Origin of the sequence: Shinella sumterensis, assembly GCF_004514425.2 — a bacterium.
GTDB lineage: Bacteria > Pseudomonadota > Alphaproteobacteria > Rhizobiales > Rhizobiaceae > Shinella > Shinella sumterensis.
This window is the reverse complement of record NZ_MYFN02000020.1, coordinates 1-46,961: the sequence shown is the minus strand read 5'-3', so window position 1 is coordinate 46,961 and position 46,961 is coordinate 1. Positions and strand designations below refer to the sequence as shown.

Annotated in this window: 46 protein-coding genes and 2 pseudogenes; 28 read left to right on the top strand and 20 right to left on the bottom strand. The window is 61.8% G+C overall.

All coding sequences use genetic code 11. From position 1 onward, the window contains the following. Positions 1-638: pseudogene (locus B5M41_RS24470) on the top strand (IS5 family transposase); the annotation flags it as partial. A 119-nt stretch (positions 639-757) separates the two neighbouring features. Here B5M41_RS24470 and B5M41_RS24465 read toward each other — a convergent pair. From B5M41_RS24465 to B5M41_RS24430, 8 genes are all read right to left on the bottom strand, one after another. Continuing rightward, entirely contained in the window at positions 758-2,053 is a 1,296-nt protein-coding gene (locus B5M41_RS24465) for an amidohydrolase family protein (protein ID WP_134651607.1), read from the bottom strand. A 15-nt stretch (positions 2,054-2,068) separates the two neighbouring features. Then, positions 2,069-3,013: an ABC transporter permease gene (locus tag B5M41_RS24460; protein ID WP_134651605.1), complete on the bottom strand. Its 945-nt coding sequence runs from the start codon at positions 3,011-3,013 to the stop codon at positions 2,069-2,071. Beyond that, positions 3,010-4,059, bottom strand: coding sequence for an ABC transporter permease (locus B5M41_RS24455; protein WP_134651603.1), 1,050 nt, complete (start codon positions 4,057-4,059; stop codon positions 3,010-3,012). The genes B5M41_RS24460 and B5M41_RS24455 overlap by 4 nt, the downstream gene beginning before the upstream one ends. Beyond that, on the bottom strand, positions 4,049-5,569 hold the full coding sequence (locus B5M41_RS24450) for an ABC transporter ATP-binding protein (RefSeq protein ID WP_134651601.1): 1,521 nt from the start codon (positions 5,567-5,569) through the stop codon (positions 4,049-4,051). Before B5M41_RS24450 ends, B5M41_RS24455 begins: the two co-directional genes overlap by 11 nt. After that, on the bottom strand, positions 5,566-6,969 hold the full coding sequence (locus B5M41_RS24445) for an amidase (protein ID WP_134651599.1): 1,404 nt from the start codon (positions 6,967-6,969) through the stop codon (positions 5,566-5,568). Before B5M41_RS24445 ends, B5M41_RS24450 begins: the two co-directional genes overlap by 4 nt. 8 nt (positions 6,970-6,977) lie before the next feature. Continuing rightward, positions 6,978-7,964: a BMP family protein gene (locus B5M41_RS24440; protein ID WP_134651597.1), complete on the bottom strand. Its 987-nt coding sequence runs from the start codon at positions 7,962-7,964 to the stop codon at positions 6,978-6,980. 198 nt (positions 7,965-8,162) lie between these two features. Continuing rightward, on the bottom strand, positions 8,163-9,218 hold the full coding sequence (locus B5M41_RS24435) for an isopenicillin N synthase family dioxygenase (protein WP_167719384.1): 1,056 nt from the start codon (positions 9,216-9,218) through the stop codon (positions 8,163-8,165). Beyond that, positions 9,215-10,174 carry a LysR family transcriptional regulator gene (locus B5M41_RS24430; protein ID WP_134651595.1) on the bottom strand — a complete coding sequence of 320 codons (960 nt, stop codon included), beginning with the start codon at positions 10,172-10,174 and terminating at the stop codon, positions 9,215-9,217. Before B5M41_RS24430 ends, B5M41_RS24435 begins: the two co-directional genes overlap by 4 nt. A gap of 223 nt (positions 10,175-10,397) precedes the next feature. Between B5M41_RS24430 and B5M41_RS24425 the strand changes: the two genes are divergently transcribed. The 5 genes from B5M41_RS24425 to B5M41_RS24405 all read left to right on the top strand — a co-directional run bounded on the left by B5M41_RS24425 (position 10,398) and on the right by B5M41_RS24405 (position 16,151). Continuing rightward, a complete protein-coding gene (locus tag B5M41_RS24425; protein WP_167719381.1) occupies positions 10,398-11,504 on the top strand; it encodes a BMP family ABC transporter substrate-binding protein in 1,107 nt (368 codons plus the stop codon). Beyond that, entirely contained in the window at positions 11,501-13,054 is a 1,554-nt protein-coding gene (locus B5M41_RS24420; protein ID WP_134651592.1) for an ABC transporter ATP-binding protein, read from the top strand. The genes B5M41_RS24425 and B5M41_RS24420 overlap by 4 nt, the downstream gene beginning before the upstream one ends. Beyond that, positions 13,047-14,102, top strand: a complete 1,056-nt coding sequence (locus B5M41_RS24415) for an ABC transporter permease (protein ID WP_134651590.1) — start codon at positions 13,047-13,049, stop codon at positions 14,100-14,102. The genes B5M41_RS24420 and B5M41_RS24415 overlap by 8 nt, the downstream gene beginning before the upstream one ends. A 13-nt stretch (positions 14,103-14,115) precedes the next feature. Next, positions 14,116-15,039, top strand: a complete 924-nt coding sequence (locus B5M41_RS24410; protein WP_134651588.1) for an ABC transporter permease — start codon at positions 14,116-14,118, stop codon at positions 15,037-15,039. A gap of 80 nt (positions 15,040-15,119) precedes the next feature. Further along, entirely contained in the window at positions 15,120-16,151 is a 1,032-nt protein-coding gene (locus B5M41_RS24405; RefSeq protein WP_134651586.1) for a zinc-dependent alcohol dehydrogenase, read from the top strand. Between the two features lie 50 nt (positions 16,152-16,201). Here the strand turns inward: B5M41_RS24405 and B5M41_RS24400 are convergent, their stop codons facing one another. Together B5M41_RS24400 and B5M41_RS24395 are read right to left on the bottom strand one after the other, a co-directional pair. Continuing rightward, positions 16,202-16,690, bottom strand: coding sequence for a hypothetical protein (locus B5M41_RS24400; protein WP_134651584.1), 489 nt, complete (start codon positions 16,688-16,690; stop codon positions 16,202-16,204). A gap of 274 nt (positions 16,691-16,964) precedes the next feature. Continuing rightward, positions 16,965-18,188, bottom strand: a complete 1,224-nt coding sequence (locus B5M41_RS24395; RefSeq protein WP_209020897.1) for an ROK family transcriptional regulator — start codon at positions 18,186-18,188, stop codon at positions 16,965-16,967. 283 nt (positions 18,189-18,471) lie between these two features. Here B5M41_RS24395 and B5M41_RS24390 point away from each other — a divergent pair, with 283 nt between their 5' ends. From B5M41_RS24390 to B5M41_RS24345, 10 genes are all read left to right on the top strand, one after another. Continuing rightward, positions 18,472-19,215: an ATP-binding cassette domain-containing protein gene (locus B5M41_RS24390; protein ID WP_134651582.1), complete on the top strand. Its 744-nt coding sequence runs from the start codon at positions 18,472-18,474 to the stop codon at positions 19,213-19,215. Positions 19,216-19,252: 37 nt separating this feature from the next. Further along, positions 19,253-20,233 carry an ABC transporter permease gene (locus B5M41_RS24385; RefSeq protein ID WP_134651619.1) on the top strand — a complete coding sequence of 327 codons (981 nt, stop codon included), beginning with the start codon at positions 19,253-19,255 and terminating at the stop codon, positions 20,231-20,233. A 90-nt stretch (positions 20,234-20,323) separates the two neighbouring features. Then, entirely contained in the window at positions 20,324-21,340 is a 1,017-nt protein-coding gene (locus tag B5M41_RS24380; protein ID WP_134651580.1) for a sugar-binding protein, read from the top strand. 64 nt (positions 21,341-21,404) lie between these two features. After that, on the top strand, positions 21,405-22,529 hold the full coding sequence (locus tag B5M41_RS24375; RefSeq protein WP_230640334.1) for a Gfo/Idh/MocA family protein: 1,125 nt from the start codon (positions 21,405-21,407) through the stop codon (positions 22,527-22,529). Between the two features lie 165 nt (positions 22,530-22,694). Continuing rightward, complete coding sequence (locus tag B5M41_RS24370) at positions 22,695-23,570, top strand: NAD(P)-dependent oxidoreductase (RefSeq protein WP_209020896.1); 876 nt, start codon at positions 22,695-22,697, stop codon at positions 23,568-23,570. Between the two features lie 50 nt (positions 23,571-23,620). Further along, positions 23,621-24,694 carry a Gfo/Idh/MocA family protein gene (locus B5M41_RS24365; RefSeq protein ID WP_134651576.1) on the top strand — a complete coding sequence of 358 codons (1,074 nt, stop codon included), beginning with the start codon at positions 23,621-23,623 and terminating at the stop codon, positions 24,692-24,694. Then, positions 24,694-25,533 (top strand): sugar phosphate isomerase/epimerase family protein, encoded by an 840-nt coding sequence (locus B5M41_RS24360; protein WP_134651574.1) that lies wholly within the window; start codon positions 24,694-24,696, stop codon positions 25,531-25,533. The genes B5M41_RS24365 and B5M41_RS24360 overlap by 1 nt, the downstream gene beginning before the upstream one ends. Beyond that, positions 25,530-26,333 carry an alpha/beta fold hydrolase gene (locus B5M41_RS24355; RefSeq protein ID WP_134651572.1) on the top strand — a complete coding sequence of 268 codons (804 nt, stop codon included), beginning with the start codon at positions 25,530-25,532 and terminating at the stop codon, positions 26,331-26,333. Before B5M41_RS24360 ends, B5M41_RS24355 begins: the two co-directional genes overlap by 4 nt. A 49-nt stretch (positions 26,334-26,382) precedes the next feature. Next, positions 26,383-27,051, top strand: a complete 669-nt coding sequence (locus B5M41_RS24350) for a ribulose-phosphate 3-epimerase (protein ID WP_230640333.1) — start codon at positions 26,383-26,385, stop codon at positions 27,049-27,051. Next, the gene (locus B5M41_RS24345; protein WP_134651568.1) at positions 27,048-28,031 is read left to right on the top strand and encodes an ROK family protein; all 984 of its coding nucleotides are present in this window, start codon (positions 27,048-27,050) and stop codon (positions 28,029-28,031) included. The genes B5M41_RS24350 and B5M41_RS24345 overlap by 4 nt, the downstream gene beginning before the upstream one ends. A 210-nt stretch (positions 28,032-28,241) precedes the next feature. On the opposite strand, the pseudogene B5M41_RS24340 reads toward B5M41_RS24345, so the two are convergent. Beyond that, positions 28,242-28,538, bottom strand: a pseudogene (locus B5M41_RS24340) (dihydrodipicolinate synthase family protein); the annotation flags it as partial. Between the two features lie 166 nt (positions 28,539-28,704). Here B5M41_RS24340 and B5M41_RS24335 point away from each other — a divergent pair. The 6 genes from B5M41_RS24335 (at position 28,705) to B5M41_RS24310 (ending at position 33,808) form a co-directional block, all read left to right on the top strand. After that, positions 28,705-29,625, top strand: coding sequence for a LysR substrate-binding domain-containing protein (locus B5M41_RS24335; protein WP_160872789.1), 921 nt, complete (start codon positions 28,705-28,707; stop codon positions 29,623-29,625). 196 nt (positions 29,626-29,821) lie between these two features. Continuing rightward, positions 29,822-30,586, top strand: coding sequence for an ABC transporter ATP-binding protein (locus B5M41_RS24330; protein WP_134651564.1), 765 nt, complete (start codon positions 29,822-29,824; stop codon positions 30,584-30,586). A 23-nt stretch (positions 30,587-30,609) separates the two neighbouring features. Next, complete coding sequence (locus B5M41_RS24325) at positions 30,610-31,407, top strand: transporter substrate-binding domain-containing protein (protein WP_202402416.1); 798 nt, start codon at positions 30,610-30,612, stop codon at positions 31,405-31,407. 4 nt (positions 31,408-31,411) lie between these two features. Then, a complete protein-coding gene (locus B5M41_RS24320) occupies positions 31,412-32,101 on the top strand; it encodes an ABC transporter permease (protein ID WP_134651562.1) in 690 nt (229 codons plus the stop codon). Further along, the gene (locus tag B5M41_RS24315) at positions 32,098-32,790 is read left to right on the top strand and encodes an ABC transporter permease (protein WP_134651560.1); all 693 of its coding nucleotides are present in this window, start codon (positions 32,098-32,100) and stop codon (positions 32,788-32,790) included. Before B5M41_RS24320 ends, B5M41_RS24315 begins: the two co-directional genes overlap by 4 nt. Positions 32,791-32,845: 55 nt before the next feature. After that, positions 32,846-33,808, top strand: a complete 963-nt coding sequence (locus B5M41_RS24310) for an arginase family protein (RefSeq protein WP_134651558.1) — start codon at positions 32,846-32,848, stop codon at positions 33,806-33,808. Positions 33,809-33,865: 57 nt separating this feature from the next. Here B5M41_RS24310 and ctlX read toward each other — a convergent pair whose 3' ends face one another. Next, positions 33,866-34,786, bottom strand: coding sequence for a citrulline utilization hydrolase CtlX (gene ctlX, locus B5M41_RS24305; protein WP_134651556.1), 921 nt, complete (start codon positions 34,784-34,786; stop codon positions 33,866-33,868). A gap of 8 nt (positions 34,787-34,794) precedes the next feature. Beyond that, positions 34,795-35,844, bottom strand: coding sequence for an ornithine cyclodeaminase (locus B5M41_RS24300; RefSeq protein WP_134651555.1), 1,050 nt, complete (start codon positions 35,842-35,844; stop codon positions 34,795-34,797). Positions 35,845-35,978: 134 nt separating this feature from the next. On the opposite strand from B5M41_RS24300, the gene B5M41_RS24295 reads away from it, so the two are divergent. Beyond that, complete coding sequence (locus B5M41_RS24295; RefSeq protein WP_134651613.1) at positions 35,979-36,416, top strand: Lrp/AsnC family transcriptional regulator; 438 nt, start codon at positions 35,979-35,981, stop codon at positions 36,414-36,416. A gap of 170 nt (positions 36,417-36,586) precedes the next feature. Then, positions 36,587-37,213, top strand: coding sequence for a hypothetical protein (locus B5M41_RS24290; RefSeq protein WP_134651611.1), 627 nt, complete (start codon positions 36,587-36,589; stop codon positions 37,211-37,213). A 54-nt stretch (positions 37,214-37,267) separates the two neighbouring features. On the opposite strand, the gene betI is transcribed toward B5M41_RS24290, so the two are convergent. After that, positions 37,268-37,894 (bottom strand): transcriptional regulator BetI, encoded by a 627-nt coding sequence (gene betI, locus B5M41_RS24285; protein WP_134651553.1) that lies wholly within the window; start codon positions 37,892-37,894, stop codon positions 37,268-37,270. A gap of 103 nt (positions 37,895-37,997) precedes the next feature. Here betI and choX point away from each other — a divergent pair, with 103 nt between their 5' ends. Both choX and B5M41_RS24275 read left to right on the top strand, forming a co-directional pair. Then, complete coding sequence (gene choX / locus B5M41_RS24280) at positions 37,998-38,948, top strand: choline ABC transporter substrate-binding protein (RefSeq protein WP_329959105.1); 951 nt, start codon at positions 37,998-38,000, stop codon at positions 38,946-38,948. Positions 38,949-38,953: 5 nt separating this feature from the next. Further along, positions 38,954-39,985: an alcohol dehydrogenase catalytic domain-containing protein gene (locus B5M41_RS24275; RefSeq protein ID WP_134651551.1), complete on the top strand. Its 1,032-nt coding sequence runs from the start codon at positions 38,954-38,956 to the stop codon at positions 39,983-39,985. Positions 39,986-40,149: 164 nt separating this feature from the next. Here the strand turns inward: B5M41_RS24275 and B5M41_RS24270 are convergent, their stop codons facing one another. The 6 genes from B5M41_RS24270 to B5M41_RS24245 form a co-directional block, all read right to left on the bottom strand. Continuing rightward, positions 40,150-40,719, bottom strand: coding sequence for a type 1 glutamine amidotransferase domain-containing protein (locus tag B5M41_RS24270; RefSeq protein ID WP_134651549.1), 570 nt, complete (start codon positions 40,717-40,719; stop codon positions 40,150-40,152). 383 nt (positions 40,720-41,102) lie between these two features. After that, complete coding sequence (locus tag B5M41_RS24265; protein WP_134651545.1) at positions 41,103-41,816, bottom strand: fumarylacetoacetate hydrolase family protein; 714 nt, start codon at positions 41,814-41,816, stop codon at positions 41,103-41,105. Further along, a complete protein-coding gene (locus B5M41_RS24260) occupies positions 41,816-42,568 on the bottom strand; it encodes an ABC transporter permease (protein ID WP_134651543.1) in 753 nt (250 codons plus the stop codon). Before B5M41_RS24260 ends, B5M41_RS24265 begins: the two co-directional genes overlap by 1 nt. Positions 42,569-42,574: 6 nt before the next feature. Beyond that, positions 42,575-43,381 carry an ABC transporter ATP-binding protein gene (locus B5M41_RS24255; RefSeq protein ID WP_134651541.1) on the bottom strand — a complete coding sequence of 269 codons (807 nt, stop codon included), beginning with the start codon at positions 43,379-43,381 and terminating at the stop codon, positions 42,575-42,577. A 1-nt stretch (position 43,382) separates the two neighbouring features. Next, entirely contained in the window at positions 43,383-44,225 is an 843-nt protein-coding gene (locus B5M41_RS24250; RefSeq protein ID WP_134651539.1) for an ABC transporter permease, read from the bottom strand. Then, positions 44,225-45,214 (bottom strand): ABC transporter substrate-binding protein, encoded by a 990-nt coding sequence (locus B5M41_RS24245; RefSeq protein WP_134651537.1) that lies wholly within the window; start codon positions 45,212-45,214, stop codon positions 44,225-44,227. Before B5M41_RS24245 ends, B5M41_RS24250 begins: the two co-directional genes overlap by 1 nt. A gap of 247 nt (positions 45,215-45,461) precedes the next feature. Between B5M41_RS24245 and B5M41_RS24240 the strand changes: the two genes are divergently transcribed. Both B5M41_RS24240 and B5M41_RS24235 read left to right on the top strand, forming a co-directional pair. Then, entirely contained in the window at positions 45,462-46,136 is a 675-nt protein-coding gene (locus B5M41_RS24240) for a FadR/GntR family transcriptional regulator (RefSeq protein ID WP_134651534.1), read from the top strand. 48 nt (positions 46,137-46,184) lie between these two features. Further along, a partial coding sequence (locus B5M41_RS24235; RefSeq protein WP_230640331.1) for an NADP-dependent isocitrate dehydrogenase occupies positions 46,185-46,961 on the top strand: 777 nt, incomplete at its 3' end.

Sequence of the window (46,961 nt, the reverse complement as noted above, 5' to 3'; positions counted from 1 at the left end):
CGTTATTCGCAACGGTCTCCGGTGGAAGGACGCGCCGACTGGCTACGGTCCGCATAAGACGCTCTACAACCGCTTCATTCGCTGGAGCCGGCTCGGCGTCTTCGACCGGATCTTCGCCGTTCTCGCCGGCAAAGGGCCGAAACCCGAGCGTATCATGATCGACGCGACGCATCTCAAGGCTCACCGCACCGCGGCGAGCCTGCTCAAAAAGGGGATGTTCCCCGCCGTATCGGGCGAACAAAAGGCGGGCTGAACTCGAAGCTCCACACCGTTTGCGACGGTGACGGACGGCCGATCATCCTGCTCCTATCGGAAGGCCAGATGAGCGACCACAAAGGCGCCCGTCTCGTCCTCGACGCCTTGCCGCCAGCCTCTCATCTGATCGCCGACCGCGGCTACGACAGCGCCTGGTTGCGCCAGGAACTGGAAGCACGAGACATCGAGCCGTGCATCCCCTCGAGCCGAAGCCGCAAAGTCCCATACGCCTGCGACACCGCCCTTTACCGTCAGCGCCACAAGGTCGAGAACCTGTTCGCAAAACTCAAGGACTGGCGCCGCATCGCAACTCGCCACGACCGATGCGCCCACACCTTCTTCTCGGCCATCTGCATCGCTGCAGCGTCATTTTCTGGCTCTAACAAGTCCTGAGACTAGTCGACTGGGTGTCGGCCGCTCATCCAGATGTCTCGCCTGTCATAAGACGATTATGGTTTGACGAAGCTACCCAGCGTCAGCCTATGATCCCGCGGACCTTCTGTCACGATGGCTCCTTGGGCACGTAGTCGCGGCCGGGATCGATGCTCGCCGGCCGGCCGTCGAGGAAGAGTTCGCCGATCCGCGGCGCGCTGCGTGAGATCACCTTGCCGCCCTTGACCACGGCCAGGCGGATCGGCTTCAGCCGCAGCGCCTCGATGACGTCGGCGGCCTGGAGCACGATCAGGTCCGCCTTGCAGCCCACCTCGATACCGTAGCCTTCAAGACCCATGGTCCTTGCCGAATTGACAGTCAATGCATCGAAGATCTTCTTCTTGTCCTCGATCCCGCCCATCTGCGCCACATGGATTGCCATGTGGCCGACCTCGAGCATGTCGGCAGAGCCCATCGAATACCAGGGATCCATGGTGCAGTCCTGGCCGAAGGACACGTTGAGCCCGGCGGCCATCAGTTCGCGCACCCGCGTCATGCCGCGTCGTTTTGGATAGGTGTCGTGCCGGCCCTGCAGCATGATGTTGATTAGCGGGTTAGGGATGACGTTGATCTCGGCTTCCGCCATCAGCGGGATGAGCTTGGAGACGTAATAATTGTCCATGGAGTGCATGGAGGTGAGGTGGGAGCCTGCCACGCGTCCCTGCAGGCCATGGCGCACCGTTTCCGCCGCCAGCGTCTCGATGTGGCGGGACATCGGATCGTCGGTCTCGTCGCAGTGGATATCCACCGGCAAACCGCGCTCCGCCGCGATCCGGCACAGCGCCTCGAGCGAGCGTCGTCCATCGTCCATCGTGCGCTCGAAATGCGGAATGCCGCCGACGATGTCGAGCCCCATGTCGAGTGCGCGCTTCAGCGATGCCTCGCCTTCGGGCGCACGGTAGTAGCCGTCCTGCGGAAAGGCGACGAGCTGCAGCGTGATGTAGGGCGCCACCCGTTCACGGACCTCGATCAGCGCCTCGGCGGTGACGAGGCGCGGGTCGGACGTGTCGACATGGCTGCGGATGAAGAGCAGGCCCTGGCTGACGGCGAGATCGCAGTAGCGCAGCGCGCGCTCGACCAGCGCTTCCTTGGTCAGAAGCGGCCGCAATTCGCCCCACAGCGCGATGCCCTCGAGCAGCGTGCCGGAAACGTTCATGCGCGGCATGCCGAGCGACAGCGTCGCGTCCATGTGGAAATGCGGATCGCAGAAGGGCGGGCTTGCCAGCCGTCCTGTCGCATCGATCTCCTCGTCCGCGACGGCATCGATCCGCTTTTCGATGGTCGCGATGATGCCGTCCTTGAGGCCGATGTCGAACCCTTGGCGGCCGTCGGGCAGGTTGGCATTGCGGATGATGAGATCGAACATGGTGTTATCCTCCGTTCAGCGCTCGCCGCGCCGATAGGGTTGCATGAGGGCCTGCGGCACGCGGGCGCGTCTGGCCATGACAGCCAGCGCCGCGATCGACAGGACGTATGGGATCATCAGGAAGAGCTGGTAGGGAACCACACCGCCCAGAACTGTCTGGAGCCGCAGTTGGAAGCCATCGAAGAAGGCGAAGAGCAGGGCGCCGAGCAGGGCACGCTGTGGCCGCCAGGAGGCGAAGACGACGAGCGCGATGCAGATCCACCCGCGCCCCTGGACCATGGTCGGAAAGAAGCTGTTGAAGGCCGACAGCGTCAGGAAGGCGCCGGCCATGCCCATCAGCGCGCTGCCGGCAATCACCGCCCCGTAGCGAACCACCATGGGATTGATACCCTGCGCCTCGGCAGCATGCGGATTTTCACCGGTCATGCGGATCGCAAGGCCCAGCGGCGTGCGGAACACGAGATAGGCGAGCGCCAAAGCAATCAGGATCGCGGCATAGGTCGGCGGTGTCTGGCTGAAGACGGCCTGGCCAAGGAAGGGGAGGTCGCTCAAGCCGGGAATATGAATGGGCTGGAAGGGTGTGATCGTCGGGGGCGTGCCGGCGACCGGCACGAGAAGGCGGAAGACATAATAGCTGAAGCTCGAGGCAAAGAGTGTGACACCGAGACCGGAGACATGCTGCGACAGGCCAAGCGTGACGGTCAATCCCGCATGCAGCAGGCCGAAAAGTCCTCCGGCGAGCGCAGCGACGAGGAAACCCGTCCACAAATCCGCGCCGTTGTAGACCGCCAGCCAGCCGATCATCGCGCCGAAGGTCATGATGCCCTCTATGCCGAGATTGAGGACACCGGCCCGCTCGCATAAGAGCGCGCCGAGCGTGCCCAGGATCAGCGGTGTTGCGATGCGCAGGACGGCCGCCCACAAGCCGGCGGAGGCGATGATGTCGAAGACGGCGCTCATCGGCGGATCCTGTACTGGGTGAAGAAGACGGCGATCAGCATCGTCAGGAGCGAGAGGGCGACGATGACATCGGCGATATAGCTCGGAATGCCCATGGCGCGGCTCATGCCATCCGCACCAACGAACATGGTGGCGGTGAAGAGGCCGGCAACGACGACCCCGAGCGGGTTGAGGTTGGCCAGCATCGCCACGACAATACCGGAATAGCCGTAACCCGGCGACAGGTCGGTCGTCACATAGCCCTTGACGCCCATGACCTCGACGGCGCCCGCAAGTCCAGCCAGTCCTCCGGACACGCAGGCGACGACCACAAGCGTGCGGCCGAGCGGAACGCCGGCGAACACCGCGCCCTGCGGGTTAAGGCCGGCGGCGCGCGACTGTATGCCGAACACCGTGCGCGACTGGACGAAGGCCAGCACGAGGGCCAGCACCACGGCGATGACGAGGCCGAGATTGAGGCGGGAGCGGGCGAGGAGCTTCGGCAGCATCGCGGCGTCGGCTACCGATTGTGATTGCGGCCAGCCGAACGCCGTCGGGTCCTTCAGGACGGTGTCGATGAGCATGGACACGAAGAGGACGGCGACGAAGTTGAGAAGCAGCGTCGTGACCACCTCATCGACCGAAAAGCGCAGCCTGAGCCACAGCGGCACCAGAAGCAGGATCATGCCCGCGACCGCGCCCATGATCAGCAGCGCCGGGATCTGCAAGGCGGACGGCCAGCTGCCGATGAGATGCGAGCTCGCCCAAGCGACGGTGATCGCGCCGAGATAGAGTTGTCCTTCGCCGCCGATGTTCCATAACCGCGCGCGAAAGGCGACGGCGGCCGCAAGGCCGGTGAGGATCAGGGGCGTGGCGCGGGTCAGCGTTTCCGTCGCCGAGAGACGCGAGCCGTAGGCACCCTTCAGAATGTTCCAGTAGGCTTCGAAAACCGGTGCACCGGCAATCGCGATGAGGATGCCTGCAATCGCCAGCGCGGCAACGACCGCAATCAGCGGTGTCGCGATGACCAGCGCGACCGGCCTGTGTTCGCGTCTTTCAAACCGCATGTGCCGTCTCGCCTTCCCATTCGCCGGCCATCATCAGGCCCAGTCTGCGCGTAGAAGCCTCCTGCGCCGGTATCGGCGGGGAGAGCCTGCCGCCGACGATCGCCTGGATACGGTCGGCGAGTGCCATCACCTCGTCGAGGTCTTCCGAAATCAGCAGCACCGCCGTGCCCTGCCGCCGCGCGTCGAGGATGCGTTCGTGGACGGCGGCCACCGCGCCTTCGTCCAGCCCGCGGGCGGGCTGGGCGGCGATAAGGATGCGCGGCCTGTCGATCAGATTTCGCCCCAGGATCAGTTTCTGCATGTTGCCGCCGGACAAAAGCCGGATGCGGCTTGCCGGTGATCCGCCGCGCACGTCGAACGTGTCAATGATCGTCTGCGCGAAAGCCATGCCAGCCTGGCGATCCACCAGCCCGTGGCGCGAGAAGCTCGACAGACGTTCCAGAATGGCATTTTCCCAAATGGCCATCTCGCCGATGGCGCCGTCCTTGTTGCGGTCTTCCGGGATCCGGCCGATTCCCGCGGTGACCGCGTCCTTGACGCTCAACGCGTCGACAGGCTGGCCGAACAGAAGCAGGTCGCCGCTCGCCATGGCGGCGGTGCCCGACAGCAGCTGTGCCAGTGCCGCCTGGCCGTTGCCAGACACGCCGATGATGCCAAGCACTTCGCCAGCACGAAGCCGAAAGTCGACGGCCTTCAGGCGATCGACCCCGCCGATCCTGACAGTGACCGCGGCGGCCTCCAGTACCACGTCGCCGGGGTCCGATGGCTCGCGCACCGGTCGTGACACCGCACGGCCGACCATCAGTTCGGCCAGTTCCGGCTTGCTGGTCTCGGATGCGCGGCGCTCTGCAACGTGGCGTCCGCCGCGCAGGACGACGATCCGGTCCGCGGTCGACATCACCTCGTCCAGCTTGTGGGAGATGAAGATCAGCGACAGGCCCTGCGCCGCCATGTCCTTCAATGTAGCAAACAGGCGCTCGGCTTCGATCTGCGTCAGGACCGCCGTCGGCTCGTCGAGAACGAGGATGCGGGCCTCGTTGTAAAGCGCCTTCAGGATTTCGACGCGCTGCTGCTCGCCAACCGACAGGTCGCCAAGCCGCGCGTCCGGATCGACCTTCAGCCCGAACCGTTCCGAGATCGCCAGCAGCTTCGCCCGCGCCTCACGGCGGCGGGAGCGCGGCGACCACAGGCTTTCGGTGCCCGTCGTGACGTTTTCCAGCACGGTCAGGTTGGGTGCCAGCGCAAAATGCTGGTGCACCATGCCGATGCCCGCGCGGATGGCTGCGCGCGGCCGACCTGCCGGCAGTTCCTGTCCGTCCACCATGACGCGGCCGCTGTCGGGAACGTAGTGGCCGAAGAGGATGCTCATCAGCGTCGTCTTGCCCGCACCGTTCTCACCCAGCAGGGCGACGATTTCGCCCTTGTCCAGCGACAGGGAGATATTGTCGTTGGCAAGGGTCTGGCCGAAACGCTTGCTGACGTTCTCGATCTGGAGAACCGGTGTGCTCATGCGGGCCATCCTGCGATTGGAAACCGGTGTTGCCAGCGGCCATCCTGCTCCAGAAGGCCGGCAAGCTGCAAGAGCAGGGCGTCGGCGCCCATCGGCGCCATCAACTGGACCGGCAATGGCAGGTCCGCGGCATCGGCGCCGAAGGGAAGGGTAAGCGCCGGGAAGCCGGAGGCATTGGCGATCGTCGCGAGCGGTGCAAAGGCCGCCATTCGTTCGAAATGAAGGTCTGTGTCCCGGTGATCGCTTGGAAAGGAGCCCACGGGGAGCGGTGCCGAAGACAGGATCGGGCTGATGAGGCAGTCGATGTCGTCGAAAAGCCGCCGCAGGTCGCGGCTGACCAGGACCATCGCGTTGAGGCTTTGCCACAGGCCTCGCGCCGGCAGGGACAAGCCGCGCTCGATGACGGCCTGCGTCAATGGTTCGGTCTTGCCGGCATCCAGATCAAAGCGAGCGATCGTGTCGGCGAGATTGAGGCAGACGATGTCGACGAAGGCGCGGCGGCTTGCCGATGCCATACCGTGCACGGCCTCGAAGGAGATGGGGACGAGCTGGTGGCCGGTAGCCTCCAGTGCGCGGGCGGCCTCCTCGATGACCGCTTGTCGCGTGGCGTCCGTCGGATGGTCGGCGCCGGTGTCTGTCAGAACGCCGATCCGTAGCCGCCCATCCCGCTGCTTCTGCATTTCAACCGGCGGAAACGGGCCGCGCGCGTTGCCGGAAAGCGCTGCCAGTGCCGCTGCGGTATCGCGCACGGAGCGCGTCACGACCAGTTCGGCGGCGATACCGCCCAGGTGATTGCCGAAATGCGGCCCCGCCGGCATCAGTCCACGGCTGGGCTTGAGACCGACGAGCCCGCAACAGGCGGCCGGAACGCGGATGGAGCCGCCGGCGTCGGTGGCGTGGGCGATTGCGACGATGCCGGCCGCAACGGCGGCCGCAGCGCCGCCTGAGGAGCCGCCGGCCGAAAGGTCAGGCGCCAGCGGATTGCGCGCGATCGGGCCGATTGCCGGTTCGCTGGCGAGCGACAGGCCGAATTCGGGACTTGTGGTGAGGCCGAAAAGACAGAGGCCAGCGGCACGGAAACGCTTGGCAAGGTCGGAATCCACCAATCCGCCGCGCCGCGCCATCAGGCGCGATCCCGCGGTTGTTGGAAAACCGGTGAACGGCCCGCCGAGGTCTTTGCCAAGCGTCGGTACGCCGGAGAAGGGCAGTGTGTGGCGGACATCCCCCGGCAAAACATCAATGGCGTCGGCGGCCGTCAGACCCTTATCTGCGTCCTGATAGGCGACGGCGCCCAGGCTTTCCCAGGCCGAAGACGCTGAAAGGGAGGCCTGCATGGCCTCCCGGCTGGTGGTCCGGCCGCCGGCAATAGCCTGCGCCAGCGCTGTTGCATCCGCCTGCATCGAACCGTTTACTTCGGTTCGTCCATGATGCGCGGGACTTCGAAGGTGCCCGCCTTGATCTCGGCGCGCTTGGCCTCCATCGCAGCTTCCGCTTCGGCAGGCGCCACACCCTTGACGAAGACGATGTCGCTGCCGCCTTCCTTCATCAGGCCGTAGGCGGTGTAGTCGCGGCCGGTCGGCTTGCCGGCGGCCACGTCGGCGAGCGCCGCGTTCAGGATCGGGCGGAAGTTCCACAATGCATTTGCGAAGACGGTGTCGGGATAGCGCGGCGTGTAGTCGATCAGCGACCCGACTGACTTGATGCCGCGCTCCTTGGCGGCGTCGGCGGTGCCGATGCGCTCGCCGAACAGAATGTCGGCTCCGGCGTCGATCTGGGCCAAGCCGGCCTCGCGCGCCTTCGGCGGGTCGAAGAAGGTGCCGATGAAGGTGACGAGGTGCTTGGCATCCGGATTGACGGCCTTGACGCCCGCACCGAAGGCATTGATCAGCATGTTCACTTCCGGGATCGGCATGGCGCCGACGGAGCCCACGACGTTCGACTTCGTCATCTTTCCGGCCAGCATGCCGGCGAGATAGGCGCCGTCGAAGTTCCAGGTGCCGAACACGCCGAAATTATCGCCGGCTTCCTTGCCGCTCGATCCCATGACGAAGGCCGTCTCCGGATAGTCGGCGGCCACTTCGCGCGCCTGCTTCTCCACGGGGAAGGTTTCGCCGATGATGAGCTTCGCGCCCTGTTCGGCATATTCGCGCATCGCGCGCGGATAGTCGGTGCCGGAGACGCCTTCAGAAAAGACGTATTCGATCGCACCTTCCGCCGCGGCGTCCTGGAGCGCCTTGTGCAGCACCGAATTCCAAGCGTTTTCCACCGGTGAGCCATGGATGCCGGCGACCTTGACCGCCGCGGCAGCTCGTGCGGAGGGTATGAACGCGGAGGCACTTAGAGCGAGGCCGGAGGCAAGCACGCCACGGCGGGAGATAAGCAGTTTGTCGATCATCGATGAGTTCCCCGGTTTTTTACCAATTGATAAATCGATAGCGACTGCACATTTTGAAGTCAAGAAAACAAGGTGGCTTCTAAATAGGCATATCCTCATTCCATTTACGGGCGTGCGCGGTCATGCGCGGGCTGTCGTGGCCAGAGCAAGCTGGCGCGACCCCTGTCCATTTTGGAAAGGTGGTCGCGCCCGATAAGATCAAACGGTGGCGTCCTGCTTCTGCGCCTCGGCATAATGGGCGAACGTCGCGGCGAACCGGCCATTGACATAATCGCCTGATGTCACCGGCTCGTATTTTGCCGGGTGATCCTCATCGACGCAGCTCGGCAACGCCTCCAGCACCGTGTCGTAATTGGGGCCGAAGAAGAATGGGATGGAATAGCGTTCCTTGCCGGAGCGGTTGATCGCCCGGTGCACCGTCGAGGCGAACAGATCGTTGGTCCAGCGCGCCATCTGGTCGCCGATATTGACGACAAAGCAGCCCGGGATCGGATCGGCAGCAATCCATTCGCCCGAAGCGTTCAGGACCTGGAGAGCCGAAATGCCTTCCTTCTGGGCGAGAATGGTGAAGCACTCATAGTCCGAATGCGCACCGATGCCGATCTGGCGATCGTCGATCTCGCCGAACTGCGGCGGATAGTGCAGGACGCGCAGGGTCGCAAGCGGCTTGTCCACCATGGCGTCGAAATAGGTTTCCTCGAGCCCGAGCGACAGCGCGAAGGCGTGCAGCAGGTGGCCGCTGAGCTTCAGCATCTCGACGTGATAAGCTTCGAGCGCGGCGCGGAATTCCGGCTGATCCGCAGGCCACTGGTTCGGGCCGTAGAGGACTTTTCCGGCCAGCACGTCGGGGTCGTCCGCCGGGACGTCGAGCGCGATATCGAAGGACTGGTGCAGGTCGCCGCGCGCGGTGGGGTCGGTATTCTCCTCCAGCATTGCCGCATAGCCGCGATTGTTCCTGGACTTCGAGACGTGGTTTTGCATCTTCACGTCATCGGGCAGGGCGAAATAATCCTCGGCCACATCAAACGTCTTCTGGATGACCTCCTGCGGAACGTGGTGGTTCTTGATGTACAGGAAGCCGACTTCCGTGCAGGCCTTGCGCAACTCTTCCGCCAGCTTTTCCTTGGCGGTCGCGTCGCCGCTGAACATCGGCTCGAGGTCGATGATCGGGATCTTGTCGAAGCTGACGCGCTGCGGGTCCAGCCCGCCATTCTTCATGACGCGAACGCCGTTTCCGGTCTCCACTGCTTTCATGGTTCTGTTCCCTCTTTCTGTTGGCTTGGATCGTGGATCGCTTCCACGTAGTAGCGCGGCCCGACAAAGATGAAGCCGGGCGAGAAGTAGCGGCGGCAGACATCCATGAATGCCGCCATCTTGCGTGAGCGGGCGTGAGGCCGGGTGACGCGTATGCTCACGCGCCGTTCCGCCGACGTCCAATCGGGCAGGAGCGGGACAAGATGGCCACGCTCGCACTCAATGTCGGTAAAGAAGTGCGGAAGGTAGCCGATGCCTTCTCCCGCCACGGCGAAATACTTGATCGTCCAGAAATCGTTGGCGATCAGGCTGGAGCGCGGCAGGATGCTTTCCTGCGCGCTGCCCTTCTGCAGCCGCCAGTGCTGAAGGCCGCGAGGCGTGCGGTAAAGGATACCCAGGTGCTCGGCCAGATCGGCGGGCGATGCCGGCATGCCCATGCGATCGATATAGCTCTGGCTGGCGAAAAGAGCGAAAGTCGCGGTGGAGAGCGTTTCGCCGTCTGCCTCCCCATCGTCCCAGGATATCACCGCATCCAGCATGTCGAGGCTTTCGGCGGCATAGAGGACATGGGGCGAGAAGAATGTCAGCTCGATATCGACATTCGGATAGAGCCTGCGGAACACGATCAGCATCTGCGCATAGAAGGCCGTGCCGAACTCACCCGTTGCGCCGATCCGCAAAGTCCCGGCGACATCGTCCGACGGTTCGGTGACGGCGGCTCTCGCCGTGTCGCAGCTTTGCAGGATCTGACGGGCGTGCACGAGCAGGGTCTGGCCCTCTTCCGTCAAAAGCAGGTTACGTCCCGAACGTTCGAAAAGCGCAACGTTCAAATCCGCTTCAAGCTGCTTGATCCGCAGGCTGAGCGTCGACTTCGGCAGGCCGTAAAGCTTCGCTGCGGCCGACAGCGAGCGCAGTTCCGCAATCTTGACGAAGGAAGCCAATGCCTCGGTGTTCACGTCTGATCGTCCATAATTCTGAACAAAATGCCAAAAAATTGGGCATGATTATTTTTATTGCATGAACGACCGTAATGGGATTTTATGCACTGCACAAGAGCCAAGACTGCTTTTGAAAATCCGGAATAAACGTCAGCGACGACGTTGCTCGAACGGGCCTCCGCCCGCCGGGAAACGTATGTCCAAAAACGAACCGACGTCGGCAAAAACAAGGGGAACCGACATGACAGACACCAAATTTCCGAAGGCCCGGGCGGCCTGTCTCGCTGCCGCGATGTCGCTTCTGGCCTCGTCCACGGCCTGGGGCTTTACGCTCGAAGGTCCGCCGAAGGTCGCCTTCATATATGGCAGTGCAGCATTGGACGGCGGTTGGAACGAGGCACTCGAAGCCGGCCGCAAGGCTGTCGAAGAACAGCTCCAGATCGAAGTCGCCGTCACCGAGAACATCCCGGAAGAAGCGACCAAGCTTCGCGCGGCGATCGACCTCTATGTGAAGCGCGGTTTCAACATCATCGTCGGCACGACCTACGGCTACAGCGCTCCGATGGCCGAAGCCGCGAAGGCCTATCCGAACGTCGCGTTCCTGAGCGCGTCGGGCACCGAAAACGGCCCGAACATGGAAAGCTTCTACGCCCGCACCTATCAGGGCTGGTATCTCGCCGGCATCGCCGCCGCCCAGGCCACCAAGACCAAGAAGATCGGCATCCTCGCCGGCTTCCCGGTCGGCGTGGTCAATTGGGACATCAACAGTTTCGCTCTCGGCGCCCGCTCGGTCGATCCCGACATCGAGACCATCGCCGTGTTCACGAACTCCTGGTGGGATCCGGTGAAGGAAGGCCAGGTGGCCCAGGCGATTCTCGACCAGAAGGCCGACGTGCTGGCGACCAACCTCTCCGCGACCTCTCCGCTCGACGTCGCGGAAAAGGCGGGCACGCCTTCGTTCGGCTTCCAACTCGACATGTCGCACGCCGCGCCGAAGACCATCCAGACCTCGGTCGTCTTCCGCTGGGAGAAATATCTCGTGCCGACGATCAAGGAAATCATCGACGGCAGCTGGAAGCCCGAGGAATACGGCGCCTTCGAGGGCATGGACAAGGGCGTGATCGATCTCGCGCCGTTCGGCCCCGGCGTCTCGGACGAAACCAAGGCGAAGATCGAGGCTGCCAAGCAGCAGATCATTGCCGGCACGCTCGATCCGTTCCAAGGCCCGATCAACAAGCAGGATGGCTCCGTGCTTGTCGAAGCCGGGAGCAAGCTGGACGACGGTGCCTTGTGGTCGATGGATTACTTCGTCGAGGGCATCACCGGCACGATGCCGGCGAAGCAATGATCGACACGCTGCATCAATCGGGTGGCCGGGGAACCCTGTTCCCCGGCACACCGCCGGCGCTTGACCTCAGGGGCATAGACAAGGCCTTCGACGGCAAGCCGGCGCTGGTCGATGCGTCCTTCAGCCTCGAATGGGGGGAAGTGCATGCGATCGTCGGCGAGAACGGTGCGGGCAAATCGACATTGATGAATGTCGCCGCCGGCGTCTATGCGGCCGACGGCGGAGAACAGACGATTGATGGGAAAGCCAGGAGCCCGCGCAGCCCGATGGAGGCCACGGCGGCAGGCCTCGGCATGGTGCACCAGCATTTCCGGCTCGTGCAGAGTTTCACCGTTTCCGAAAACATTCTCCTGAGCCTTGGCCGCGACAGCAGGATTCGCACGCCGGCACAGGCCGCGGCGGCCATCGCCGCAAAGGCCGCTGAAGTCGGCCTGCCCGTGGACCCTGCCAGGGTCGTTGCGGACCTCTCGACAGCCGAGCGTCAACGCGTCGAGATTGTACGCGTCCTGCTGCTGGGCGCCCGCATCCTCATTCTCGATGAACCGACCGCGGTGCTGAGCGAGGAGGAGGCAAAGATGCTGCTCTCCTTCGTCCGGCGTCTGGCACGGCAGGGCCACGCCGTGGTGCTGATCACGCACAAGTTCCGCGAGGTCGCCGGCTTCTGCGACCGCATCACCATCATGCGGCACGGCAAGACGGTGATGGCCGGGGCGCCGGTTGCCGATATCGACGAGGGCGAGGTCGCGCGGCTGATGGTCGGCGAGGCGCTGGCCGTGAGCGAACGCCCTCTGTCAAGTCCGGGTGCCGTCAATCTCAGTGTATCGGGCCTGACGCAGAAACCCGACCGGTTCGGACAGGGCTTGAACGCGCTCAATTTCGAACTGCACGCCGGCGAAGTGCTCGGCATCGCAGGCGTCGGCGGCAATGGGCAGGAAGAACTGGTGGCCTGCCTGACCGGACTGTCGAGACAGGATCAAGGCTCCATCCGTCTCGGTGGTCGTGATCTTTCGCGTGCGTCGCCCTATGATCGGCGAAAGGCCGGTCTGCGCATCATCCCGTCCGACCGTTTCGAGACCGGCCTCGTTCGCGAGCTGTCCATTGCCGAAAATCTCGCCCTGACGCAGGTTGCGAAGGGTAATTTCGGCGGGACTTTTTTTCTGAACCGCAAGGGTATGCGGCATGCTGCCACCGCAGCGATCCAGAGCTTTGATATCAGGGGCGCCTCGCCGGAGCGCGCTGCAGCGCTGCTGTCGGGCGGCAACGCGCAGAAGGTTCTGCTGGCGCGCGAACTCGACGCCGGGATGAAGGTGCTGGTCGCACACTCCCCTTCGCGGGGCCTCGACATGAAGGCCACGCTCTTCGTCCGCAATGCCATCAAGCAGGCCGTCGAAGGCGGCGCGGCCTGTCTTCTCATCAGCGAGGATCTCAACGAGGTCCTGTCGCTGTCCCATCGTGTCGCCGTCATGAACAGGGGATCCATCGCCGGCTGTCGTGCGATCGGCGATGTTACCCCCGAATGGATTGGAGCGCTGCTCGCCGGCCATGTTTGATGCTGCGTTTCTCGTTCGCCGGCAAGCGCCGGGCCTGCTGCTCTCCGGTGCGTGCTACGCGGGCGGGCTGTTCGTCGGCCTTGCCGTTTCCGCATTCCTTCTCGTGCAGGCCGGCGTGCCGGCCGGTGCGCTTGTCGACGAGTTTCTTGTCGCCACCTTTCTGACGTCGGATGGTCTTTCCCAAACGCTAACCGCGGCCTTGCCGCTCGTCCTCGTCGGCCTGGCCTCGGCGGTCGCCATGCGGGTGCGGTTCTGGAACATCGGCATCGAGGGCCAACTCTGGCTCGGCGCGGTCGCCGCCACCTGGGTGGCGCTGGGCGGGATCGGCCCGGAGCCGCTGCGGCTGCCGCTGATGCTGGTCCTAGGTGCCGTCGTTGGTGCCGCCTGGATCGCGCTGCCCCTCTGGCTCAAGCTGAAGTGGGGTGTCAACGAAGTCATCTCGACGCTGCTGCTGGGAAGCATCGCCTTTCTTCTCGTGCAGCACCTGCTGTTCGGCGTCTGGCGCGATCCGGCGACGAATTTCCCCGTAACGGCGGCTTTTCCCGAGGCGTCCCGCTTTGCCGCCACGGGTTGGGGCCAACTGCATTACGGTTTCCTGCTTGTCGGCGCAGTCACGGCGGCGCTCTGGTATCTGCTCGACTATACGAGGGTCGGCTTCTACGCCGATGCCGTCGGCCACAATATCAAGACCGCGAGGGCGGCGGGATTGCCGGTTGGAGCAACGATCACCGGATTGGTGCTGCTTTCCGGCGCGCTTTCAGGCCTTGCCGGCGTGACCATCATCGCCGGCACGGAACACCGGCTGAGCCAGGTGGTCGGCAACGGCTACCTGTTCAGCGCCATCGTCGTCGCCTATCTCGCCCGCGCCAAGCCGGTCTGGGTGCTCGTCGTGGCGCTGGCACTCGGCGCGGTCTTCACCGCCGGCAACGTTCTGAAGGTATTCTACTCCATCTCCGAAGGCATGATCGTGCTCGTGCAGGGAACCGTGCTCATCTCGATCCTGATGGCACAGTTCTTCAGTACCTACGCGCTCAGCCGGCCGAGCTGAAGAAAGGGTCGTCATGGATTTCCTGATCGGCTGGCTTGCCATCATTCCAAGCTACGCGACGCCGCTCCTGCTTGCGAGCCTGGGCCTCATCATCTGCGAGCGTGCCGGTGTCCTGAACCTCGGCGCCGAAGGCTTGATGGCCGTCGGGGCGATGACCGGGGCGATCATCGTGCTGTCGGGCGGCAATCCGTGGGCGGCGCTCGGCGGCGGTGCCGTAGCAGCAGCGGCGCTCGCCTTGCTTTTCGGCCTCGCCACCGTCGTCAAGCGCGCTGACCACACGCTTTCAGGCCTTGCCATCGTGGCGATCGGTCTCGGGATGACCGGTGTTCTGGGGCGACCCTACGTGCAAAAGACTTTTCCGGGAATTGAGACCCTGGGCGATCTCTTCGGCATCGATCGCGGCACGGTGTTTGGCCGGATCGTGGCCGTTCAGGATCCGGTGACGATCGCCTTGCCGCTGGTCGTGTTCGCTCTGTGGTGGTGGCTGCAGAAAACCCGCAGCGGCCTCCGGCTGACGGCGGTCGGCGAAAACCCTGCCGCCGCCGATGTGGCCGGCATCGACATACAGCTCACACAGCTTGCCGCCGTCCTGGCTTCCGGTGTGCTGTGCGGTCTGGCCGGCGCCTATCTTTCCGTCGCAACCAGCCATGTGTGGGTGGAAGGCATGGTCGCAGCCCGCGGCTGGGTCGCCATCGCTCTCGTCATTTTCGCCCGCTGGAATCCCGCGCGCGCCCTTCTGGGAGCGCTTCTCTTCGGGGCCGCCGATGCCCTGGTGCCCCGCCTCCAGGCGATCGGTGCGGACTTTCCGGTCTACCTGACGATGACCGCGCCGTATATTCTGACGCTGGGCGTGCTGGTCCTGAGCTCGCTTCGCGGAAAGACATCGGGCGAGCCAGGTTTCCTCGGGCGCGTCTACTTGCGGCAGGACAAACATTGACTGGCGCACCGATAGCGCGGACTCTAAAGGAATGCGTTTGGCTCATGGTTGCAGGACCGTGACCGCTATCGGAGGAAAAGATGGATCAACCCCAATCGATGACCGCCCTGTTGATGACCGGAGCCGACGAGTTGCAAATCCGGCAACTGCCGATACCTAAGGCGGGTCCCCATGAAATCGTCATTCGAACAGCGTTTCTCGGCATCTGCGGAACGGATGTCCACCTTCATCATGGCAAGAGCTTCTATATCGACAACGGCTTTCTGAAGCATCCTTTCATCTTCGGCCACGAATATACGGGGACGGTCGTTTCCAGGGGTGCTGGTGCGGAAAGAGTCGGTGTCGGTAGCCGCGTCGTGGGTCACTGCATGGTGCCGTGCAACAGCTGCGACAATTGCCAGCGCGGTCGCCGCAATCTATGTCGCAGTCTCAGGGAGGTTGGACTACGCTTCATTCCTGGCGCCGCAGCCGAATATGTGGTGGTTCCTGAAACTGCGGTCTCGATCGTGCCCGACAATGTCTCCCTTGAGGCGGCAACGCTCGTGGAGCCGGCTGTCACGGCCTATCACGCCTGCGAGCGGACCCGTGTCGGAAAGGCCGATCGCGTTGCGGTGATCGGCACAGGCACGCTCGGTATGCTCAGCCTCATGATCGCGAAATTGACGGCGCGCTCGGTCGACGTGATCGGTGTTGCGCAATCGGAAATGGACTACGCGCTGGAACTGGGTGCCACGCGGGTCCTTCGGCCGGAGGAGGCCGCCCGCGACGCCTATGATGTCGTGATCGAGGCGTCGGGCGTGCGATCTTCCATGCAGCTCGCCATAGATCTTTGCGACCTGGGAGGACGCATCGCGCTTGTCGGTATCCCGGGATCCGCCTCTCCGGAGGTCAGTCAGGGAGCACTGGTTCTCAAGGACATCAGCGTTCATGGAATCCTGCACGGCATCGACTACTACGGCTTGACGCTGGACCTGCTTGCGACCGGAAAGCTCGATACGAGAAAACTGGTCGCGCGCATAGGCGGTGTGGAAGAGGCGGGCAGCATGTTCGCCGACATGAGCAAGCCAGATCGGAGCAGGCCCAAATATCTGATCCGGTTTAGGGGCGAATGACACTTCGTAGCCGAAGTCTGCGAACCGAAATGAAGTCCAGTGCAGCGATTTCAGCGCTGGATTTCCGACACTTTTCCAGCTTTCTCGTCGTACAGGTAACTCTTCGTGCCTGAGCCTGCTTCGATGTCGTCCATCGTCACGACCGGGCCTTTGGCACTTTCCTCGAAGGAAGCCTGTTCGGCGCAAGTGCCGAATTCCTCGCTGGCGCGCAGCCCGGATTCGTCATAACTCACCCAGGCAAAGAGGATAGGGCAGGCATTGCCGCCCGTATAAAGTTCGAGCAGCGCACTGTTGCCATGAATTTTGAGCAGGCGCGGCATATAGGCGCTTTCGAGCAGCACCTCGTGACTGCCGCCTGCATGGACGAACAATCCCGTGCCCTCGACCGTGTTCATGGTGATGTCAAGTGCGCCTTGGGGCAGGTTCACGACCAGCGTGCCATCCTGATCGACATTGGGCTGGTTGCTGACCAGAACTTCGGCAGCCGCGGGGAGGGCAGCCAGGAGCGAGACGGCAAGGATATTGGCAAGAAGGCGCATGATTCTTTCCATGTTGATGAGGAGGCGGACACTATAAATCATCGACGTAAAAATCCACAATCGCCATGGCCTTTTCAGGGCAATATCAGCGCACACTGGCAATCAAAACTCCGGCGGAAGCCACTCCCTTTTATGGTGAAAATCCCGTGCGTACTCCAGTCTCCTCGCTGTCATTATTGTACGCTTCAGCCCAGTGAGGACAGGTCACGAAGACGGTCGTCGCGCCCTCTCCCTCGGACGGACAAAGGTCCGTAGAATATGATAATCGTGTCGTCTACAACCATCGTCTCCGTGGGGATTGGCCGGGAGCATACGGGCCGTAGCCAGAGCTATCAAAGCAGCGTTGATGGGCGATTGCGGCGACGCCTATGGCGCATTCGTATGGTTCAAGGCTGAAAAGGCGGATCTCGGGTGCTGGCAGTCCTGGCACGATGCCACGGGCCACATCCTGGCGGATGTCCTCGATAATGAGGGAAAGGACGGGACCCAGCGCGCCGCCGAGGAAGATCGTGGACGGATTGAAGATGTTGGCGAGGCTGACGACACCCAATTTGAGCCAGTCCGTAAGATCTGCCACTGAGGCAATGGCGGCCGGATCGCCGGAACTGAAACGCTCTGCGACCTCGGAAGATAGAATCTCGAATTGCGCCTCTTCGAGATCGTCTGTTCCCCAGTAGGATCGGGCAAGTGCATCCAGCCCGACACGGCTTTCAAAGCAGCCACGATGCCCACAGCTGCAAACTGCACCATCGCGGGCGATCCGCATGTGGCCGAGTTCCCCTGTGGCACCGCTCGCGCCGCGCAAGAGCCGGCCATTCATGACCGCAGCCCCGCCACAGCCCCGGCCCATAACAAGAAAGACGGAACAGCCGGTCTGGAGTTCCGGCATGGTATAGACCGAGCCGAACGCTGCTGCGCCTGCATCGTTTTCCACGAAGCAGGGCCGGTCTACGGCGGCCTGCAATGGTGTCAGGAGATCGACCCCTTTCCAGCCCAGGATCGGCAGGTTGATGACGAAACCTTCAAGATTGACCACACCCGGTACAGTAACGCCGACGCTGTGCACGCGGCCGGCGTAACGGACGTCGTGCTCCAGCATCGCAATATGTGCAGCGATCGCATCGACGACTTCCTCGGGGGTAATCGTGCGACTGACATGTACATCCGACGTGGCAACGCTGTTTGCAGTCAGATCAATGAGTGCATAGCGCAGAATGCCGATGCCGATCTCGACACCGAGAAAGAAGACAGCATTCGGATTCAAAGCGAGTGCCACACCGGGCCGGCCGGCGTCACGCGCAGTTCTCCCCCTTTTTGCTCCAGGTTGAACCTCGCGTACCAGCCCGCGCATCGTTAGCCCGTTGACGAGGCGCGTCACAGAGGCCGGTGTCACTTTTAGATGGCGGGCGATATCGGCCCTGCTAGCCGACCCGAAGAGCCGCAGGAAACGAAGGATCTGCCGCTCGTTGACTTCCTTGGCAAGGGTCTGATCCGCCATGTCGAGATCCGCCACCTTTCATTTGCGATCCGCGTTTCGTATCCGGCATAGCCGGATTTATATCTTTTGTAAAAAAATGTCATTCCGTTTCGTGAGAGATTTGCCGCTCAAACTATGGAATTCAGAAAAAATGCTGAGATGATGATGGCTTAAAGGAACCATGTCAGGCCTACTGACGTAATTTTCGTGGTTTTGGCAAAAAACATTCTTCATTGACAAAGAGAGATACGTTCTATTTCTTACTTTAAGAAAGATATCTATCCAAGCTCAGGGAGGAGGTTGGATGAGCAAGCTTGCCAGTCTCGAAAACATAGTCATGGAATTTGGCGCCATCCGCGCACTCGACGGCGTGTCCATCGACATCAACCGTGGCGAAGTGCTCGGCTTGATGGGTGACAACGGTGCGGGCAAGTCGACACTCGTGAAGACCATTGCCGGCAATTTCCAGCCGACCTCTGGCCGCTATGTCTTCGAGGATCAGGATGTCCGTTTCTCGGGCCCAGCCGATGCCCGCCGACACGGTATCGAAGTGGTTTATCAAGACCTGGCGCTTTGCAACAACCTCACGGCTGCAGCCAATGTCTTCCTCGGCCGAGAGCCGATGCGGCAGGTCGGGCCATTCCGGGTGCTCGACAAGAAGCTGATGAACACGCGCTCGGCCGAAATCTTCAGGGAGCTGAAATCCGAGACACGGCCGGCCGATCTGGTTGACCGCATGTCCGGCGGCCAGAGGCAGGCGGTGGCGATCGCCCGCACGCGGCTTTCCAACTCCAAGCTGGTACTGATGGACGAACCGACGGCAGCCATCAGCGTCCGGCAGGTGGCCGAGGTTCTGGCGCTGATCCGGCGAATGAAGGAGCAGGGCCTCTCGGTCATCCTTATCAGCCACCGCATGCCAGATGTTTTCGATGTCTGCGATCGTGTCGTGGTTATGAGGCGCGGCAGCAAGGTCGCTGACAAGCCGATAAATCAATCCAGCCCGGAAGAGGTCACCGGCCTCATCACCGGCGCCATCAAGACCGCCTGAGACGGGAGGAACCATGTCCCAGCAAGACGTCTCCGACATGAATGTCGACCTCCTGAAGCGCCATGACCGATCGCTTCTGCGCCGGCTGATGCTCACACAGGAAATGTGGATCGCGATCGCAATCGTCGTCCTTGGCCTTGCCGTCTCAATGATCTCCGGCAAGTTCGCCACATCAGGCAATCTCATGAACGTGCTGCAGAATGCCTGCTTTATCGGCCTGATGGCGCTCGGCATGACGCCGGTGCTGATCAGTGGCGGGATCGACATTTCCGTCGGCTCGATTCTCGGGTTGAGCGGCGTCACCTTGGGCGTACTGCTGAATGCCGGCGCACCGCTACCACTCGGCATTGCCGGCACGCTTGCCGTCGGCCTCGTTTTCGGTGGTCTCAACGGCGCTGTCATCACGCTCGCCAAGTTGCCACCCTTTATCGTGACGTTGGCGACCTTGTCGATCGGGCGCAGCCTTGCGCTCGTGGTCAGTGACAACCAGGTGTTCTACGAATTCGGCACGGCGACGGAATCGATCCTCGCGCTCGGTGGCGGCTATACGCTTGGCGTTCCCAATGTCGTTTATGCGCTGGTGGCCTTCATCATCGTGCTGCATTGCCTGCTGACCATGACGCGCTGGGGCCGATACATCTTCGCGATCGGTGGCAACGAGAGCGCTGCGCGTCTCGCTGGCATCTCCGTCGATGCCATCAAGATCTCGGCCTATGCCTTCAGTGGCCTGATGGCCGCCATCAGCGCGATCTTCCTCGTCGGCTGGCTGGGTGCGGTCACGAACGCCATCGGCACGGGCTACGAATTGCAGACTATCGCCTCGACGGTCATCGGCGGTGCGTCCCTGACGGGCGGTTTCGGCACAGCGCTTGGCGCAGCGATCGGCTCGATCCTGATCGAGGTGATCCGCAATGCGCTTCTCATCGCCGGCGTCAATCCGTTCTGGCAGGGCACGTTCGTCGGCGGTTTCATCCTCGCTGCCGTCCTTCTCGAACGCATTCGGTCACTGCGTCGCTGACGCCGCGTCCACCAAAGTCAGGGAGCGGGGGAGGAGTGCCGCCGCGCCGTGAAATGAATGTCTTTAACAGCGAACCAAGGAGGAGATACCATGTCGCTGTCAAGAAGCCTGAAATTTACCCTGTCATCCGCGGCAATTGCGCTTTGCGCCTTTGGCGCGACGGCCAATGCTGCAGACCGGGAATTCGCGCTGGTCTTCAAGGTGCTCAACAACGCCTTCAGCCCACCGATCGATGCCGGCTGCAAGGATGCTGCCAAAAAGCTCGGTGATGTCACCTGCACCTATATTGGCCCGACCGAGTATGACGAAGCCAAGCAGGTGCAGCTTGCACAGGACATGATCACGCGCGGCGTCGACGGGCTCGGCATTTCCGCCGGCAACCCAAAGGCCATGGCGCGCATTCTCAAGATGGCGAACGACAAGGGTATCCCGGTCGTCACCTTCGACACCGACGTGCTGCCCGAAGATGCAGGGCTGCGCGCCACCTATATCGGCACGGACAACTACTCCTTCGGTGTGGAACTCGCCAAGAAGGTCCTGGAGAACAAAAAGGAAGGCGGTACGGTCTGCATTCAGTCCGGTGCGCCGGCCTCTGAAAACCTGAAGGCCCGCGTCCAGGGTATTCGCGACACCCTCGCCGGTGCTTCGAAGGACCAGCCGGTCGCCACGCTCACGGGCCAGAACGGCTGGACGGAGCCGGCCGGCTGCCCGGTTTACAACAACGACGACATCGCGCTTGCGGCCCAGCAGGTTCGTGACGTCATGACCAACCATCCGGATCTCTCCGCCTTCGTCGCCGTTGGTGGTTGGGCGCAGTATGCTCCGCAGGCCTACAAGCAAGCAATGGAACCGCTGAAGGAACGCCTCGACAAAAAGGACCTCGTCGTGGTCTTCGGTGACAACTTCGGCCCGCAGCTTCCGCTGCTCGCTGAGGGCCTGAGCCACTACAATATTGGCCAGCGCCCCTATGACATGGGCTACGAGACGATCATGGCTCTCGACAAGCTCACCAAAGGCGAGAAGCTTGAACCGTTCATCCAGACGGGCACGGAGACCTGCACGCCGGCCGACGCACTGACGACCTGCGGCAAGGTCGCCGCCAAATAAAATCGCCTCCAGAGGGACGGACCGGCGAAACTGTCGGCCCGTCTCACTCCAGACAGGACAGGACATGGGAACGCTGAAACTGGGTATGGTCGGCGGCGGGATTGGTGCGTTCTTCGGCGCCGCCCATCGTGCCGCCGCAGCGATGACGGGACGCTTTTCGCTGGTCGCGGGCGCCTTCTCGAGCGATCCGGTTCGCGCGCGCGAAAGCGGACATGCTCTCGGTCTGGCACCGGAACGCTGCTATGGCGACTTCGAGACGATGGCGAAGCGTGAGGCAGGCGACGACGGTATCGACCTCGTCGCCGTGGTGACGCCGAACCACCTGCACGCGCCCGCCTGCCACGCCTTCCTCGGCGCCGGTATCAACATCCTCTGCGACAAGCCGTTGACCGCCACGTTGGATGACGCGCTCGCACTCCAGACGGCGGCGGCGGGCAGTTCATCTCTATTCGGTGTCGCCTATACCAATGCCGGCTTCGACATGGTGCGCGAAGCGCGCTCGATGGTGGCGGCGGGCGAAATCGGGAGGGTGCGCCTGGTTCGTGTCATCTTTCCGCAGGAATGGCTGGCGACCGCCGCCGAGACGACCGGCAACAAGCAAGCCGAATGGCGTACCGATCCGGCAAGAAGCGGTGCCGGTAGCCTTGGCGATATCGGCACCCACGCCTTCCACCTTGCGGAATTTGTCACGGGCCTTCCTGCCATCGCTCTCTCAGCGGAAGTCGATACCTTCGTTCCCGGCCGCCGCGTCGATGACAACGTCACGGCTAAGCTGCGTTTTGCCGGCGGCGCCAAGGGAATGCTCTGGGCAAGTCAGGTGGCGATCGGCGAGACAAACGGGCTCAGGATCGATGTGCATGGCGACAAGGGTTCACTCGGCTGGACGGTCGAGGCGGCGAACCGGCTGACCTTCGCGCCACTTGGCGGCCGGCGCATGGTGATCGACCGTGCCTCGCACGGTACGGCTTTCAAGGGGACGATGCCGCCTGGTCATCCCCAGGGCTTCATCGAGGCGCTCGCGCGGCTCTATCTCGACATGGCCGACCAGATCGACGCACACCGCAGCGGCCGCGCCCCGGCGGCGGATGCCTTGCTGCTGCCGGGCATTCACGATGGCGTGCGCGGCTTGCGTTTCGTCGATGCCGCGCTTCGCTCGGGTGCCGAAGATGGCCGCTGGACAGATATCTGAAGGGAAATGTTCATGACTACACCGTTCCGTACCTTCATCATGGCGCATCCGCGCCTCGTGGAAGATGTCTTCACAGAGGTCCATCTGGCGCGTCTGCGTGCGCTTGGCGACCTCGTCATCCACGAAGGTGACGTCCTGACGGATGAGGATTTCGAACGACACGTCGTGCCGGCCGATATCGCGATGGGCATTTTCGACATGCCGGCCGAGCGGTTGGCGCGTTGTCGAAATCTCAAGGCCTTCGTTAACAGCGAGGGAAACTTCCTGCCTAATATCGACTACCGTCATTGCTTCGAGCACGGCATTCGCGTGTTGTCGGCAAGCCATGTCTTTGCCGAACCGGTCGCAGAAATCGGGCTGGCCATGGCAATCGACCTCGGCCGCGGCATTACCGAGGCTGACCGGTTGATGCGCGAGGGCAAAGAAGAATACGGATTTGCGGCCAACCGCACAGCACAGCCGTTGATGCGTGCCCGGGTCGGGCTGATCGGCTTCGGCGATCTTGCCCGCGCCCTGCTGCCCCTGTTGAAGCCGTTCACCTCTGCGATCGAGGTGTACGATCCATGGGTGCCGGCCCTTCTGATCGAGCAGGCCGGATGCCGGCCAGTGACATTGGATTCTATCCTCACCCATAGCGATTTCATCTTTGTGCTCGCGGGCGTGACCTCCGAGAACACCGGTTTCCTTGACAAGCGTGCATTCGATTCGATGAAAAAGGGAGCATGCCTGCTGCTTTTGAGCCGTGCAGCGGTGGTCAACTTTTCCGACATGCTGGATGCGGCCGCATCCGGCCGCATCCGTGTTGGGACCGACGTCTTCCCCGTCGAACCAGTCGCTCCCGATGACCCGGTGCGCCGGACGCCGAACATCATTCTTTCGCCCCATCAGGCCGGCGCCATGGAAGCGACGCTCAACGCCATGGGCGCGTCGATCACCGCCGATATCGAGCTGATCGCCCGCGGTCTTCCGCCCGCCATCTGCAAGGTGGCGCAGCCGGAGACCGCCACGCGCTTCCGCAGCATGCCTGTATCGAAGAGCTGAAGAACACGGGGCGGTCTTGAAAGCACGTCCACCACGGAAAGGACAATGGGATGAATGAGGGAAAGCCGCTGCTGAAGGTTGGCATTCTCGGTTGCGGGCCGATCTCACAGGCCGGTCATTTCGAAAGTGCCGTGAAAGCGCGCAATGCAGAGCTTTACGCCATTTGCGACGTTGCCGACGATCTGCGCGCCCGCATGGCTGCGACCCATGCGCCAAAGAAGGCATTCTCCGATTACGATGTCATGCTGGCCGATCCGGATGTCGATGCGGTCATCATCGCGACGGCGGATGCCTTCCACGTCGCGGCCGCGGCCCGCGCGCTGGAAGCCGGCAAGCATGTGCTTTGCGAAAAGCCGCTCGGCATGACCGTCGAGGAGGTGGAGGGCCTGCGGCCCGTCGTCGAGAAAAGCGGGAAGGTCTTCCAGGTCGGCCATATGAAGCGCTATGACGCCGGCCTTCAGAGCGCCAAGCACTTCATCGATACGGACATGGGCGAGATGCTCGCGTTGAAGGCTTGGTATTGCGATTCCACCCACCGCTACGCGGTGACCGACGCGGTCCAGCCCTACATGATCCGTAGCGCCGATGCGAAGAAGCCATCGCGAAATCCAAAGGCCGATCTCGAGCAGTATTTCATGCTCGCCCATGGCAGCCACCTGCTGGATACCGCCCGCTATTTTGCCGGTCCCATCCGCGCCGTCGATGCGCGGCTGCGCCAGCGGTTCGGTGCATATTCCTGGTTCATCGACGTCGAGTTCGAAAACGGCGTCATGGGCCATCTCGATCTGACGGTCGCTGTGCGGATGGATTGGCACGAAGGCTTCCAGATCTACGGTGAATACGGCAGCATTCTCGGCAAGACCTATAATCCATGGCTGTTCAAGAGCAGCGAGGTGGACATCTTCAGCGAGAAGACAGGCGCGACCAGCCGCGTGCTGGGAGCGGACGGCCATTTTTACCGGCGCCAGCTGGAGGGCTTTGCGGATACCGTTCTCCAGGGCGGACCGCTGACCGGCGCCGGGATAGAGGATGGTATCGCATCGGTGCGCGGCATGGCCGCGGTGATGCAGTCCGTTCGCGAAAAAACGCCGGTGAAGCTCGCCGACGCGCATGGGAGCGTCTAATGCGTGTCGGTATCTTCGCCAAGACCTTTGCAGGCACGACGCCGGACGTCGTGCTCGCGGCCGCGCGCAACGCTGGCTACGCGTCGGTGCAGTACAATTTCGCCTGCTCCGGCCTCGGTGCCTTGCCGCAGACAATCCCGATCGCTGCCGTCACGGCGATCCGTGAAGCCTCGGAACGAACCGGCGTCGCCATCGCTGCGTTCTCCGCCACCTACAACATGATTCATCCGGATAGCGCCGTGCGAGAGGCCGGCCGTCGCAGTTTCGCCGCGATCGCCGCAGCGGCACGTCCGGCGGGTGCGACCCTTCTCACGGTGTGCACGGGAAGCCGGGATGCGGCCGACCAATGGCGCGACCATCCAGACAATCAGGGGGCCGAGGCCTGGCGGGACATGATCGCCGAGTTCGGCCGTCTGCTCGCCATTGCGGAACGGCACGACATCTTCATCGGCGTTGAGCCGGAGCTCGCCAATGTCATCAACTCCGCCGCGAAGGCGCGGCGGCTGATCGACGTGATGGCGAGCGAGCGTATCCGCGTCGTGCTGGACCCGGCCAATCTCTTCGAGAGCGAGGATGCCGAGGCACGCGGCCGCATCATCGATGAGGCCATCGACCTGCTGAAAGATCGGATCGCTATCGCGCATGCCAAGGATCGAAACGCCAACGGCTCCTTCGCTACCGCGGGCATGGGCGTCATCGACTATCCACGCTACGTCGCCTCGCTGCGGAAAGCGGGGTTCGATGGCGACGTGATCACCCATGGACTTTCCGCGGTGGATGCGCCGGGCGTCGCCGCCTTCCTTGGTCCGCTCGTCGCGTCGGAAGGGCCCGACACATGAAGCATTCGCGCCATCCCGTCGAAGGGGCGAGCCTCGCGGTCTACGAGGAAGGCGAAGGCATGCCCTTCGTTTTCCAGCACGGCCTTTGCGGGGACCAGGCTCAGCCGGGTCAGGTCTTTCCGGCTGATGTCGGCTTCAGGCGCATTACCGTAGAGTGCCGCGGCCACGGCGTTTCGGAGGTGGGTCCCAAGGCGGCCTTGTCGATCGCCACCTTCGCCGCCGACATTGCCGATTATCTTGCGAGACAGGGCTCGGGACCGGCCGTCGTGGGCGGGATCTCCATGGGAGCGGCGATTGCGCTGCGGCTTGCCGTGCGCCAACCCGAACGGGTTCGGGCACTGGTTATTGCCCGACCCGCCTGGATATGTGACGCCAAGCCCGCAAACATGGTGCCAAACCGCATCGTCGGCGAACTTCTGGACCACTATCCGATACAAGAGGCGCGCCGGCGATTCGAGGCCTTGCCCTTGGTGAAGGAATTCGAACGAGACGCGCCGGACAATCTCGCCTCGATCCGCGGCTTCTTCAATCGCGAACCGGTCGACGTTACAGCAGCGCTGCTCCGGGCAATCTCGACGGATGGCCCTGACGTAACCGAGGCAGAGGTCTCTGCCATAACGGTGCCGACGCTCGTGATCGGCCACGGGCGCGATCTCGTTCACCCGATCGGTCATGCCCGGGCGGTTGCCGGGATGATCCCTGCCGCGCGGCTGGTGGAGATCACGCCGAAGGCCGATGACGCCGATGCGTATCGCGCCGATTTCCGCGCTGTCTTATCGTCCTTTCTTAGGGAGCTCTGAGATGCGGCCTGCGCCCGATTGGCTCGAAAGCCTGCCTAAGGACCGGCTGATGGCCGAGATGTCGCTCTGGTCGGCCGGCCTCGCCGGGCTCGGTGCGGAGATCGCCCGGACCGAGCCTTTCGCCGACTTCTATCATATCGACGTCGCAGACGGCCACTTTGCGCCGGCATTGCTGTTCTTTCCGGATCTCGTCGCCGTCTGTCGCCGAAGCACGGCAAAGCCTTTGCATGTTCACTTGATGGCATCTGATGTGATCCTCGAGGCGCAGATCCGTCAATTCGCCGATGCTGGCGCGGACGCAATCAGCATCCACGTCGAAAACCAAAATCTGGAGGTTTGTCTCGATCTCATCGACAGCCTCGGACTCGTCGCCGGCATCGTGCTGCAAGTGCAGACACCCGTCGCGGCCGCAGGCGCGTTTTTAGATCGCATCGGACTGCTGACGCTGCTCGGCACGCGGATCGGCGTCAAGGGGCAGGCGCTGGACGCCCAGGCCGCAGACAGGCTTCGCGAGGCGAGGGCACTTATCGCGAAACGGACGACGCCAGGCCCCATCGTTCTCTGCGCCGATGGCGGCATCCGCGAGAATACAGTGCCTGATCTCGCCAAGGCAGGTGCCAGGACCGTCGTCATGGGGTCGCTCGCCTTCGGGTCGGAGAACCTCGCAGAACGCATGGCGTGGATCCATGCGCAACCGGTGGAGCGAGGTCTTGCATGAACGACGATTTCACCATCGGCCTCGACCTTGGCGGCACGCAGGTTCGCGCGGCGCTGGTGCGCGCGGGAAAAGTCTTGGCGCGCACGGCAGCGCGCACCGATGTGAGTGGACCGGAGGAAGTAATGCGGCAGTTCCGCGCGCTTGTTGCGGAGGTGTCGCATGCGGCAGGCAGCGCTCCAATCCGCGCGATCGGTATGTGTGCCCCCGGGCCGCTCGACACCGTGAGCGGGGTTATCGACCACATTCCAACCCTCCCCGGCTGGGAACAGTTTCCTCTGCGCGACCGTCTGTCGGCGATATTCGGGATACCTGCGATCGTCGAGAATGACGGCATCGCCGCGGCCTTCGGCGAATGGCAATACGGGGCCGCGCGCGGGCTGGACCATACGGTCTACGTCACGGTCAGCACCGGCATCGGTGGCGGTGTCGTTGTCGATGGTCGCCTGATGCATGGTGCGCGGGGAATGGCCGGCCATGTGGGGCATTTCACGCTTGCTGCGGAGGGGCCGACCTGCTCCTGCGGGCGTGTCGGTTGCTTCGAAGCGGTTGCCGCCGGTACGGCGTTCGGTAAGCGGGTCCGCGCGGCAGCGAACAAAAACCCGACCTCCTTTTTAGGCAGGATGGCCGAGAAAGGGATAGTCGAGGGGCGCCATGCGGTCGAGGGCGCGCGGGCGGGCGACGCTGCTTGCCTTGCCCTCATTGCTGAGGAGGCCGATTGGCTTGGCTCCGGCTTCGCCAGCTTATTGCATCTCTACAGCCCGCAGATGCTCGTTATGGGCGGTGGTGTGTCTGTCGCATTTGATTTGCTTGAACCCGGTATCCGTGCGCGCATCCGCCGTGATGCCATGGTGCCCTTTCGGGAAGTGCCCGTCGTAAAGGCAAAACTTGGCGACGACGCCGGCTTGGTCGGTGTGGCCGAGCTGGCTGTTCTCCAGCAACGCACAGCGGGCAGCTTTCATGGCCGGACATCGAAAACGTAGCACGATGCTCTGGCATTCAGCCGGGTGAGTCGGCGTCGCCAGAGCTCCGTTTGAACGTCAAGCCGGAGTCGCTTTTTTGCCGCCGCGACGCATTTTCTAGAGTGGTCAACAGGCCGGTGGCTTCATCGACATCCGGTACCATTTCGCAGACTAGGTGGACACAAAACCCTCGCCAGTTTGACGGCGGACGAGGGTTTTGTGCGGATAAAATCAAGCGGCCTTCTTTTTGCGGGCCGCGAGAGCGGAGATTGCATGCTTTATGGTCGAGACAACGAAATCACGCTCGGCGCCGACAAGCGGCAACCGGGGAGCACGGGTCCATTCCGGAGCGCCGTAGACGAGGCTCTCGGCAAGCTTGATGTACTGGACAAGCTTGACATGCGTATCAAGATGGAAGGACGGCGTGAGAATCCTGTAAAGCGCGCGCGCTTCAGCGTAACGATCTTCAGCGCAGAGGTTGAAGAGCTCGACACATTCGACGGGCCAGACATTCGTCATGCCGGAAACGCCCCATCGATTTTTTGGGCTTGCCCGAAACAACTTGCAAGCGGAAACTGAGACACTGTAACACACGATGCCGGACTGCCAAACGGCGGGCCGCAGTTGTCACGTGGTCTCCAGCAAGCCCAAACGGCCTGACTAAAATGGAAGATCGCTTGTCTGAGGAGCCTTGTTGAACAGTTTGCGCAACCTTCCGCTTCCTACGTTGAAAACGTTCGAGGCGGCCGCCCGCCACCAGAGCTTTACGAAAGCCGCTGCCGAACTCGCTCTTACGGATAGCGCTGTCAGCCACCAGATTCGCAGGCTGGAAGAAGCGCTGGGTTGCAGCTTGTTCGAAAAGTCCGGACGGAGCGTCGTGCTCAGCGATGCCGGACGGATTTTTGCCAAGGTGGTCTCGGCCGCAATGCAAGATATCATTGGGGCAGCTCTTCGACTATCGGATGCCGGTCAGGTTCAGGGGCGGCTCGATATCGCGTGTCCCCCCATGTTCGCCAACACTTGGCTTGCCAAGAATATTCACGAGTTTTGTCGCGACCACCCAGCAATCGAATGCCACATACGGCTGGTTGAAAACCAGAGGGTGCATGAGTTGAGCGATATAGACGTCGGCGTCTCCTTCGGCGCGGGGGGATGGGCCGATCGCTGGTCGACGCTTCTTGCGCATGTCAACATCACGCCGGTTTGCAGCCCTGTCCTCTTTGACAGCATCGGTGGGAGCCTCAGCCATCCTTCGGATCTTCACCGCGTTACCCTGCTGCACTGGGACGATGGATCGGAATGGCGGCGGTGGTTCTTCGAGGCGGGGGCTCCGGGCGCCGACCAGGAGGCGCGCCATCTCTATTGCAGCGATCTCGGCATGGCGATCGATCTCGCCGTTCATGGAACCGGCGTGGCGCTTGTCAGCGACACTTTGTCGGGCGGTGATTTCAGGCGCGGTATTCTTATCAAGCCTTTCCCGTTTTCGATCGATGCCTTTGGTGGTTGGCACGTCGTGTGTAACACGGCGAGCATGCATCGTGCCGGGGCACGCCTTTTTCTTCGCTGGCTCTTGACCGCTTTTGGCCGCGATATCGCGCTTGAGACGCTTCCATAGCGGGGCACATCTCAAACCAATGAAAGAATTTCACATTTTCTGTTGGCGTGTCGCGGAACAAGCCGAGATATATACGTGATAGATGATGCCTTGTCATCTTTGGCGTGAGGATTCATCAATTGTGCAAAATTGCGTCAAGCGCGTAAATAGCCAAATAATTATGCAGACGCGCAAAGCCTAGAGTGGAAAGATGCCGATGTTGACCGCCACGGACATTCACAAGTCGTATAGCGGCCATGAGGTGCTGAAGGGTGTTTCACTCAGCGCCAATGCCGGCGACGTCATCAGCGTGATCGGCGCGAGCGGTTCCGGTAAGAGCACCTTCCTTCGCTGCATCAATTTTCTGGAGCGTCCTAGCGCGGGTACCATCGCAATCGATGGGGAGGTGCTCGCCACCGTGAGGGAGCGCGATGGTACGTTGCGGCCGACGGATCGCCACCAATTGCGGCGGGTCCGCTCGAAGCTCGCTATGGTCTTCCAGAACTTCTGCCTGTGGTCTCATATGAGCGTACTCTCCAACGTCATGGAAGCGCCGATGAGCGTGCTCGGTCTTTCGAAGGCGCAAGCAGCCGAGCGTGCGAAGGCAAATCTTGCGAAGGTCGGTCTCGGCCAAGCCGTTTTCGACAAGTATCCGGCGCATCTGTCTGGCGGCCAACAGCAGCGCGTCGCGATCGCCCGTGCACTTAGCATGAATCCGGACGTTATGCTGTTTGACGAGCCGACGTCAGCGCTCGATCCCGAACTTGTCAGCGAAGTGCTCAAGGTCATGCAGGTTCTCGCGGAGGAGGGGCGCACGATGGTCGTCGTGACCCACGAAATGGGCTTTGCGCGCCACGCGTCAAGCCGCGTGCTCTTTCTCCATGAGGGTCGTGTCGAGGAGGAAGGGACGCCGGACGCAATTTTCAAGGATGCGAAGAGCGCGCGACTGCAGCAATTCCTTGCCGGGCGCCTCAAGCACTAGCCTTCGCACTCACCCTCTCAATCTTGGCCAACAACAACAACTCCAGAGGAGCTACCATGCGACTGCCAGCCATCTCCCTATTCGCAACCCTGATTGCCACGGGCACGATGCTGAACCCGGCCCATGCCGATCAGATCAAGATCGCCACCGACGCGACGTTTCCACCATTTGAATCCGTCGATGCCGGCGGCAAAGTCGTAGGCTACGACGTCGAGCTGATGGAGGCGATCTGCGAAGCCGCAAAGCTCGATTGCAACATTTTCAATGCCGCTTGGGACGGCATGATCCCCGGTCTCATCGACGGCAAATATGACGCGTTGATCTCACAGTTGACCGTAACGGACAAGCGCCGCCAGGTCATTGCCTTCAGTGACATCTATAGTCATCCGACCTTCCGCTTCGTCGCCAAAAAGGGTGCGGGCCTGGACATCACACCGGAGGGCCTCGCGGGTAAGATTATCGCGGTGCAGACCGGCACTCCGATGGACGCCTATGTCACGGCCCACTTCCCCCAGGCGACCATCAAGCGCTATGACAGCGGCAGTGCGCCCTATCTCGAACTCTCAGCGGGCCGCGCGGATCTGCACATCAGCTATCAAGCACAGATCATTCACAGCTTCCTGAAAAGCGATTCCGGCAAGGATTTCGAGCTCGTTGGCCCACAGCTGACCGGCAAGGACGCCAAGGAGTTCGGTGAGGGGGTCGCGATCGCGATCAACAAGAAGAATGTTGCACTCGTTGAAGAGATCAACAAGGGTCTAGCGGCCGTCCGTGAAAGCGGCAAGCTCGACGCGCTCAACGCCAAGTATTTCGGCGAATAAGCGCATGGTCGCCGACTACGCCGCGGCAATTCTGTCAGCAGGGTCCACGACCCTGCTGGTTGCCGTCCTGTCGCTGCTGGTGGCGACCTTTCTCGGCCTCACGGCCGCCTTTGCAAAACTCTCGGCAAGTTCCGGCCTTCGCGCGGTTGCCGGCATCTATACGTTTGTCGTGCGCGGAATCCCGGATCTCGTCATCATGCTGCTGGTCTTCTATAGCCTGCCGGCGCTTTTGAACCAGTGGATAGAGATGCTTGGCTGGGATTTCCGCGTCGAGTTCTCTCCGACCGCGGCGGGGATCGCGACGCTCGGTGTCATCTTTGGCGCCTACATGACGGAGACGTTCAAGACGGCGTTGCAAAACATTCCGCGCGGGCAAATCGAAGCGGCAATCGCCTATGGACTGACACGCCGCCGCATGTTCACCCATATCATTCTGCCGCAGCTCGTCCGGCTCGCCCTCCCAGGCTTCACAAACAATTGGCTGGTTCTGGCGAAAAGCACGGCACTGGTCTCACTGATCGGCCTGCAGGACGTCATGTTCCGCGCAAAGGGGGCCGCGGAAGCCACCGCCATGCCGTTCACCTTCTACCTTATCGCCGCTGGCTTCTATCTCGCCGTGACACTTGTCTCCATGTTGCTGCTCTTCCTCGTCGCGCGCCGCTTCGACGTCGGCACCCGAAAGGTCTTGTCATGAACTGGGATGTGATAGCAGAAAACCTGCCGCTCTATCTCGAAGGCGCCAAGCTGACGCTCATCCTTGCCTTCGCGTCGCTCGGCATCTCCTTCTTCCTCGCTATTCCACTCGCCTTCTTGCGAAACAGCGAGAACGCGGCCTTTCGCTACACCGTTATGGCCTATACCCTTGTATTTCGCGGGACGCCGCTTCTCGTCCAGCTGTTCCTGATCTACTTTGGCCTCGCCCAGTTCGGTCTGGTGCGCGAAAGTGTGCTCTGGCCATGGCTTTCCAGCCCGATGGTCTGCGTCATCGCGGCATTCGTGCTCAATACGACAGCCTATTCCACCGAAATCTTCGCAGGCGGTCTGCGCCATATCCCGGTGGGCGAGATCGAGGCAGCGAGGGCCTATGGCATGTCCGGCCTCGTACAAGCCCGCCGCATCCTCATTCCCGCCATGCTGACCCGTTCGCTGCCGCTCTACGGCAACGAGATGATCATGATGCTGCATGCCACCTCGCTCGCAAGTACGGTCACTCTCCTTGAAGTCACGGGTGTGGCGCGCAACATCACGCTGAACTACTACATTCAGTTCGAGCCTTATGTGACGGCCGCCGCAATCTATCTGGTGCTGACCTTCGCACTTGTGTCTGCCTTCCAGCTCGTGCAGCGGCGGTGGGCCGGTTATCTCGAAAGCCGCATTGGCTGACCCTTCACCCATCCGAAAGTGAGAGACCCGGTTCGGCCGGGCAGAGGAGACGTTCATGGACAATAAGGCAGATCTCGGCGCGCTGTTTGGCGCTGCGGCTGAAACGAAGACATTCCTGGGGCTGGAAGCCTGCGCCGATTTTGAGACGATGACCGCGCCGGTCGCCATCCTCGGCGCGCCCTGCGCGACGCCCTATGCCGCCGTCGGCGCCTATTGCCGCAACGGGCCGGACGCCCTGCGCCAGGCGACCGGTTCGTTGACCGCCAATGTGGATCGGCACGATTTCGATCACGGCGGCACCGTCTTCCCAAGCGCCAAGCTACGGCCGGTCGATTGCGGCAATCTCACCTTCGATGAGGCGGACAGCGCGGCAAACCGGCAGAAGATCGCCGACGCGGTTTCGACCTTCCTGAAACGCGGGGCGGTGCCGGTGCTTCTCGGCGGCGACGATTCCATACCTATCCCGATGATTGAGGCAATCGGTGCGCAGGCGAACGGCGCGAAATTCACCATCCTGCAGATCGATGCACATATCGACTGGCGTGAGGTCCATATGGGTGAGCGGCTCGGCCTTTCCTCGACGATGCGCCGCGCGTCCGAAATGCCGCATATCGAGCGCATCATTCAGGTCGGCGCTCGTGGCATCGGCTCGGCCGCGACCAGTGATTACGAGGACGCGGTGGCATGGGGTGCCGAGTTTTTCCCGGCCTATGACGTGCACAAGAACGGCGTCGAAGCGGTGCTCGAGCGTATTCCCAACGGCAGCAACATCATTATCTGCATCGATGCGGATGCGCTCGACCCGGCCCTTATCCCGGGCGTGATCGGCCGTGCGCCGGGTGGCCTCAGCTATTATCAGGCCGTCGATCTCATTAAGGGCGCGGCGGCGCGGGGCCGGATCGCGGCAATGGATTTCGTCGAGTTCATGCCCGAGCGTGACGTCGATGGCATCGGTGCGTTGACCTTCGCACGGCTGATCACGACGGCTCTGGGCGTCCTTGTGCGCCAGGCCGACTGAGTTCAAACGCCTAACAAGCGAAAGGCCCGCGAGAGGCGGGCCTTTTTGTTCTTGCGATCAGTGCCGCGGCGTCAGATGGATGCCCGCCAACGTGCAGCGAACAGAGCCGCCCGCCCGCTCGATAGTCGGGATATCGAGCGCGACAAGACGAGCACTTTCCTCGATGGCCGCGCGCTGGCCAGCGTCGAGCGCATCGAGTGCCGTCGAGGAAAGGGCGAGGATGCGGCCTTCGGTTCCCTGTAACTCCAGCGCATTGCCCGCGAAGCGACCGATCTGCTCTTCGCTCAAATCAATGATCCGGCGACCGAAGCGTGTGAGGCGCCCCACAACCTCTTCGCGGCGTCGTCTATCGCTGATCATCCCGGTTCCGATGACAGCGAAATCCGTGCCGATGCACATCAGCACATTGGTATGATAGATCGGCATACCCTTGCTGTCGCAGGCCTCGAAGGCCATGGGCTCGAAGTTGAAGTGGGTCGAGAACCGCTCCAGCGCGATCGGATTGGTTCGGTCCGAGCGAACGGCATAGGCGACGCGGTCGATGTGATCGAGCACCATGGCGCCGGTGCCCTCGAGGAACAGGGCGTCCGGCTCGAGTCCGGAATAATCTATGACATCCTGAACCCGGTATTCCGTTTTCAGCATCTCGATAATATCGGATCGCCGCTCCCGACGCCGGCTTTCAGCCTTCATCGGATAGATCGCGACATGACCGCCCGCATGGGTGGAAAACCAATTGTTCGGAAAGACGGAATCCGGAGTTGACGTACCTTCGTCCTCGAAGAGATGGACCTTGACCCCATGGCTTTCCAGGGTCGCCGCAGCGGCGGTGATCTCGGCATAAGCTCTCAAGGCCAGATCCTCACCGTGATCGGAGATAGTCTGGAAGCTGTTGTCTGCCGCCGTTTCGGTGTTGACGGTGAAATGGTGGGGGCGAACCATGACGACGGCTGCGGGGGCTTGGATGGAATGGCGCATGCTGGAGCTCACTTCGCGCGCTGGAGCATGCCGAAGAGGTCCCGCGGATCGTCCGGATCGGCGATGATGTCGAGATCCTGCGATAAGCCGGTGCCGCTGAGTTTCTGGTGGACGTAGCGCAGTGCGGAGAAGTCCTCGATGGCGAAGCCGACGCTGTCGAAGAGTGTGATCTGGTTCTGATCACGCCGGCCCGCCGTCGCGCCGGAGACAACCTGCCATAGCTCGGTCACCGGATAGTCCTCGGCCATCTGCTGTATCTCGCCTTCGATGCGTGTCTGCGGCGAATATTCCACGAAGGTGTCGGCTCGCAGAAGGATATCTTTATGCAACTCCGTCTTGCCCGGGCAGTCACCGCCGATCGCGTTGATATGTACCCCCGCGCCGACCATGTTATCGGTCAGGATCGTGGCGTACTGCTTGTCAGCGGTACAGGTGGTGATGATGCCCGCGCCTTCAATTGCGGCCTGCGCGGTGTTGCAGGTAATAAGCTCCAACCCGCTTCCCGTCAGATTGCGGCATGTTTTCTCGGTGGCCTGCGGATCAATGTCATACAGACGAACGGTCTTGATGCCGAGCAGGGCCTTCATCGCAAGTGCCTGGAATTCGGCTTGAGCGCCGTTGCCAATCATTGCCATGGTCGTCACGCCCTTCGGCGCCAGGTGACGTGCCGCCATGGCAGACGTCGCAGCGGTGCGAAGCGCCGTCAGGAGTGTCATTTCGGTCAGCAGGAGCGGATAACCGGTGGAGACCTGTGCGAGCAGCCCAAAGGCCGTGACCGTCTGGAGGCCCTGCGCCATGTTCTTGGGGTGTCCGTTCACATACTTGAACGCATAGATCTCGCCATCCGATGTCGGCATCAACTCGATGACACCGTCATTGGAATGCGAGGCGATCCGGGGCGTTTTGTCGAAAACGTCCCAGCGCCGAAAGTCCGCTTCAATGGCACCGGCGAGTTCGACGAGCATCGTCTCGATGCCGATATGGTGGACAAGTCGCATCATGGTGTCGACGCTGACAAAGGGCACGAATGCCTTGGCGGATGGTTGCGGTGCGGACATGGGCTACCCTCTCACTTGTGATCGAACATCAGGATAGCTGTCAAACCTGCTGGCGAAAATTGCAGAATAGTGTCAATTTACGTAAAGCTTTGTGCAAAATTACCACGGGAATTGTTAAAAAGGGCAATCGTCACGTGAACATCGCAAAATACATCCCCGACGATCTCGATCGGCGTCTCATCGCGCATTTGCGCGCTGACGGGCGCGCGTCTCTTGCAAAGCTTGCAGACGCGCTGAGCGTCGCGCGCGGCACGGTCCAGAACCGCCTCGATCGCTTGATGGAAACGGGAACGCTGCTCGGCTTCACCGTCCGCGTCCGCGAGGACTATGACGAGCAGACTGTGCACGCCGTCATGATGATCGAGGTGGTAGGGAAATCAACCACTCAAGTCATCCGCAAGATGCGGGGCTTGCCCGAAGTGTATTCCCTGCACACGACAAATGGCAATTGGGACCTCATCGCTAACATCCGTGCCGCAAGCCTCTCGGATTTCGACCGCGTTCTGCGTGAGGTCCGCATGATCGATGGTGTCGCCAACAGCGAGACGAGCCTGCTCTTAAGCAGTGTGTGAGCGCGCTTTCCTCGATCGCCCCGCAGTGAGGTTAACCGACGCGCGGCAGCATGCACTTTGGCAGAAGGTGCTTTCAGCGAAGATTAAGGAAGCCATTCCTGAATCCATCTTATATGGAGTGCCGGCTTGTGTCCATTGACCCTGGATATCGCGCGCACCATGTATTTGGCATGCCAAAACACGAGAAGAACACCGTCGAGTTGATCAGAACATGGACTTTGCCGGTCGCGGTGACGATGGGGTCATCCGTTCGCGCGAAAGGTATCCTACAGGAGATTCAGGCGCGGCTGCCGGCCATCTCCAAAAAAGCGGTCATGCTCGACGGAAGCGATCTTATTCTGGCAATGCGAGCCGAAGAAAAGGCTGTTTTCAACGCTGCGGTCCTGGTCGTGTCCAAGGCGCTGGATGATGCTCCGCTTCTGCCCGTCATCCCGCGTGAGATTGAAGACATCCTTGGCATGAAGACCAGCGAGCGGCATCGCTGGCTCGCGGACGGCCGTCTTCGTAGCGCGGGGACGAGAACCGTCAGGCTGGCCGGGCGAGCCCGGCAGATTACCTTCCACGTTTTTGAGCCGAAGGTCGTGGATGAACTCCTCAATCGTGGCGCGGTCGATGAGTGGCGGGTCGAGGATGCCGAGGCGAAAGCAGAGAAAAGACTGCAGGCGGCCCATCAGGCGAAGCTGACGCGGCTGTCCAAGAAGAACAAGCGGTCGAAGACGGTGGACAAGAGCGCCGACGGTCCCGGTCCACCCCTTCGAGGCTGGGAGGACTTCGACCTCGACGGCCTGCTTCGGTAGTTCGTCGACTGCGCATCCCCGTAATCGCCCTCCGGTCGTGCGATCCGCGCCGTTTCAATTCGGCTCAGAGAGCAGTCGAATGACCTCATGGGGCAGCGCCTTCTCGACATAGTCGATCAGAACAGACTTCGCCTGCGCCAAGGACAGATCAATGTCCGCATGCCCCCGACGCAGCCACAGCCCGTCGATCATCGCAGCAAAGCCAAGGTTGAAGTGATCGATCTTGTCCTGTTCAAGATAGGGCCTCAGGATGCTGGACACATTCGACCTGAGACGACGATAATAGGGGCGTAGCAGGCGGGCGTAACGTTCATTGTGCGAGGCTTCGGCATAAAGCGAAACCCAGGCGCTCGCCGCCTGCTTGTCGAAGCGTTGCGCCGGGAAGTTTCCATCGATGAGCGCCATCAGCCTCTCCCAGCCTGAATGCGCACGACGAAGGTTCAGGACGATTTCGTTGGCCAGGATGCGGTTGTTCATCCGCACCATCTCAAAGAGGACCTCTTCCTTGTCCTTGAAGTAGTAGGTGAGGATGCCTTGGGAGAGACCTGCTTCCGAACAGATTTTCGTGCTCGTCAAGCCGCGCAATCCTTCCTTGAGGAAGATGCGGTGCGCCGCGTCGATCAACTCGACGCGTCTGATGTCCTCGATGCGGGTACGTGGTCTCTTCGGCTTCTGCTGCATGGATTTTCCGTAGCAGATCAATTTTTTGTACGCTTTAACAAAATTTTGCTTGCCTTAAAAATATCCGTTCCTATCCTCGTGGAAAACCAAAAGGGGAACGCTGATGAACAGGAAAGTTTTCGCGATGATCATCGCCGCGGGCGTGGCGTGTCCAATGCAGGCCCATATGGCGTTTGCCGATGAGGCCGAGGCATGCAAGGCGGTGCGTCTCTCAGACCTTGGCTGGACGGACATCGCCTTGACCAACACCACCGCCGAACTCATTCTGGGCGCCTTAGGCTATGAGCCCAGCCAGACGCTTCTCGCTCTCAATATCACGTTTGATTCCCTGCGGAGCGGCGATATCGATGTGTTCTTAGGCAACTGGAGGCCGGTGCAGGACATCGACTACAAGCCCTATTTCGACGATGGCTCGGTCATCCCCGTCGCGACAAACCTGACGGGAGCGAAATACACGCTGGCAGTGCCCAGATATGTCCACGACGCAGGCTTAAAGTCGTTCGATGATTTGCAGCGGTTTGCAGACCGGCTTGATCACAAGATTTACGGCATCGAACCCGGATCCAACAAACCGCTGCTCGACATGGTCGAAAAGAAGGCCCACGGACTGGATGGCACTTGGGAGATCGTTGAGTCCAGCGAAGCGGCAATGCTGACGCAAGTGCAGCGCGCCGTCGAAACGAACGCGTGGATCGTCTTCCTCGGCTGGCAGCCGCATCCGATGAATGTCACCATGGACATGGCCTACCTGGCAGGTGGTGACGCGGAATTCGGACCCGATTTCGGCGGTGCGACGGTGCGCACGATCGTCCGAAAGGGCTATCCCGAACAGTGCCCCAACGTGACGAAGCTTTTCAGCAACCTCGTCTTCGACATCGATTACGAGAACGCCGGCATGAACATGATCATGACAGACGGACTGGAAGCGCGCGACGCCGCGATCAAGATGCTGAAGGCCAACCCGCAGAAGCTCGATGCCTGGCTCAAGGATGTGCAGACGTTAGACGGCAAGCCGGGCTTGGCCGCGGTCAAGGCGGAGCTCGATATCCAGTGACGACAATGGCGACGACGTCGATGCGTGCCGCCGTGTTGGCGGGACATGGGAAGCCGTTGCAGGTCAAACTTGTACCGCGGCCCTTAGCGGGACGCGGCCAGCTGCTTGTCCGATTGCAGGCATGCGGCATCTGCCATTCGGATGTCCATATCTGGAAAGGCGACGTACGGCCGCCTCACGCGCCGGAGCCGTTTATCCTCGGTCACGAGGGTGTCGGTGTCGTCGCGGCGATTGGCGAAGGTGTGCAGGGCTGGGCGGTCGGCGAAACGATCGGGGTTCCCTGGCTGCACGACACCTGTCTGCGATGCGATGAATGTAGCGATGGTTACGAGGCCTTCTGCCAGCACCAGCGGGCACATGGATTGAACGTGCCCGGCGGCTTTGCCGAATATGTCGCCGTCGATGCTGCCTTCGCCGTTCGGCTACCGTCTGATGTCGATCCCTTGGCGACGGCGCCGGTCATGTGTGCCGGTGTCACCGCCTACGGTGCCATTCGCAGGGCGGGTGTGACGGCCGGTGAACGATTGGCCGTGTTCGGCTGTGGCGGACTTGGCCTCTACGCGGTGCAGATCGCAGCCCGCATGGGCGTTCACGTCGTGGCCGTCGATCGCGATCCGGCGAAGCTGGATCATGCCCGGCGTTATGGTGCGGCCGAAACGGAAGTCGCAGGGGAGGGGCTCAAACAACGCCTGGCGGAAAATCCGGGCTTCCACGCGGCAATCAATTTCGCGCCGACAACCGCGACCTGGTCGGCGATCGTCGCGTCGATCCGGCCGAGGGGCCGCATCGTTGCGGCGGCACTGGTTTCCGATCCCGTCCCGCTCGTGCAGGAATGGCTGACCGCAACCGGCGTTACGATCACCGGGACCAGTGTCGGCACACGACAGGAGATGCGCGAGGTCGTCGCCATGCACGCCAAACAGCCGCTTCTCAATCCGATTGAGGAGATTGACCTATCCCGTGCCACCGACGCCCTCGTCGCGCTGGAAGCGGGTAAAGCACCCGGCCGCTTCGTGATACGGTTTAGAGCCGGATGAGACGTCCGAAGCCGGGGCTGGCATCTCGGTAGCACAGAGAATGTACTTCGTCTTTTCCGCCCCAACCCGCTCTGGCAAGAGAAGGATCCAGCTTCCGTTTGCGGCCGCGAGAGAGGCCGTCGCCGGAAGGCGACGGAGGGGTGCGGCCTTCAGCCTGAGCGCGATCAGGCGCTGCGGGCTTGCTGCGGATGTTTCCCTTCCTCGAATTCTTCGACGATCTTGGCGCAGAAAGCCGGCAGGTCCTTTGGATTGCGGCTCGTGACCAATCCTTTGTCAACGACCACTTCTTTATCGACCCAGTTGCCGCCGGCATTGATGATGTCCGTTTTCACGGTCGGATAGGAGGTGACTGTGCGTCCTTTCAGAACGTCCGCTTCGACGAGAAGCCAGGGGCCATGGCAGATCACACCGACCGGCTTTGCCTGTTCGAAAAAGGAACGAACGAAAGACACTGTCGTCGCATCGGCACGCAACTTATCGGCGCCAACGGAGCCGCCGGGGATGACGAGACCATCGAAATCGTCCGCGGAAACGTCCTTCACGGCCTTGTCGACTTGGTAGCTTCCGCCGGGATCAAGGTCATTGTTGTTTGTCTTTGCTTCGCCCGCTTCCAGCCCAAGGACAATCACCTCGGCCCCGGCCGCTTCGACGGCGTCCTTCGGCTGCTTGAACTCCGGCTCTTCGGTGCCTCGGGGTGCGATCAGAATCGCGATCTTCTTGCCTGCTAAGGTCATCAATTTCTCCATCGGTACTGTTGGGTCGCAACAAGAGCGTCGCGCTGAGCCAAACGATGGATGGACTGCGAAGTTCCCCATTTAGAGGAAACGGTCTCGCGCGACGAGCTGACATTGGCGCTCGGCTACCGTGACATCGACAGTGAAAGCCGTCGCGTTGATGCTGTGCTCCGCCGGTTACGGCAAAAGGCGAGGGCGCTGGACATGGAGCTTCCCGTCCACGCGGTTCACTCCCTAGGCTTCCGATTTTCTGCCAAGCTTTCGACCATCAAGTAGGGTAGAGATTGCAACAGAGCCTTGTACCGCAGCGAGGCTGGCATCGTCTTATATTGGTAAAGGATGCGGTCGGGGAGGCGGCGCGCCGAAGCGCGCCACCATTGGGGTCAGACAACCTTGAAGGTCACCTCGTCGACGCCGTCCACATGGGCGACCATCTCGTCGCCCCTGACGATCGCGCCGACGCCGGCGGGCGTACCCGCGAAGATCAGGTCACCCGGCTTCAGCGTGAAGAGGCGCGAGAGGTAAGAGATCATTTCCGGCACCTTCCAGATCATCTGGTTGAGATCACCTGTTTGGCGGACTGTGCCGTTGACTTTTGCCCAGATCGCGCCTTCGGTCGGATGGCCGACTTCCGAGACCGGATGCAGCGGGCCGCACGGGGCGGACGCCTCGAAAGCCTTTCCGGTTTCCCACGGCCTGCCGGCCTTCTTTGCCTCTGCCTGCAGGTCGCGTCGCGTCATGTCGAGGCCGACGGCATAACCGTAGACGCAGTCGAGCGCCTTATCGAGTGGAATATTGTCGCCGCCGTCCTTGAGCGCCACGACGAGCTCGACTTCGTGATGGACGTCGTTGGACTCGCCCGGATAGGGGAAATCAGTACCCGCCGGAACGATCGTGTCGGGATTCTTCTGGAAGAAGAAGGGCGGCTCCTTGTTTGGGTCATGGCCCATTTCGATGGCATGATCGGCGAAGTTGCGCCCGACGCAATAGATGCGGTGCACCGGAAAGAGCGCCTTGGTACCGGCCACGGCAAGGGTGGGGATGGCGGCCGGTTCGATGACATAGGTTGTCTGGTTGATGGAGGTCATGTCGTTCATTATCGCGCTCCTGCGTAATATTCGATGCGTTTTTCAAAATGTTCCACGGCCGCGGACAGTAGCATGGCTGCCGCGAAGAGGAGGATTGTCAGAGCCCAGAACCGTTCCATGTCGAAGGAGCGGGAATAGAGCTCGAAGAGTTCGCCATATCCGATGATCGAGACGAGGATCTGCCCGATCACGACCCCTTTGACACCGCGGATCAGGCCAATGCGGATGCCTGCCAGAATCTCCGGCAAGGCGGAGAAGAGGATGATCTTTGTGAAGATCGTCAGCCGCGACGCGCCGTAGCTTCGGCCCATCTCGATCAGCGATGTCGGGACCTGCATGACGCCGGCGCGGGCGTCGAGCACGATGATCCAGACGGCGAAGAGGAAGACGGTGACCACGACAGTTGTTTCGCCGAGACCGAACAGGATCATCAGCACCGGAACAAGGGCTGATAGCGGTGCGCTGACGAACATGTTCACCCAGAGGCCGAAGATGTTGTCGACGATCTTGAACCGGCCCATGGCGATGCCGAGCGGCACGCCGATCCCGATTGCCATGGCCATGCCCGTAAGGAACGAACGCAGCGTAACGAGGGTCGCGCTCTGCCAGGAATTCGTAGCGACAAGGTCGAAGCCGGCAGAGATGATCGCGCTCATCGGCGGAACGAGAAAGATAACGTCCATCCTGCCGACGATTTCCCAGACGAGCGCCCAGACAAGGAGGGCCGTCATCATGGGGATTTTAATGCCGAAGAGTTTCATGGCGCCTCACTCCGCATATTGCCGCAGGCCCTGCCAGATCTCCTCCACCACGTCGAGATAGCCCTTGTCGCGGCGGATGACATCCGGAGCGGCGGAGCGGTCGATCGAAGGTTCGATGATCTGAGAGACCCGGCCGGGGCGCGGGGAGAGCAGCACGATGCGATCGGAGACATAGACGGCCTCCTCGATGGAGTGGGTGACGAAGAGAAAGGTCTTGCGCTCCTTCTCCACCAGCATCAGCAGGTCTTCCTGGAACTTGCGTCGGTTCTGCTCGTCCACCGCCGAAAAGGGTTCGTCGAGAAGCAGCACATCCGCATTGACCGCGAAGGCGCGGGCGATGCCGACGCGCTGGCGCATGCCGCCGGAAAGCTCGTGTGGGTATTTCTCCTCGAAGCCGGACAATCCGACCTCGGCGATGTAGTGTCGGGCCGTTCGGTTGCGTTCCGCCAGGCCGATACCCTTCAGTTCGAGGCCGAAAGCCACATTGCGCAGCACGGTGGCCCAGGGCATCAGGGCAAAATCCTGGAAGACGAACGCGCGTTCAGGTCCAGGGCCGGTCACCACCTTGCCATTGACCCGGATATCGCCGGACGTGGCAGGCACAAGGCCCGCGATGATCTTCAGCAGCGTTGTCTTGCCGCAGCCGGAGGGGCCGAGCAGCGTCGTCAGCTTGCCACGCTCGAATTCGAGGTTGATGCCGCGCAGCGCCTCGATGTCGCCGTAGCGCTTGCCGATGTCACGCACCTCGACGATGGCATCGGATGTAGTGGTTGCGGCAGGATTGGCCACGCGGGCACTTATGGATGTGGCCATGTCACTTTCTCCTCTTTTCGGGCCGCAGGAAGCGCACCTCGACATATTGCAGGCCGGCGAGCGTCAGCGTCGAAACGGCGATGATGGAGGCGACAGCCGCGTACATGTGCGCGTAGTTGGCAATCGAACGGTGATAGGTGATGAGATCGCCGATGCCGGTCGGCGTGATCAGCAGTTCGGCCAGCATGACGCCGATGAAACCGGCGGCGATGCCGAGACGAAGCCCCGCAAAGAGAACGGGCGTCGCATCCGGAATGATGATCTTGAAGATCTGCTGCAGCCGGCTGCCCTGGAAGGAGCGGCACATATCAACGAGCGACGGATTCACGTGCCGGACCGCCTTGTAGGAATTGAGCACGATGACCGGCAGGGCCAGCATGATGACGGCGAGCGTCTTGGCAACCAGGCCGATGCCGTAGATGAAGGTGACAAGCGGCACCAATGCCGCCATGGGGGCTGCCTGGAGCACGATGAAGACCGGCGCCAGAAGCCATTCCGCCTTGTCCGAAAGCCCCATCACGATGCCAAGGCCGATGCCCAGCACGGCGGAGACGGCAACGCCGATGACGAGCGGCTGGAACGTGATGGCATAGGCGGGCAGCAGCGTGCCGTCGAACGCCATCTCGAGAAGGGCGGAGACGGTTTCGAGGAAGGTGGGGAAGGCGAAGCTGATCGGTACGCGACCGGCGATTTCCCAGGCTGTGAAGAGGGTCGCGAGCGACACCAGCACCCATAAGGATTTCCGGCGTGTGGCGAAGTCGGCGATCATGTCGGCGAGGGTGGAGGAGCCATCCGTGGCCCCTCCCGTCGCGCCGACCTTTTGCGGTGTAGCGGCCATGTGCATCACTTGGTTCCGATTTTTGCGAGAACAGCGTTGAGCGCGTCGAGGTCCCAGAAGTCCTCGACCTTGAGATCCGTTGCCTTGCCTTCCAGCGCGCCCGAGACGGTATAGAACTCGAAGTCGTCCTTTGCCGCATCCTCACCGCCACCGTTGAGCGGCAGCGCCGCGGCAGCCTCGGTGAAGTAGGGTTCGATGTCGGCGATCATGTCCGGCGTCGCATCCGGCAGGAGCTTGTACTTGTCGCGGAGCGCGATCGCCGCCTTCGGGTCCGCCGCGACCTCGCGCCAGGTGGTGAGGATCGCTTCGACGAGAATTTCCACGTCCTTCTCGTTCTTCGAAAGATAGTCCGTATTGGCAAAGAGGGCCTCGTCCGTCGCGCTTACCTCGCCGAGTGGCAGGAACGCGAACTTGCCGGGCGCCTCCTTCTCCAGCACGCGCTTGCCGGAACTGTCGACGATCGTCGCCTTGACATTGCCCTGCAGAAGCGCACCGGTGCGCACTTCCGCGCCGGGAACGTAGGAGATGTTGGAATAGGCGATGCCGTTCTTGTCGGCCATCAGGCGCATGATCGCCTCAGTGCCGGAGCCACGCGAATGCACGGCTACTTCCTGTCCGTCGAGGTCCCCCCACTCCTTGTAGAACTCCGTGTTGACGACGGGGTAGAACTGGAGCTTCGAGAGCTGCAGGAAGATGCGGATCGGCGCCTTCACCTTCTGAAGCAGGGCGTAGGGGCCACCGATGCCGATATCGGCCTGGCCGCTGACGACCGCCTGGGCGGCGATGTCTTCGCTCTTGAGATAAGTTACGTCGATCTCGACGCCTTTTTCCTTGGCGCGCTCGATCGCGGCCAGGAGATGAAGCGATTCCACCGTCGCGATATCGCCAAAAGCGATCCGCATGGGATCGGCAAACGCCACACCGGGCACCATGGCAGAAAGGCAGAGCGCGGCCGCAACGGCCGACGCCCTCATTCGTCTGGCAAACATGTTCATTGTTTTCCTCCCAAACTGGGTTTTCCTCCACCCAATATTTAACCAATTCTCCATTAATCCGATATTGTGTCAACCAACTAAACGTGCTGCACCGCCGCAATTGAGGCAAGAACTCCAATGCTATCCCGATTAAATAACTGTTATTCTTCGAAAAGATATACACTCTGCTAAACGCCTTTCAAAGCGTTGACACTGCCCAATTGATCCCATATAAGCGAACCAATGCAGAATTGGTTCGGGTAGAGCAATGATTGAAAACACCGATGCGGCCGTGCTTTCCCGCCTCCGGGACTTCCTCGCGACGGCGCAACTCCCTGACGGGGGGCGATTGCCGCCGGAGCGCGATCTTGCCGAGTCACTGGACGTCGGCCGCAGTGCGCTGCGCAAGGCGCTGGCTACCTTGCAGGCGGAGGGTGTGGTGTGGCGGCATGTGGGGAAGGGGACGTTCACCGGTGAGCGGCCGATCGACACGGTGGCCGACATTAATGCCATGGTGCACCGGACAAATCCGCTGGAGGTCATGGGAGCGCGCATTGCCTTCGAGCCGGAGGTTGCGCGGTGTGCGGCGCTCAACGCGACGCCGAGCCAGATTGCGGAACTGCGGAGCGCCATGCTCAAGGCGCAGCAGGCGCCGACGTGGCGGCTCTACGAGCAATGGGACAATCGCCTGCACCGGCTGATCGGCGAAGCCTCGCAGAATTCGCTGCTGCTCGGCTTGCTCGACACGCTGAACGCGGTGCGTCGTGCCGTCACGTGGGGGCGGCTGCGCGACACGCCCGTCCGCCCGCCGCCGGACCACCACTCGTTCGAGGAGCACGCCCGCATCGTCGACGCGATCGCCAACCGGGACGGAAGTGCTGCGGCTGACGCCATGCGCCGCCACTTGCGCAGCGTAGAGGGACATATGCGGGACGTCCGCTGATATCGGTTCAAAGGAAAGTCGGCATAATGCCGTCTGGGGAGTAGACGTATGACGAAAATCAAGGTTGCCAATCCCGTCGTGGAGCTCGACGGGGACGAGATGACGCGTATCATCTGGCAGTTCATCAAGGACAAGCTGATCCATCCCTATCTGGACGTGGATCTCGAATATTACGATCTCAGCATCGAGAATCGCGACGCGACGAATGACCAGGTCACCATCGACGCAGCCCATGCGATCCGCCGCCACGGCGTTGGGGTGAAATGCGCGACAATCACGGCTGACGAGGCCCGCGTCGAGGAATTCAAGCTGAAGAAGATGTGGAAGTCGCCGAACGGCACGATCCGCAACATCCTCGGCGGCGTCATCTTCCGCGAGCCGATCATCGCCAAGAACGTCCCGCGTCTCGTTCCCGGCTGGACCAAGCCGATCATCGTCGGCCGCCATGCCTTCGGCGACCAGTACCGCGCCACCGACTTCAAGTTCCCCGGCAAGGGCAAGCTGACGATGAAGTTCGTCGGCGAAGACGGCAAGGAAATCGAATACGACGTGTTCGACGCGCCGTCGGCCGGCGTGGCCATGGGCATGTACAACCTCGACGATTCGATCACCGAATTCGCCCGCGCGTCGTTCAATTACGGCCTGCAGCGCAAGGTCCCGGTCTATCTCTCGACCAAGAACACCATCCTCAAGGTCTATGACGGCCGCTTCAAGGATATCTTCCAGCAGGTCTTCGACGCCGAATTCGCCGAGAAGTTCAAGGAAGCCAAGATCTGGTACGAACACCGCCTGATCGACGACATGGTCGCTTCGGCGCTGAAATGG

Bases quoted from the DNA above. Each gene is read 5' to 3' on its own strand.
- B5M41_RS24465 (WP_134651607.1), bottom strand. From the start codon at position 2,053: ATGTTCGATCTCATCATCCGCAATGCCAACCTGCCCGACGGCCGCCAA.
- B5M41_RS24460 (WP_134651605.1), bottom strand. From the start codon at position 3,013: ATGAGCGCCGTCTTCGACATCATCGCCTCCGCCGGCTTGTGGGCGGCC.
- B5M41_RS24455 (WP_134651603.1), bottom strand. From the start codon at position 4,059: ATGCGGTTTGAAAGACGCGAACACAGGCCGGTCGCGCTGGTCATCGCG.
- B5M41_RS24450 (WP_134651601.1), bottom strand. From the start codon at position 5,569: ATGAGCACACCGGTTCTCCAGATCGAGAACGTCAGCAAGCGTTTCGGC.
- B5M41_RS24445 (WP_134651599.1), bottom strand. From the start codon at position 6,969: ATGCAGGCGGATGCAACAGCGCTGGCGCAGGCTATTGCCGGCGGCCGG.
- B5M41_RS24440 (WP_134651597.1), bottom strand. From the start codon at position 7,964: ATGATCGACAAACTGCTTATCTCCCGCCGTGGCGTGCTTGCCTCCGGC.
- B5M41_RS24435 (WP_167719384.1), bottom strand. From the start codon at position 9,218: ATGAAAGCAGTGGAGACCGGAAACGGCGTTCGCGTCATGAAGAATGGC.
- B5M41_RS24425 (WP_167719381.1), top strand. From the start codon at position 10,398: ATGACAGACACCAAATTTCCGAAGGCCCGGGCGGCCTGTCTCGCTGCC.
- B5M41_RS24420 (WP_134651592.1), top strand. From the start codon at position 11,501: ATGATCGACACGCTGCATCAATCGGGTGGCCGGGGAACCCTGTTCCCC.
- B5M41_RS24415 (WP_134651590.1), top strand. From the start codon at position 13,047: ATGTTTGATGCTGCGTTTCTCGTTCGCCGGCAAGCGCCGGGCCTGCTG.
- B5M41_RS24410 (WP_134651588.1), top strand. From the start codon at position 14,116: ATGGATTTCCTGATCGGCTGGCTTGCCATCATTCCAAGCTACGCGACG.
- B5M41_RS24405 (WP_134651586.1), top strand. From the start codon at position 15,120: ATGGATCAACCCCAATCGATGACCGCCCTGTTGATGACCGGAGCCGAC.
- B5M41_RS24400 (WP_134651584.1), bottom strand. From the start codon at position 16,690: ATGCGCCTTCTTGCCAATATCCTTGCCGTCTCGCTCCTGGCTGCCCTC.
- B5M41_RS24395 (WP_209020897.1), bottom strand. From the start codon at position 18,188: ATGGCGGATCAGACCCTTGCCAAGGAAGTCAACGAGCGGCAGATCCTT.
- B5M41_RS24390 (WP_134651582.1), top strand. From the start codon at position 18,472: ATGAGCAAGCTTGCCAGTCTCGAAAACATAGTCATGGAATTTGGCGCC.
- B5M41_RS24385 (WP_134651619.1), top strand. From the start codon at position 19,253: ATGAATGTCGACCTCCTGAAGCGCCATGACCGATCGCTTCTGCGCCGG.
- B5M41_RS24380 (WP_134651580.1), top strand. From the start codon at position 20,324: ATGTCGCTGTCAAGAAGCCTGAAATTTACCCTGTCATCCGCGGCAATT.
- B5M41_RS24375 (WP_230640334.1), top strand. From the start codon at position 21,405: ATGGGAACGCTGAAACTGGGTATGGTCGGCGGCGGGATTGGTGCGTTC.
- B5M41_RS24365 (WP_134651576.1), top strand. From the start codon at position 23,621: ATGAATGAGGGAAAGCCGCTGCTGAAGGTTGGCATTCTCGGTTGCGGG.
- B5M41_RS24360 (WP_134651574.1), top strand. From the start codon at position 24,694: ATGCGTGTCGGTATCTTCGCCAAGACCTTTGCAGGCACGACGCCGGAC.
- B5M41_RS24355 (WP_134651572.1), top strand. From the start codon at position 25,530: ATGAAGCATTCGCGCCATCCCGTCGAAGGGGCGAGCCTCGCGGTCTAC.
- B5M41_RS24350 (WP_230640333.1), top strand. From the start codon at position 26,383: ATGGCCGAGATGTCGCTCTGGTCGGCCGGCCTCGCCGGGCTCGGTGCG.
- B5M41_RS24345 (WP_134651568.1), top strand. From the start codon at position 27,048: ATGAACGACGATTTCACCATCGGCCTCGACCTTGGCGGCACGCAGGTT.
- B5M41_RS24330 (WP_134651564.1), top strand. From the start codon at position 29,822: ATGTTGACCGCCACGGACATTCACAAGTCGTATAGCGGCCATGAGGTG.
- B5M41_RS24320 (WP_134651562.1), top strand. From the start codon at position 31,412: ATGGTCGCCGACTACGCCGCGGCAATTCTGTCAGCAGGGTCCACGACC.
- B5M41_RS24315 (WP_134651560.1), top strand. From the start codon at position 32,098: ATGAACTGGGATGTGATAGCAGAAAACCTGCCGCTCTATCTCGAAGGC.
- B5M41_RS24310 (WP_134651558.1), top strand. From the start codon at position 32,846: ATGGACAATAAGGCAGATCTCGGCGCGCTGTTTGGCGCTGCGGCTGAA.
- ctlX (WP_134651556.1), bottom strand. From the start codon at position 34,786: ATGCGCCATTCCATCCAAGCCCCCGCAGCCGTCGTCATGGTTCGCCCC.
- B5M41_RS24300 (WP_134651555.1), bottom strand. From the start codon at position 35,844: ATGTCCGCACCGCAACCATCCGCCAAGGCATTCGTGCCCTTTGTCAGC.
- B5M41_RS24290 (WP_134651611.1), top strand. From the start codon at position 36,587: ATGCCAAAACACGAGAAGAACACCGTCGAGTTGATCAGAACATGGACT.
- betI (WP_134651553.1), bottom strand. From the start codon at position 37,894: ATGCAGCAGAAGCCGAAGAGACCACGTACCCGCATCGAGGACATCAGA.
- choX (WP_329959105.1), top strand. From the start codon at position 37,998: ATGAACAGGAAAGTTTTCGCGATGATCATCGCCGCGGGCGTGGCGTGT.
- B5M41_RS24275 (WP_134651551.1), top strand. From the start codon at position 38,954: ATGGCGACGACGTCGATGCGTGCCGCCGTGTTGGCGGGACATGGGAAG.
- B5M41_RS24270 (WP_134651549.1), bottom strand. From the start codon at position 40,719: ATGACCTTAGCAGGCAAGAAGATCGCGATTCTGATCGCACCCCGAGGC.
- B5M41_RS24265 (WP_134651545.1), bottom strand. From the start codon at position 41,816: ATGAACGACATGACCTCCATCAACCAGACAACCTATGTCATCGAACCG.
- B5M41_RS24260 (WP_134651543.1), bottom strand. From the start codon at position 42,568: ATGAAACTCTTCGGCATTAAAATCCCCATGATGACGGCCCTCCTTGTC.
- B5M41_RS24255 (WP_134651541.1), bottom strand. From the start codon at position 43,381: ATGGCCACATCCATAAGTGCCCGCGTGGCCAATCCTGCCGCAACCACT.
- B5M41_RS24250 (WP_134651539.1), bottom strand. From the start codon at position 44,225: ATGCACATGGCCGCTACACCGCAAAAGGTCGGCGCGACGGGAGGGGCC.
- B5M41_RS24245 (WP_134651537.1), bottom strand. From the start codon at position 45,214: ATGAACATGTTTGCCAGACGAATGAGGGCGTCGGCCGTTGCGGCCGCG.
- B5M41_RS24240 (WP_134651534.1), top strand. From the start codon at position 45,462: ATGATTGAAAACACCGATGCGGCCGTGCTTTCCCGCCTCCGGGACTTC.